Source organism: Methylobacterium sp. E-025 (genome assembly GCF_022829705.1).
Taxonomy (GTDB): Bacteria; Pseudomonadota; Alphaproteobacteria; order Rhizobiales; family Beijerinckiaceae; genus Methylobacterium.
In genome coordinates this window covers 1-55,096 of sequence record NZ_JAKSYR010000140.1, presented here as the reverse complement: position 1 = coordinate 55,096, position 55,096 = coordinate 1, and the positions used below count along the sequence as shown (strand labels likewise).

The window sequence follows — 55,096 nt, the reverse complement described above, 5'->3', positions numbered from 1 at the left end:
GCCTGGAAGCGGACCGCGCAGACATGACCATCGCCCTTCGCCACCGCCCCCACGGTGCCTTCGACCGCGACGACCACGACCTTTGGAGACGTGCCTCGATGACCGTGATGAAACGCGTCGGCCTGGTCGCCGCAGCCCTCGCGAGCCTTGCCGCCGCACCATGCCCCGCACGCGCCGAGACCGTGCGGATCGGCTACTGGAGTTCCGGGGTGAGCCTCGGCTTCGGGGCCGTCCTCGAAGCCGGCAAGTTCATGGAGAAGGAAGGGCTCACCGTCGAGTACCTCAAGTTCCCGGACGTGAACGCGCCGACCAAGGCCATGGCCGCGGGCGCGATCGATTTCGCCATCGCTGCCAGCGCGGGAACGTCCTTCAGCGTCGCCTCCGACGGCCTCCCCCTCAGCATCGTGCTGGCGACCCAGGTGGCCGACCTCGACTTCGTCGTCCCGGAAGCCTCGCCGATCCGGACGATGGCCGACCTGAAGGGCAAGAAGATCGGGACCTCGCCCTCGGGCAGCGCCACCGCGGCGATCACCTCCGCGATCCTGGAGACGAATTACGGCATCAAGCCCTCGGACTACGAAAGCGTGCCGGGCAACGATCCGCGGCTGGCGCAATTCCTGGCGCAGAAGGACATCGACGCGGCCGCCCTGCGCACGGTCACCCTGGCCCTGCTGCCCGATGCCAAGCTGCGCAAGCTCGGCTCCTTCCGCGCCGAGTGGAAGGCGATCACCAAGCAGGACGCGCCGCCCGTCCTCGGCGTCGGGCTGATGCGCAACGACTGGCTCAAGGCCAACCCCGCGGGGGCCGCCAAGGTCGTCGCCGCCATGCGCAAGGCCTACGAGTTCGGCAAGGGTGACAAGGCCGCGGTTGCACAGGCGCTCATGGCGGCGGCCAACCTCGGCGAAGCCGACGCGAAGGCCTACGCCGCCCTCTGGGATCACATCTACACCGTCAGCATGGAGCCGGCCGACGTCGCCTCCCTGAAGAACGAGTTCGCGGTGTTCAAGGCCGTCGGCGTCGTCAAGGGCGACCTGCCCGACGCCGCGCTGGTGACCGGCCCCTACGAGGCGTCGAAGGCGATCCGGTGACCGCCCGCGCCATTCAACGATCAACCGGAGGAGACAGCATGTCCGAGACGATGAAGGCCCTCGTGCTTCGCCAGCATGGCGAGATCAGCGACCTCGCCGTCGTCCACGACCACCCGAAGCCGAAGGCCGGCCCCGGCGAAGTCGTGATCCGGGTCGGCGCCTCGTCGTTCAACTACCACGACGTCTTCACCGTGAAGGGCATGCCCGGCATCAAGGTACCGTTTCCGGTGGTGATCGGCCTCGACATGGCCGGGCAGGTTGTCGAACTCGGCGAGGGCGTCGCGAACTGGAAGGCGGGCGACCGCGTCCTCGTCAACCCGCTCAACAAGGCCAAGGGCCTGATGGGCGAGATGATGGACGGCGGCATGGCTGAATACTGCCGCGTCTCCGCCGACCAACTGATCGCGATGCCCCCGGACGTGAGCTACGCCGACGCGGCGTCCCTGCCGGTGGCCTACGGCACCGCGCACCGGATGCTGATCACCCACAAGACGGTCAAGGCGGGCGACCGGGTCCTGATCCTCGGCGCCAGCGGCGGCGTCGGCACCGGATGCGTGATGCTGGCCAAGCAACTTGGCGCCGAGGTGATCGCCTGCGCCGGCAGCGCCGACAAGATGGCGCGCCTGACCGAACTCGGCGCCGACCACGTCGTCAACTACCGCGAGACCGACTTCTCGAAATGGGCGATCCAGACCTACGGCAAGCCCCAGCGGCGCACCTACGAGGGCGGCGTGGACGTGGTCATCAACTTCACCGGCGGCGACACCTGGGTGCCGTCGCTGAAGTGCCTGAAGCGAGGCGGGACCCTGCTGGTCTGCGGCGCCACCGCCGGCCACGATCCGAAGGAGGATCTCCGCTACGTCTGGAGCTTCGAACTCAAGATCGTCGGGTCCAACAGCTTCTACGACGACGACCTCTCGGCGTTGATGGACATGATCCAGGCCGGCACGCTCAAGCCGGTCGTCGACAAGGTGCTCTCCCTCGAAGAGGCCGCCGAGGGCCTTCGCATGATCCAGGACCGCGAGGTCATGGGCAAGATCGTCGTCGCTCCCTAGGACCGGATCAACAGCATGTCGGACACCTCACTCACCAAGGAACAGGTCGAGGCGCTGCTTCTGCGCGGGCCGTTCCACCAGTGGCTCGGCCTCGGCGTCGTGGCCGTCGGCGAGGGCACGATCGAACTCGCGGCCACGTGGCGTCCGGAATGGGTCGTCAACGCCGAGAAGGGCTACACGCACGGCGGCATCCTCGCGACGCTGGTCGACCTCACGGCCGACTGGGCGCTGGTGTCGAAGACCGGACGCGGCGTGCCGACGGTGGACCTGCGCGTCGACTACCATCGGGCGGCGATGCAGGGGAACCTGCGCTGCCTTGGCAAGGTCGTGAAGTTCGGCGGCCAGATCTCGGTCGCCGAGGCGCAGATCCTCGACGCCGAGGGCCGCCTGCTAGCCAGCGGGCGCGGCGTCTACATGACGGCACCGGCGAAGTGATCGTGCCGACCGGCGCCGGCGAAGGGATCGCGCTTTCTAGGGGGCGGACGGCATGAGCCGCCCCGCGAGCCGATCCGCCTATGACGGACTGGACCATGTCGTCGTCAACGCGATGCGCGACATGGACGCCGCCGCGGAGACCTTCACGGCGCTCGGCTTCCGGCTGACGCCGCGCGGGCATCACTCGCTCGGATCGATCAACCACCTGATGATGACGCGGGGGCCGTATCTCGAGCTGGTCGGTGTGCCGGAACTCGGGCTCCAGCGCCGCGACGTACTCGACTCGCCCTTCGGCCTGAACGGCCTCGTCATCGCCAGCGGCGATGCGGACGCGAGCTTCGCGCGGCTGAGCCGGACCGGGCTGCCTGTCGAGACGCCGGCGACGTTCTCCCGCCCGGTGACCGTCGCCGGGCGGACCGAAGAGGCGCGCTTCCGCACCGTTCGGTTTCCCGCCCACCTCTTCCCGGCGGGCCGGATCTACTATTGCGAGCACCTGACGCCGGACCTCGTCTGGCGACCGGAATGGTTCGCCCACCCCAACGGCTTCAACTGGATCGATCGGGTCGTCGTCACGAGCCGCGATCCCGAGGCGGAGGCCGTCCGCTACGCGGCCGCCTGCAACGCGCTCGCGCAGCCCGATGCCGACGGGTGGTCCATCCGGCTCGGGGACTTCCACCTCCACGTCGTCGCCGGCGGCGCGCCGCGCTTCTTCGAACTGGGGTTGCGCTTCGATACCCTGGAGGAGATCGAGCGCCGGGCCCGTGCCCTGCCGGGGGCCCTGTGGCTTCGCCACGACGCCGCCCGCGCAACCCTGACGCTCGCCGCCCTCGACCTTCTCGTGACCTGCCGGAGTTCATGATGAGCCGCGCCGACGCGATCGACAACCTCGGCGCCCTCGTCGACCGCTCCGGCGATCCGGACCGGCCGGTCTTCATCGGGTTCGACGGCGAGGCGCGCGAGACCGTGATGACCCGCGCCGGCCTCGACGCGATGGCCGACGCGTTCGCCCGCGGTCTCCTGCGCGGGGGACTCGCGCGCGGCGACCGGATCGCGATCCTCGCGGCGAACCGGCCCGAGACTGTCGCCCTCGTCCTTGGAGCCATGCGGGCCGGGATCGTGCCCACACCGGTAAATCACAAGTTTCCCGCGTCGACGGTGGCGTGGGTGATCGCCGATTGCGGCGCCCGCCTCGTCGTCTGCGACGCCGCCCGGCACGCGGCCTTCGCGGGTGCCGTCCCCATCGCCGTCTTCGACCGCGACGGTCCGGATGGGCTGGCATCCTGGCTCGACCCCGGCGCGTTCGAGGCTGTTCGGCCGTGGGCCGACGAGGCGGCGCTCTGCCTCTATACCTCGGGGTCGACGGGGCGGCCCAAGGGGGTGATGTTGGGCCATGCCGCCCACCTCTGGGTGGTGCGCACGCGGATGGCGGAGGCGGACCTCCGCGCTGAGCGCCTGCTCATCGCCGCGCCGCTCTACCACATGAACGCGCTGGCCCTTGCGCTCCTGGTCTGCGCCTCGGGATCGAGCGCGGTGCTGCTCCCGCAATTCGACGCGAAGCGCTACATCGCGGCGGTCGGGCGATACGGCTGCACCTGGCTCACCGCCGTGCCGCCGATGATCGCGATGATGCTGCGCGAGGCGGGCGCCCTGGCCGAAGCCGACCTCTCGGGGGTCCGCACCCTGCGCATGGGCTCTGCGCCGGTGAACGAGACCCTCATGGACCAGACCCGGACGCTGCTTCCGAACGCCCGGATCATCAACGCCTACGGCACGACCGAGGGCGGTCCGATCGTCTTTTCCGGCCATCCCTCGGGCCTTCCCATCCCGGTCGGCTCGGTCGGCCACCCGCATCCCCAGGTGCCCGTCCGCCTGGTCGGGCCGGAGGCGCCGGACCTCGGCGTGCTGCAGTTGAAGAGTCCGGCGATCATGCTCGGCTACCACCACCGCCCGGACACCCCTTCCCCGATCACGTCCGACGGCTACTACGACACCGGCGACGTGTTCCGCCGCGATGCGGACGGATTCTACTTCTTCGTCGGCCGTGCCGACGACATGTTCGTCTCGGGCGGCGAAAACATCTTCCCCGGGGAGGTCGAGACGGTGATCGAGACGCATCCGGACGTGCTCCAGGCCTGCGTCGTGCCGGTGGAGGACGCGATCAAGGGGACGAAGCCCGTCGCCTTCGTGGTGCGCCGCCCGGGCGCGGCCGTCACCGAGGCGGAGGTCAAGAGCCACGTGCTCGCCCACGCCCCAGCCTACCAGCACCCGCGCCGGGTCTGGTTCCTCCAGGGTATGCCCCTCGCCGCGACGGGCAAGATCGACCGCAAGGCGCTCCTCTCGCAGGCCGAGGCGGATCTGCGCAAGGCGGATCTGCGCGGCTCTGATGCGACCGGCTCATGAGCCGTCCGACCGATAGGGACCGACCCTGGGTCTCCCAGGCGATCCGGCGGATCGAGGCCGACATCAACCGCTCGGCGGACACGCACCTGATCCGGCTGCCCCTTCCGCACGCCCCCGGGATCGAGCTCTATCTCAAGGACGAGTCGAGCCATCCCACCGGCAGCCTGAAGCACCGCCTCGCCCGCTCGCTGTTCCTCTACGCCCTGTGCAACGGCTGGATCGGCCCCGAGACGACGATCGTCGAGTCCTCCAGCGGCTCGACGGCCATCTCGGAAGCGTATTTCGCACGTCTGCTCGGGCTGCGCTTCTTCGCGGTAATGCCGCGCTCGACCTCGGCCGAGAAGGTCGCCACGATCGCCTTCCACGGCGGAGAACCACACCTCATCGACGGCGGGAACGTCAGCGACGCTGCCCAATCGCTCGCCGGCGAGATCGGCGGCCATTACATGGACCAGTTCACCTTCGCCGAACGGGCGACGGACTGGCGCGGAAACAACAACATCGCCGAATCGATCTTCGCGCAGATGGCCCTGGAGGACGCCCCGGTCCCGGCCTGGATCGTCTGCGGCGCCGGCACCGGCGGTACGTCCGCGACCCTCGGCCGGTACATCCGCTACCGCACCTACCCGACGCGCCTGTGCGTCGCTGACCCGGACGGCTCGGTGTTTCACCGCCATCACGCCGACCGGACGGTCCAGGGCGTTCCCGCCTGCGGCAGCGTCATCGAGGGCGTCGGCCGGGCGCGGGTCGAGCCGTCCTTCATCCCTGACCTGATCGACCGCATGATCGCGGTGCCCGACGCGGCCAGCATCGCCGCGGCCCGGATGACGAGTGCCCGCCTCGGCCGACCCTGCGGCGGCTCAACGGGCACGAACGTTTGGGCTTGCCTGCATGTCGTCGAGGAGATGCGCGCGCGCGGCGAAACCGGATCGGTCGTCACTTTGCTCTGCGATTCCGGGGAGCGCTATCGCTCGACGCTCTACGACGACGGCTGGCTCGCCGCCCGGGGTATCGATCTGACGGAAGCCGAGACGCGCCTGGCCGCCTTGTTCGGGACCCTGGCATGACGGTGCCGCCTGCCCCGCAGCCTACAGTCGACGCCCCGAAACGCCACGCTGCCGGGTTCCCCCGATCCACCACGCGCCGGCGAACCCGAATGGAGACGACGCAATGGCCCACGCACTGTCTTCTGGCACCAACGGTCCCGTCGCGGGCCACGGGGCGAACCAGCCTGATCTTGACCGCCCCGAGATCCGCGAGGCCAGGGCCGACCTGGCCGCCTGCTTCCGCATGGCGGCCCGTCATGGGCTCGAGGAGGGCATCTGCAACCATTTCTCCGCCCTGGTGCCGGGTTACGACGATCTCTTCCTCGTCAACCCCTACGGCTACGCCTTCTCGGAGATGACCGCGTCCAAGCTCCTGGTCTGCGACCTCCACGGCACCGTCGTCGCGGGCAAGGGGCAGCCCGAGGCGACGGCGTTCTTCATCCACGCCCGGATCCACGCTCGCATCCCGCGGGCGCGCGTCGCCTTCCACACGCATATGCCCTACGCCACCGCCCTCTCGATGACGGAGGGCGAGCCGCTGATCTTCGCCGGCCAGACCGCGCTCAAGTTCTACGGCCGCACCGCGGTCGACCGCCACTACAACGGGCTCGCTCTCGACACCCGAGAGGGCGACCGCATCGCCGACGCCGTGGGCGAGGCCGACATCGTCTTCATGAAGCATCACGGGGTGATGGTCTTGGGACCCACCATCGCCGAGGTCTGGGACGACCTCTACTATCTCGAACGGGCGGCCGAGGTGCAGACCCTGGCCCTCTCCACCGGGCGGCAAGTCCTCCCCGTGGAACCCGCGATCGCCGAAGCTGCGTACCGCCAGATGCGCGCCGGCGATCCCGAATCTGCCCGTCTGCACCTTGCCGCGATCCGAAGGACCCTGGATCGCGAGGAGCCGGCATACCGGGATTGAGGCGACGGACGTAAACGACGGAACGGGCGACCTGATCGCCAATCCGCATGTTCGCGACGCCTACCTCGGTGGCTGACCCGGAACGGCCCGTGCGGATGCACCTCGGTCCTCTCCACCTTAGCGATGAGGCCGCACCGATACCGATCCTCGTGAGAGGGCGACATCTGATCCTCATGCGGGACGGCGAAAGGCTCGTCGCGGCGGAGCGGGCCTGCCCTCACGAAGGCGCCGACTTGTCGCTTGGACGCTGCGCGGCGGGCCGGATCCATTGTCCGAGGCACCTAGCCTCCTTCGACCTCGCATCAGGAGCGGTCTCGCCGGGCTGGTCCTTCCGTGCGCTTCGCCTTTACCGCGTGATCCGAGCGAATGATGGTCTCTGAACCACTATGGACTAGACCCGCGTGAAGCACTTCCTGCGCGGCCTGGAGCAGGTCGCCGTGTCCCGTTCGGACCGCACATGCTTCGCGCGACGCCTAACGCTCTGCGGACGGCGCGCAGCCGAAGCTCGTTCGATAGCTGCGGGAGAAGTGGGCGATACTCGAAAACCCGCAAGCCGTCGCGATTTCGCCGATCCTGAGCGGGCTCTGGCGAAGCAGACGCCGGGCGTGGGCGAGGCGGATCGCCTTGTACTGCGCCGAGAAGCTGAGGCCGCACTTCTCCCGGACCAACCGATCGAGATGGCGCTCGCTGAGTCCGGCGAGACCGGCCATCGCGCGCCGGCTGAGCGGTGCCTCGACGGTCGTCTCCATGGTCTCGAGGACGGTCAGCAGGGCGGGGTGATGGACCGCGTAGCGCTCGGCCGTGGACGCTCGCTGCGGATCGGCCGCGGCGCCGATTGCCGTGTGGAGAAACCAGTCCGAGACGCGCCGCGCGAACGCCTCGCCCATGCGCCCGGCGATCAGGGTATGGATCATGTCCAGGGGGGCGACGCCGCCGCCGCAGGTGAGACGGTCCGGATCGGTGACATAACGTGCGTGCGCGAGGCGCGAAGTCGGGAACGCTTCGACCGTAGCGCCGGCATATTCCCAGTGGACTGTGAAGGGACGATCCGAAAGGAGCCCGGCTGCGGCTATCACGTAAGGGCCGCCGGAAATCCCTCCGATGCGCACGCCGAACCGGGCCAGACGCCGCAGCACGGCGTGGATGACGGGTCGGTCCCACGCGGTCGGTTCTCCGCCGGCGCAGACGAAGACGGTATGGAGACGCCCGTGCTCGCGGGGCAGCCCCTCCGTCGGCACTTCCGCCCCGGAGGAGGATGCGATCCGGCCCTCTCCCGTCTCTCCGAAGTAGCGCAGCCGGTAGAGGTCGCGGCCGGCGAGTTGATTGGCGGCCCGGAACGGTTCGCATGCTGAGGCGAACGACAGAAGCGCGAAGCCGGGAAGCAGAAGGAAGCCGATTTCCTGGGTACGGTCCCCCGACGCCGCGACTCCCACACCCGCCGTTTTCTCCGCACCCTGTCCCATAGGCACAAAAAACCGTCTCTTGACGACAAGCGCAACGGCGAAGGTCGATCATGCTGGCCACCATTCGCCGTTTTCGCCGAGGGACGTACGCTAAATGCCCGGTTCCGTCGTCCCCACGCTGCATCCGTCTCCGACACGGGCTGCGCGCCGTTGCGGGTTCCCGCAGCAGGAAGCCGCCTGATGGCCGGACGGGTCGACGTCGCCGTGCTGGGCCTCGGCGCGATGGGAAGCGCGGCCCTCTATCAATTGGCGCGAAGGGGCGCCTCCGTGATCGGCCTCGATCGCTTCGCACCGCCCCATACCCTCGGGTCGAGCCACGGCGAGACGCGGATCACCCGCCAGGCCGTCGGCGAGGGGAGCGACTACGTCCCCTTCGTCATCGCCTCCCATCGCATCTGGCGCGAGCTCGAGGCGGAGACCGGGGAGCCCCTCCTGAACGCCTGCGGCGCCCTCGTCATGGCTCCCGGCGACGGCGTCTCTTCTCACCACGGCAAGCCGGATTTCGTCGGCCGCTCGGTAAGTGCGGCACGCAGGTTCGGGATCGCGCACGAGGTGCTCGACGGTGCGGCTGTCGCCCGTCGCTTTCCGCTATTCCTGAACCTCGCCGGCGACGAGAAGGCCTATTACGAGCCCGGCGGCGGCTACGTCTTCCCCGAGCGATGCGTTGCCGTGCAGTTGCGGCGCGCGGGCGAACGGGGCGCCGAGATCCGGACGGGGTGCGAAGTCCTGGCCCTGCGCCAGGACGCGGCCGGCGTGCATGTCAAGACGGCCGACGGCAGCATCCTCGCGGACCGCGCCGTCGTCAGCGCCGGCGCGTGGACCGCTCCGCTCCTCGGCCGCCCGTTCGACAGGCTGCTCACGGTCCGGCGCCAGCTCCTGCACTGGTACGCCGTCGACGATGTCTCGGCCTACGGACCCCGGGCTCCGGTCTTCATCTGGATGTACGGTACCGGTGACACCGACTACCTTTACGGCTTCCCGCCGATGCCAGGCGTCCGTTCGATCAAGGTCGCGACCGAGCAGTATGACACGGCCACCACCGCCGATGCGGTCGAGCGCGCCGTCGATCCGGGTGAGGCGGAAGCGATGTATCGGCTGCGCGTAAAGGGGCGCCTCGCCGGCGCGACTGCGGAGGTCGTCCGATCCGCTGCTTGCGTCTACACCGTGACGCCCGACCGCGGTTTCATCATCGACCGCCACCCGGAGATGGACCGGGTGCTCGTGGTCTCCGCTTGCTCCGGCCACGGGTTCAAGCATTCGGCCGGCATCGGTGAGGCCGTGGCCGAGGAAATGACCGGCGGCGGTAGCCCGATTGATCTCGCGCCCTTCGCGCTCGCGCGATTCCAATGATAGGCCTGACGATGGCTCGTCGATTGCTTGACGCGAAACCACACCGCCTGACCAGGACCGATCCGATGCAACAGACGATCCGCGCCCTCATGACTGCCGGCGCGCTGGCCGCCACCTCGGTCTTCGTGCCCCTCGGCGGTGCCGCCGCCGCCGATGGGATCGAAGCGATCAAGCAGCGCGGGACGCTGATTGTCGGCGTCAAGGCCGACTACAAGCCCTTCGGCTTCCGCGATCCGAGCGGCGCGATCATCGGACTCGAGCCGGACCTGGCCGCCGACGTCGCCAAGCGCCTCGGGGTGAAGCTCGAACTGGTGCCGGTGGTCTCGGCCAATCGGATCGAGTTCCTGCAGCAGGGCAAGGTCGACCTGCTGATCGCCACGCTCTCCGACAAGCCGGAACGCCGCCGCGTGATCCAGGCCATCGACCCGCAATACTACTCGGACTTCGTCAACGTGATGCTGCCCAAGACTGCAGGCATTACGGATTGGGCGCAGCTGAAGGGCAAGCCGCTCTGCGCGACCTCCGGTGCCTGGTACAACAAGGACGTGGCGCGCACTTACGGCGCGGAGATCGTCGCCTTCGACGGCTCCGAGAAGCCGCTCTTCGCGCTCAAGCAGGGCAACTGCCTCGGCTACCTCTACGACCAGAGCATGCTGCAGGGTAAGCTCCTCGACGAAGACTGGAAGGCGGCCTACGCCCTCCCCTTGACGGGCATTCTGGATGCGCCGTGGATGATGGCCGTCGCCCCCGGCAACACCTCGCTCCAGACGATGATGGAGGCGACCACCAAGGACTGGATGAAGTCCGGCCTCATCATCGACGAAGAGAAGAAGTGGGGCATCGAGCCGACCAGCTACTCGAAGGCGATGCACGAGAAGTACAAGAACGCGACCAACTGATGCTCCACCCTCAGCAAGCCCGGCCGCGGCGGCCGCGATGATCGACACGATTCAGGCCTGGTTCCAGCATCTCTACGAGACCACGGGCCTCAACTTCACGATCTTCTACGACCCCTACGACTGGCATCGCTACGTCGGGGGCCTGCGGACGACGCTCATGCTCGGGGTCACCACGATCCTGGCGAGCCTCGCGATCGGCGCGGTCGGCGCACTCCTCCAGAGCAGCCCGTCCCGCCTGCTGCGCGGGCTCGTCAACGGCTTCGTCGTCCTCTTCTGCAACACGCCGCCGCTGGTGCAAATCTTCTTCTTCTACTTCGGCATCGGCACGCTTCTGCCTGCGGCGCAGACCGCGGACGGGCTGCGTGCGCCCATCCTCGACAACGTGCAGTGGGCGATCGTCTCGCTGTCGCTGTTTGCCGGAGCGTTCAACGTCGAGATCTTCCGCTCCGGCATCGATGCGGTGCCGAAGACCACCGTCGAGGCCGCCGAGGCCCTCGGCTACACCCGGCTGAAGGCCTACCGTCACGTCGTCCTGCCGCTGGCGCTCCGGGTCTGCCTGCCGGCCCTGAACAACAACCTGATCAACCTCCTCAAGACGACGACCCTGGCATATGCCATCGCGGTCCCGGAGACGCTCTACGCCGTCAAGCAGATCTGGTCCGAGTCACAGAACGTGCTGGAGATGATGCTCGTGCTGCTCGCGACCTACGCCGTCCTCGTCGGCGCGCTCGTATGGATCATGCACCGCTGGGAGCAGGCCCTGCGCATTCCGGGATACGGCCGATCAGCGGCCGACACGCGAACGCCCCGCCCGCCCGCGACGCGGGTCGGCCGGGCGATCTGCCGGTCCTGCTGCCCTTCGCGTTGTCTCGCAACGGCCCGGCGATCCGGCTTCGCCCGGTCCACGGCTGGCTGCTGTGCGGCCTGGCCGCCGTCGTGCTCCCGGCCTGGGCGCAGGATGGCGGCGCCGTGTCCTCTCCGTTGGAGGTGGTCATCCGTTGGGCGCCCCTGCTGCTCACGGGCTTCGCCTTTAACGTCGCGATCTCGCTCATGGCGATGCTGCTCGGGACGGTGGCCGGTACGGGGCTCGGCATCGCCATGCTCGCCGAGGGGCGGATCCTGTCGCGCGCCGCCTGGACGGTGACGCAGGTCTTCCGCAACGTGCCGTGGCTGGTGCTGCTGTTCTTCGTGATGTTCCTGGTGCCCTTCCAGGTCACGGTGCTCGGCATGCGTGTGCCGCTGCCGGACTGGATCAAGGCGACGTTCGGGTTCAGCCTTCCGGTGATGGCCAACGTCGCGGAGATCGTCCGCGGCGCGGTGCGCTCTGTGCCGACGACGCAGTGGGAGGCCGCCGAGTCTCTGGCCTTCACCCGCCGGCAGATCCTGTGGCGCATCATCCTGCCGCAATGCGCCAAGCGCATGCTGCCGCCCTGGATGAACGTCTACGCCCTGATCGCGATGGCCACCGTGCAGGCCTCGATCGTCGGCGTCACCGAGATGCTGACGCTCACCGCACAGGTGCATGCAGCCGAGGGGGGAAGGCCTGAGCTGTTCGCGCCGCTCTACGGCTTCGCCCTGCTCTGCTTCTTCTTCTACTGCTATCCGATCGATCGGCTGACCGCCCGCCTCGAACGCCGCTTCGAAACCCGCTGAACCCGATCTCGAGTGACCATGGCTGGTATCCCGCCTTCGACTTGGACGCCCGATCAGCCGATCGTGCAGGTGATCGACGTGCACAAGGCGTTCGGGACGTTCGAAGTCCTGAAGGGAATCAGCTTCGACGTCCGCAAGGGCGAGGTCGTCTGCATCATCGGCCCGTCGGGTTCAGGCAAGTCGACGCTGATCCGGTGCATCAACGCGCTCGTGCCCGTGACGGCGGGCACGATCCGCGTCGCGGGGATCGAGGTCGCCGATCCGAAGCTCGACAAGCTCGCCCTGCGCCGCAAGGTCGGCATGGTGTTTCAGCAGTACAACTTGTTTCCCCACAAGACCGCGCTGGCCAACGTGATGATGGCCCCCATCCACGTCCTGGGCCAAGACCAGCGCGAGGTCGAGGTCCGGGCCCGCGCGCTGCTGGCCAAGGTCCGGCTCGCCGGCAAGGAGGACGCCTACCCGGGCGAACTTTCGGGCGGTCAGCAGCAGCGGGTGGCGATCGCCCGGTCGCTCGCGATGCGGCCCGACGTGATGCTGTTCGACGAGGTCACCGCCGCGCTCGATCCCGAGACCGTCAAGGAGGTACTGGTCACCATCCGCGAACTGGCCGAGGAGGGCATGACCTGCCTGCTCGTGACCCACGAGATGAACTTCGCGCGCGATGTCGCGGACCACATCTACTTCACCGACCGTGGCGTGATCGTCGAGCACGGGTCGCCGGCGACATTCTTCGCGTCTGCCCAGGACGAGCGCACCCGCCGCTTCCTCTCGCAGGTTCTCTGAACCGTAGGGCAATCCGCGCTTCTGCCCTTGCGCCTTTGGCCCAAGCGGGCGCGGTCCCGGTCGACATCCCTCCGAGAGCCTCGGGACGAGGGCTTCGAGGGCGTCTCTGCCGACCCGCCGGGGTACGATGACGGCGAGGTCTGCATCACGGCCTTGGAGACCGGGCTTACCGGCACCTTCCGACTCACCGTCCGCAAGGACCTCGGCTACACATGGCCGTTCGCCGAGCTGATGACGATCGGCCTGCACGAGAGCCTCGACGAGGCGATGCGGCAGGCGGTGCGCGAGATGGTGCGCCACGTCTGCGCCCGCATCGGGCTGACCCGCAACCAAGCCTACATGCTGTGCTCGCTCGCCGGGAACCTGCGCATCACCCAGACGGTCGACGGCAACAAGGGCGTGCACATGCTGATGCCGAAGAGTGCCTTGCCGGCCAAGGCTTGAGCGGGACCTCCACGGGGCCACTGCGCCGGCGCCCCGCACGGCGCCAGTCCCCGTGCGGGGCGCCGATCACAGACGCTTCAGCCAGCGCAGCCAGTCCGGATGGTGGAACAGGGTGCGGGCGCGCATAAGCTTCCAAGTGCCGTACTTGTAGAAGTCGAAATCGAGCAGCGAGACCGTTTCCTGGATCATCGCCCAGGTCGACCACTTCAGGTCGGCCAGCGCCTTCAGCACCTGGATACGCGTGGCGATCACCGGGTCCCAGCGCCCGAAATAGACTTCAATCATCTCGCGCTCGACGCCGTCCGAGAACGCCATCTCGTCGAACCACAGGGCGAGTTCGTAGGCGCGCTCGTTGTTCGAGGCGTATTCGAAGTCGACCAGCATGACCTGGTCATGCTGGTCGATGAGGAAGTTGCCGGCGAGCGTGTCATTCATGCACGGCACGAGGTCGAGGCCGGACGCCAGAAGCGCCGCCTTCGCCTCGCCGTAGCGCCGCATCAGGAACGGGGCGTCCTCGGGCTGGCGCCCACCGACCTCGGCGACCTGCGCGACGTGTTCGTCGATCATATCGAACACGGTCTTGGTCAGGCTCAAGGGGCCGGAATCGTTGAAGGTCTTCAGCGCCCGCACCGTGTTTCCGCGGACGGCCGGCCGCAGGAAGTCGAGGTTCGAGGTGGCGCGAAAGCCCTCGAGGAAGGCGAAGATCTCGACGCCGGGGTCGGGCAGGAAGTCGACCACCTCGGCGCCGACGCCGCTCGCATGGGCCTTCCGGCTCGCCTCGACGGCCACCGTTCGGGTGATGAACATCTCGGTCCCGCGCCCCGGCACCTTCACGAAGAAGTCCTGCGCGGCGCCGGACGAGACCTGCCAGTTCGCATTGCTGATCCCGCCGGAGACCGGGCGATAGCGAAGTGCGGCGCCTTGCCAGCGCGGTACACGCGCGAGGATCGCCTCGAGATCGCGCTCGGCCGCGCTCAGCCCGTCGCCCAGGGCCTTCCACATCGTCGTCCTCCCCTCGTGGCGTCGTGTTAGAGCCCGCGGAGCCAAGCTTCGAAATCCCAGGCCCCGGTCGTCGTGCGGGCGTGAAACAGCCGCCACTGGCCGTACTTGAAGAACTCGATGCCGCCGCGTGGGGCTGTCACCGCGCGCACGATGCCCCACAGACCCCACATCACGTCGTCGACGGCGCCATAGAGTCGGCAGCGGGCGAACAGGCGCGGGTCGCAGGTGCCGGCATAGGCCTCGATCGCCGCGCGGCGGCCGTCCTCGAAGCGGCAGACCTCGTTGATCAGCGCGCCGACCTCGAACCAGGGATCGGCATCGCCCGCGAGGTCGAAGTCCACGAGGTGGATATCCGCGCCGGCAAGCATGATGTTGGAGGCGACGCCGTCGTTGCGGCAGGGTGCGAGGCCGATGCCGGATGCCTGCATTGCCTCGCCGATGAGACCGCTCGCCGCGATCAGCTCTCCGGTCCCATCTGGAAGCGGCGCGCCGACGGCCTCCGCCTCGCGGGCCAATGCCGCGATCCGGGCGAAGGGGCAGAAGCGATGGCCGAAGGGAGCCTCCCCCTGAAGCCGGCGCAGCGCCGCCAGCACCGAGGCCAACGTGTCCGCATCTTGCAGGTCGCCGACGCGGGCGTAGCGCCAGGGATCGGGGAGCAAGTCCAGGCCGAGGATGCCCTCCCCGACGATCCGCACGGCCGGTCCGAGGCCCAAGGCGCCGGCGCGCTCGACCGCCCGCACCGCGACCGCGGTGACATCGTCGGCCATGTCGGCGTGGCGAATCTTGAGGAAGACGTCCGCCTCGCCCTCAACGGCGACCAGTACGCAATCCGAGGCCGTCGCACGGTGGCTCGGTGAGGCCACGGGCGCGGCGGCCAGCGCGTAGCGGAGCGGCCGGCCCCGCCATTCGGGGATGCGGGCAAGCGACGCCTCGACGCGATGCTCGAACGGCGTCTCGGGATGTCCGACCGCCTTCATCGCGCATCGCCCCGGATCGCACGCTCGGGCGATCCGCCGGCGCGGCAGAGGCGCTCGGTCGCGCGCAGCATCACGGCAAGACCGGCCTGCATGTCGGAATCCAGGGTCATCTCGGCGGCGTCGTGGGCGATGCCATCGACGCTGGGCACGAAGATGAGGCCGATCGGGCAGGCGCCGAGCAGGCTGAGGGCATCGTGACCGGCCACCGTGTCCATCGGGATCGCCCGGTGCCCGGTCTCTTCGGCGGCGAGGGCCATGAGATCGCGCATCGCTCCGGGGAGCGGGCGGATCGGGCGCTCGACGCGGGCGAGGATCGCGAGGTCGGTGCGGGCGCGCTCGGCCGCCGCGCGGAGCGCCTCGTCCGCGAGCGCACCGGCTGGGTTGAGGATGGCATCGTCGGCGGAACGGATCTCCACCGAGAGTTCGACGCGGGACGGGACGACGTTGGCGGAGTTCGGCGCGACCCGGATGCGGCTGACCGACGTGTGCACGCGGCCCGGCCAACGATCGGCGATGGCGCGCACCTCTGCGATGGCGTAGGCCGCCGCCAGCAGGGCGTCGCGACGCAACGGCATCGGGCACGGCCCGGTATGGGCCTGCGCGCCGGTGAAGACCGCGTCGATCTTAATCGCCCCCCAATTGCGGGCGACGATGCCGATGGTCGCGCCGGCCTCGGTGAGCACCCTGCCCTGCTCGACATGGAGTTCGAGGTAGGAGGCCGGGAGCGGAGGTGCCGGATCGATGCCGCGATGGCCGATCGCCCTCAGGGCTTCGCCCAGCGTCACGCCGTCGTCGTCGCGGATCGCCAGCGCGTCCTCGGGACGGTGATGGCCGACATAGCTGCCGCTGCCGAGCAGGCTCGGCCGGAAGCGGGCACCCTCCTCGTTGGTCCAGTTCGCGACGCAGAGATCGGCATCGGACGTGGCGCCTGCCGCCTCGGCCCGCAGGAGGGTGGCGGCCACCCGCAGGGCGATCGCCACGCCGAGCGCGCCATCGAAACGACCACCCTGGGGTTGGCTGTCGAGGTGCGAGCCCAGCATCACCAGCGGGGCGTCGGGTCGGCCAGCGAGGGCAAACAGCCCGAACTGGTTCCCGACCGCATCGGTGCGCATCGCGCCCCCGAGATCGCGGACGATCGCCGCGAACACGTCGCGCGCCTCACCGTCTTCCGCGCTGCCGCAGAGCCGGTGAACGCCGCCGCCCGCGGTGGCGCCGCACGCCGAGAAGCGGTCGAACAGGTCGTGCAGGCCGGGATCAACCGGCGATAAGATCGATGTCATGACGCGTGAAGCGATCCAGGAAGGCGGCGGGCGGCGCGCGGTCGGTGACCACGCTGAGCGGGTCGGACAGGTCGAAGGTGCAGAGGTTGGCCTGCAGCCCGAACTTGTGGGAATCGGCCAGGATCACCGAGCGCCGGGCCTGTCCCCGCAGCGTCCGCCGCAGCACCGACTCGTGCTCCTCGTAGTCCATCCAACCGCGGTCGAGGTCGCAGGCCGAGATGCCCATGAAGACGATGTCGAAGAAGTAGCGCCGGGCGTAGGCGACCGTCTCGTAACCAACGAGCGCGTTGTCCTTGGGGCGGAGCGTGCCCGGCGTCAGGTTGACCCGCGACGGCCCGCCACCGAGCAGCAGGGCGACGTCGATCGAGTTCGTGGTCAGCGTGAGATTGCGCTGGATCAGCCGCCGCGCCAGCGCCAGCGTCGTCGTGCCGGTGTCGATGAAGATCGACATGCCGTCGTGCACCAGCCCCTCGGCGATCGCGGCGACCCGCGCCTTCTCGCGCGGGTTGGTCTTGCCGCGCTCGATAAGCGGCCGGTCCTGGTCGAGGCGCGGCGCCACGGCGCCGCCGTGGATGCGCCGGAGCAGCCCACGCGTCTCCATCAGCTTGAGGTCGCGCCGGATGGTCTCCTCGGACACCTTCAGGAAGGCGGCCGCATCGGCGACCCCGACGCGGCCGGTGCCGTGGAGGCGCGACAGGATCTCCTGATGGCGATGGTCCGTCAGCATCCGAGCGCCTCATCTCCGATTCGCCGTCCGATGCGGGGCGAACCCGTCAGCCAGCCGCTTCCAGTGTCGGAGCCAGGCGATGGTGTGTCGCCGCCTCATAGGCGTAGGCATAGCCGAGGAGGTCGGCCTCGCTCCACATCCGCCCGACGAAGATCAGGTTGAACGGCGCGTCCGACGCGTAGAAGCCCGCGGGGACCGTGACGCCGGGGAGCCCGGCGATGTTGATCTCGCAGACGGTGGTCTCGTTGATCGCGCGGCCGCCGTGGAGCGGTGGGAGTTCATCGCGCATCTGCGGGAAGACGAGGCCGTCGAGGCCGTGCTCATCCATGACGCGCTCGAAGATGGCGAGGTAGGCCTCGCGCACGGTGAGAAAACTCGAGAGGTCCGGCGGGGCGGACGGGTCGGCGAGGATGGGCGCGAAGGCGCGGATCGCGTGCAGGTAGTGAAGCACGCCACCCGGCGCGAAGGCGTCCTCTGCCTTCGTCGCCTCGGCGAAAGCGTCGACGTCGCGGAGCGCCGCGCTGGGTCCGAGCCGCGTCAGGTAGAGTTGCAGGTCGTAGGCGACCGATTCCATGCCACGGGCGTCGAAATGGTTGAGCCCCGGTGTCGGCTCGCCGAGGTCGGCGAAGCCCGAGCCGGCGAAGGGGTCGGCGATGAGCGTCGCGCCGCAGGCCGCGATCTCGCCTTGCGCCCGCGCGTAGAGCGCGGTCGCCTCGTCCGAGAGCGGCAGGTCGCGCCAGCCAGGCCCGAACAGGCCGAGGCGCTTGGACCTGAGCGCGTCGGTGGAGAGTTTGCTCGTGTAACCGCCCTTCGGCCGGCGGCCGATGCCGGCCACCGTCTTCGGGTCGGCGGGGGTGTAACCGGCGAGCACGTCGAGCGTCAGTGCGGCGTCGCGCACGCAGCGGGCGATCGGGCCGACCACATCGCGGGTCGAGCCCGCCAGCGGCACGACACCGGCATTGGGGACCAGCGCGAAAGTCGGCTTGATGCCAACCAGCCCCTGCGCCGAGGCCGGGTTCTGGATCGAGCCGCCGGTCTCCTCGGCGAGCCCCAGCACCGCGAAGCTGGCGCCGACGGCGGTGGCCGTGCCGGCGCTGCTGCCGCCGGGCAGACTGTTCGGAGCAGCCGAGTTCAGGGTCGGACCGGCCCAGCTGTCGTTGGCATGGCTGCCCGTAGCACTCAGCACCGGGACGTTGGTTTTGCCGAGCATGACGCAGCCGGCCGCCCGCATCCGCGCCACGACCGGGGAATCGGTCTCGGGGATCAGATCGACGCCGCCGGCCTTTGCGCTCAGGAAGTGCCAGCCCGCGGTGGTGGGCAAGCCCGCCATGTCCATCGGGTCCTTGATCACCACCGGTATGCCGTCGAGCGGCCCGAGCGTCGTGCCCGCGATGCGGCGGGCATCGCTGGCGCGGGCGTCGGACAGGGCCTCCGGGTTCATAACGATGAGCGCATTGTAATGCGGATTGTGCACCGCGATCCGGTCGAGGAAGGCCTGCGTCAGCGCCTCCGACGTGACGCCCCTCGCAAACGCGTCGGCGGCGTCCGCCACGGTCATCTCGACGATCTCGATCTCCGGAATCATCTGTGCCGAATCCATCGTTGCCCTCTTTCGGTGTCGGTTTCGGGCCTCGATCAGGCCATGCCGACGAATTCGTCGATCATCGCTCGGTCGCGGGCGACCTCGGGCGGCACCTCGCGGGTGATCATCCCCTTCTGAAGGATGAGCACCCGGTCGGAGAGGCCTGAGATGAACGACAGGTTCTGTTCCACCAGCAGCACGGTCAGCCCGCGGGCACGGGTGATGCCCTGGAGCGTCTCGATGATCTCCTCGATGATCGAGGGTTGGATGCCCTCGGTCGGCTCGTCGAGGAGGATGATCTTCGGGCTCGCGCAGAGGCAGCGGGCGAGCGCCAGCAATTGCTGTTCGCCGCCCGAGAGCGCGCCGCCGGGCCGGTCGAGATAGACCTTCAACCGCGGGAACACGTCGAGGATCGCAGCGATGGTGGCGTCCTCGGGCGTGTTCGCCAGCAGGCAGCCCATGCGCAGGTTCTCGCGCACGCTCAAGGCGGGAAAGATTTCCCGCCCCTGCGGGACGTAGCCGATCCCGGCCCGCGCCCGCGCGGTGGGCGAGGCCCTGGTAATCTCGTGCCCGCCGAAGCGAACGCTTCCGGCGGTGGCCGGCAGGTAGCCCATCAGCGTGCGCAGCAGCGTGGTCTTGCCCATGCCGTTGTGGCCGAGGATACCGACCACCTCGCCGTCCGCGACCGACATCGTGATGCCGCCGAGGATCGGGATGCGGCCGTAGCCGGCATGCAGCCCCGCGACGGAGAGGAGCGGAGCCTTCGGGATCGGGTGAGGACCGTTCATGCCGCCTGCTTGCCCAGATAGACGTCGCGAACCCGCTGGTCGGCGAGCACGCGCCCGACCTCGTCCTCCATCAGGATCTTCCCCTGGTTGAACACCGTCACGGTCTTGGCGATCATCCGGATGAACGGCATGTCGTGCTCGACCACGATGACCGCATGCGTCCGGTTGATCTCGCGGATCAGGTCGGCGGTCCGGTGGACCTCCTCGTGGGTCATGCCGGCGGCTGGCTCGTCGAGCAGGATCAGTTCCGGCTCCTGCGCCAGCACGGTGGCGATCTCGACCCATTGCCGCTGGCCGTGGGCAAGCTGGCCCACGAGGCGTCCGGCGATGTCAGTCAGCCGGAGGCGTTCCAGCGTCTCGTCGACGATCCGCCTGGTGCGGGCGAGCGACTTGCGCCGGCAGCCGGCGATGAAGACGTTCTCGTGCACCGACAGGCCGTTGAAGACGTTGGGCACCTGCGTCTTGATGCCGACCCCGAGCCGGGCGATCGCGTGCGGATGCGCGGCGGTGATGTCGGTGTCGCGGAAGCGGATGCGGCCGGCGCTCGGCGTCAGCTGTCCGGTGAGCATCTTGAAGAACGTGCTCTTTCCCGCGCCGTTCGGCCCGATCAGGCAGCGCAGCTCGACCTCGTTGAGGGTGAAGTCGACGGCGTTCACCGCGGTGACGCCGCCGAAACGCATGGTCGCGCCCTCGGCCCGCACCAGCGGGCGAGCGGGCTTCGGGCCTCCCGTCATCGGCCGGTCCCTTCGGCAAGCGCCGGCTTGGGGGTCGGCGGCTCGGCGGCCGGCGGCGCGGCGCTCGCGGTGACAAGCCCGGTCGCGCGCTGCACGAGGCGGCGCGCCACCGGCACGAGGCCCTCGGGCACCAGCAGCACGAAGCCGACGAGCACGATCCCAAGGCCGAGATTGGGATCGAGCATCGACTGTCCGCCCGCGGTGATGATCAGCGCCTGGATCAGCACCGCCCCGAGCATCGGACCGATCAGGGTGCCGAGACCCCCGACGAGGACGAAGATGATCACCTGCGCCGACATCGACAGGCCGAACACCGTCGGACTGATGAAGCCGCCCCAGTTGGCGTAAAGGCAGCCGGCGAGCCCCGCGATCCCGGCTGAGATCGTGAAGGCGAGGAGCTTGTAGAGGCGCGGGTCGTACCCGATCAGCTGCGCGCGGGTCTCGTTTTCGCGGATCGCGACGACCACGCGGCCGAAGCGGCTCGCTAGGATGGCGCGCAGCAGCACGTAGACGCCGATCAGCGCGCCCATCGCCACGCCCCACAGGCCCTCGATGTCGAGCGGATCGCCGGGATCTCCGATCGGATTGATCACCGGGACCGCCGGGATACCGTTGAAGCCTCCGAGCTCCGCCTGGCCGATGCGGTACTGGCTGCCCGAGGTGGCGTTGAACAGCTGGAACAGGATCACCGAGACGGTGAGCGTGATGACGCCGACATAAGCGTCGCTGATCCGCCCGAAGAACATGAAGTAGCCGAGGGCGGCCGCAAACAGCATGGGCACCGCGATGGCGATCAGGATCGGCAGCGTGCTGTCGCCGAGATTGATCACCGAGACGGCATAAGCGTAGCCGCCCAGGCCTAAAAACGCCGCCTGCCCGAACGACATGATGCCGCCGTAGCCCCAGACGAAGCCCTGGCTCAGCGCGAACATCGCGAGCGCGGCGAACCCCGTCATCTGTACGAGGCCGAAGCTGTCGGTGAGGTGCGGCGCGCCGACGAGCAGAGCGAGGCCGCAGACCAGAACCGTGAGGAAGCCGGCGGCGCTCGCGAACCGTCCGGAGCGGGAGACCATGGGGTTCATAGGCTGCGCCTCAGGAAGCGGCCGGTGATGCCCTGCGGCAGCACGCGGATCAGCAGGATCGCGGCCAGCAGCAGCACCACGTCGCCGATGACCGGCGTGGTCCGGAAGGCGACGAGTTCGTTGATCGTGCCGAACAGGCCGGAAGCTAGCCCCGTGCCGGTGATGATCGCCGGACCGCCGCCGAGCACGGTGATGAAGGCGCGAGCGATGTAGGCGGCGCCCATTGCCGGCGAGACGCCGGAGATCGGCGCGAGGACGCCGCCGGCGAGCCCGGCGAGGCCTGCGCCGAGCGCGAAGGTCGCCATGTAGATCTGGTCCGGCGAGACGCCGAGTGCGGCGGCCATCTTCGGGTTCTGCATGGTCGCGCGCAGAATCAGCCCGAAGCGGGTCAGCCGAAGCAGCGCCAACATGCCGCCGAGCGCGGCAAGCGCGACCGCGATGATCACGAGGCTGTAGAGGCTCGCGCCATACCGCCCGATCTCGAAGCTGCCGACCGGCGTCGAGACCCCGCGCACGACGTTGCCGTAGAGCGTGGTCACGAGGCCGATCAGCCCGAGGCTGATGCCCCAGGTGGCGAGCATCGTGTCCATCATCCGCCCGTACAGGAAGCGGATTACGGTGCGCTCGATCACGAGGCCGATCAGGCCGACGACCAGCGGCGGCAGCACGAGCATCGCCACCCAGACGTTGATGCCGGCATCGACCGCCACGACCGCGGTGTAGGCGCCGAGCATCATGAACTCGCCGTGGGCGAGGTTGATGATCCGCATCATCCCGTAGATTACGCCGAGACCGAGCGTGATCAGCGCCAGCGTGGCGATACCGGTCAGAACGTTGAACCCGAGGAGCCCGACGAGATCCATGCCGGGTCAGCCCTTGAGGTCGGGGGTGAACTGCTTGTTGGTCTTGGGGTTCTTCAGGAGGTCGCAGGCGCCGCCTGTGTCCGACGGGAACTGGTCGGGGAAGGTGGCGAGCAGCTCCCAGGCCTTGTCCTTGGGACGCGCGAGGTAGGTGTTGCGGATGGTGTGGTGGGTCGCCCCATCCATCGTCACCTTGCCTGTGGGGCCTTCGTAGGAAATGCCCGATTCCAGCGCAGCGACGACCGCGTCGCGCTCCACCGAGCCGGCCTTCTTCACCCCTTCCGCCCAGAGCATGATGCCGTCGTAGGTGGCGGTGTCGAGCTCGCCGAGATCGGTGAGCTCGGCGCCGAACTTGGCCTGCATCCCCTTCACGAAGTCGATGCTCTTCTGCGCCGGCAGGTTGTTGTACCAGCCGTAGCAGGTGACGATGCCGTTGGTGGTAGAAGTGTCCATGGTGGTCAGCTCGTCGCCGAGACCGAACACGCTGGCGCCCATCGGAATCTTGCCCTTCATGCCGGCGGCGTCCCACTGGCGGTAGAAGCCGGAATGGTTGGCGCCGACCAGCGCCGAGAGCACCAGCTCCGGCTGCGCCTGCTGGATGCGGCTGATGGCGGAGGAGAAGTTCGTCACGTCGAGGGGGAAGAAGTCGGTGCCGGCGACCGAGCCGCCGCCGTCCTTCATGAACTTCGTCATCCAGTTCGCGGTGATGTGGCCGTAATTGTAGTCGGCGGCGACGATGTAGGCTTTCTTACCCCAGTTCTTCAGCGCGTAGTCGACCGTGTGGTTGACCGTCTGGGCCGGGGTCGAGCCGGTGCAGAACACGTTGCGGTCGCAGACGCCGCCCTCGTACTGGGTGTTGTAGAAGTAGAGGGTCTTGGAGCGTCCGAAGATCGGCCGGATCGCCTCCCGCGAGGCCGAGGTGATCCCGCCCTGGATGACGTCGACCTTCTCCTTCAGCGCCAACTGCTGCGCATATTGCGTGTAGAGCTGCATGTTCGACTGGGTGTCGTAGGCGATGATCTTCACGGGGCGCCCAAGCAGACCGCCGGTCTTGTTGATCAGATCGACCGCGTATTCGGTCGTCTCGATCATGCGCCTGCCTTCCAAGCCGAGCGCGCCGGTGCCGTCGAGCAGGCTCCCGAGCTTGATCGGCTCGGCGGCCAAGCCGTTGCGAGCGAAGAACGGCATCGCCACGGTGCCCGCAGCCAACGCACCGATCCGGAGGGCACCGCGCCGGCTGATGCTGTGGTAGTTCATGATAAGCCGCTCCGTTTCCGCGCCGGCCGCGATCCGGTGCCGGGGACGAGCAGGGCTTGGCAAGACCGATGCCAACAATTCCAACAAATCGCACATGCCTGCGTAAGCCGAGATCCGAGCTGACCCGGGTGCGGGTGCTGATCCGCGATCCCGCCAAGGCCGAATTCCCCGCCGGGGTCGAGGTCGCGACGGGCGACCTCCTCGACATCGACGCGCTGCGCCGGGCCTTCGTCGGCGTGCGCACGCTGTTCCTGCTGAATGCGGTGACCGGCGACGAGTTCACCCAGGCGATCGTCACCCTCAACCTCGCGCGCGAGGCCGGCGTCGAGCGGGTCGTCTACCTGTCGGTGTTCGGGGCCGACCGCGCCGTCGAGGTGCCGCACTTCGCGGTGAAGTTCGGGGCCGAGCGCATGCTGCTGCAGATGGGCTTCGGCGCCACGATCCTGCGCCCGACCTACTTCATCGACAACGAGGCGATGATCCGGGACGTGATCGTGGACCACGCGGTCTACCCGATGCCGATCGGCGGCAAGGGCGTCGCCATGGTCGACGCGCGCGACATCGCCGAGATCGCCGCGATCGCGCTGATCCGCCGCGACGCGGCGCCGGGCCCGCTGCCGGTCGAGACCATTAACCTCGTCGGGCCGGACACGCTCACCGGCGCGGGCCTCGCCGCGATCTGGAGCGCGGTGCTCGGTCGCCCGGTCGCCTACGGCGGCGACGATCCGAGCGGGTTCGAGCAGGCCATGGCCGGCACCATGCCGCGGTGGATGGCCTACGAGATGCGCCTGATAGCCGAGCGCTTCGTCGGCGACGGCATGATCCCGGAGGCCGGCGACCGCGAGCGGCTGACCGCGATCCTGGGCCGCCCGCTGCACGCCTACCGCGACGCCGCCGCCGCCCTCGCCGGTCCGGCCGCGCGGGCCGCCGGCTGAGCGGCCGGCTCACGGCGCGCGATAGGCCGATCCGTCGCCGGCGGTCGCCGGGTGGTCGACGTAGCGGCCGTGCCGGGGCACCGCGACGGTCTCGAAGTCCCGCGCCAGGACGTCGAGGCCGCGGCGCATCTCCGCGCCTTCCAGGGCGCGGCCGTGGCCGGTGACGACGCGCTCGGGCTGCAGGGCGGCGAGGCTGCGGACCGAGGCGGCGGCGGCGGGCCAGTCGATCGTCAGGTACATCGGCGGCCCGTGGATCTCGAGCTCCTGGACCGCGACCGCGTAGATCGATTCCTGCGCCGTCGTCACGAAGGCGTCCCCGGCGATCAAGGACCGGTCGCCCGGGCGCCAGAGCGAGACGTGGCCGGGGCTGTGGCCGGGGGTGTGGTTCCAGCGCCAGCCCGGCATCGGCGGCACCGTCCCGTCCTCCGGCAGGGTGACGAGGCGGCTGGCCACGTCGACCGGCTTCGTCGGGTAGAACGGCGACAGCAGCGCCAGCGCGCCGCCGCCGACATTCGGATCGGGCCGCGGGTAGGCGGCGCTGCCGTCGAGGTAGGGCCGCTCCAGCGCGTGGGCGTAGACGGGCGCGTCCCATTCCGCGGCCAGATCCTCCAGCACCCCGACATGGTCGAAATGCCCGTGGGTGAGGACGATGGCCGCCGGGCGGGCGCCGGGGCCGAAGCGTGCCTCGGCCGCGCCCTGGATCAGGCCCTTCGTGCCGGGAATGCCGGCATCGACCAGCACCCAGCCGCGATCCCCGGCGCCGGACGTGCCGACGAAGACGACGTTGACCATCATCAGGCGGCGATAGGCGAGATCGCCGGCGAGCGTCCTTGTGCCGTCCTCGGCGGCCTTGCCCGCCTGCGCCTCCGGGTCGACGGAAACCTGCTGGACCATGGCCGCGCGTCCTTTCGATGGGGGCGATGACCGCCTGCCTGCCGACGCGGATCCGATCGGCCACGCGTCTCGCCGACCGTATCATTTGCCGGCAAATCAGATATTTTCCGCCTGCAAGGTTCCTGGCATGCCGCGCGACCCGGAGGCGTCGCCCGACCAGGGCCGCAGGGCCTCGGGAGTCCGGAAATCGTGCGGGACCGCGAAGTCGGCGGCCGCCCCGCGCATGGCCTGCGGCGGACGGGGGAAGCCGCTGCGGCCGCCGTAGTCGAAGGCACCGGGCCGGGAGAGGCGCTTGGCGGCGATCAGCCCCTGGGCACAGACGACGTCGAGCACCGTCACGCCCGCCACCGCCGCCGTCGCGGCGACACGGTTGGCCCTCTGCCCACGATCGCCCTCGAAGCCCTGGGCCAGGGTCGCGAGGTCGAGGACGTCGCCGACGACGCGGCCCAGGATCCACGGCGCCGGATCGTGGCTCGTCAGGATGGCGACGCCGGTCGCGACCTCGCGCACGCCGTAGCTGCGCACCAGCGTCTCCCGGCCCTCGAGGCCGAGGGTCCTGCACAGGCCCCGCGCCGCCGCCAGCTCCAGCAGCCCGAGGCCGATCGAGAACCAGCCGAGGCCGCGCGCGAGCGCGTGGTGGCCGGTCCGCGCGCCGCGGCCGGGCGCCGGGCGCGTCGGGGGGGAGGGACGCGCGCCGCTCATGGCCGGATCACCACCTTGATGCAGCCGTCCTGCTTGTCGCGGAAGGTGCGGTACATCTCGGGGCCGTCCTCCAAGCCGACCGTGTGGGTGATGACGAAGGACGGGTCGATCTGCCCCTCCTCGATCCGGCGCAGCAGGTCGTCGGTCCAGCGCTTCACGTGCGTCTGCCCGGTGCGGACGGTCAGTCCCTTGTTCATCAGCGCGCCGATCGGGAACTTGTCGATCAGGCCGCCATAGACGCCCGGCACCGAGAGGATCCCGGCCGGCCGGCAGACCATGATCATCTGGCGCAGGACGTGGGCGCGGTCGGTCTCCAGCATCATCGCCTGCTTGGCCCGGTCGTAGACCGCGTCGACCGCGCCGAGCGCATGCGCCTCGAGCCCGACGGCGTCGATGCACTTCTCCGGCCCGCGGCCGTCGGTCATGTCGTTGAGCCGGGCGACGATGTTCGATTCGGCGTGGTAGTCGAGCACCTCGGCGCCGCCGGCCCGCGCCATCGCGAGGCGCTCGGGCACCCGGTCGATGGCGATCACGCGCTTGGCCCCGAGCAGAATCGCGGAGCGGATCGCCATCTGCCCGACCGGCCCGCAGCCCCAGATCGCGACCGTGTCCTCCGGCTGGATGTCGCACTGGACCGCGCCCTGCCATCCCGTCGGGAAGATGTCGGACAGGAACAGCAGCCGCTCGTCGGGGATGCCGTCCGGCACCTTGATATGGGTCGAGTCGGCGAACGGCACGCGCAGGTACTCGGCCTGGCCGCCGGCATAGCCGCCGGTCAGGTGGGTGTAGCCGAACAGGCCCGCCGTGGTGTGGCCGAAGGCGGCGTCGCCGAGCGCCTTGTTGCGGTTGGTGCGCTCGCAGACCGAGAAGTTGCCGCGCCGGCATTGCGGGCACTGGCCGCAGGTGATCGTGAACGGGACGACGATCCGGTCGCCCACCTTCAGCGCGGCGTTGTCCTTCCCCACCGCGACCACCTCGCCCATGGTCTCGTGGCCCATGATGTCGCCCGCCTTCATGCCGGGCATGAAGTGGTCGTAGAGGTGCAGGTCGGAGCCGCAGATCGCGCAGCTCGTGACCTTGATGATCGCGTCGCGCCCGTCCTCGATCGTCGGATCGGGAACCGTGTCGCAGCGGATGTCGGTGGTGCCGTGCCAGACGAGGGCCTTCATGGTGCGAAGCTCCCGGCCGCCGCTCGGACGATGCGGCGCATACGGGAGCAACTGCGGTCCCCGGGGTTGGTTCTGTCGGGTTTCGGACCGAACCGGTCGGGCGGCCGGCGAGATACGGGCGGCGGGCCGACGTTTTCATGCCGGCTCCGGCGACCGAGGCGGATGGGCTTCGGATGTCGCGGCGACCGGGGCGGGTCACGCTTCCTCTCCGGGCTCGGACCTCATCCTGAGGCGCCGCGCGAGCGGCCTCGAAGGAGCCCTCACGGGATCTCGCGCGCTGGAGGGCTCCTTCGAGGCTTCCGCTGCGCGCAAGCACCTCAGGATGCGGATGCGGGTGGGATCGGGGATCGAACGGGGCCGCATGCCCTGCCGGGCAATGGCGAAGCGGTCACCGGAAACCTGCTCTCCCAAAACACCGCCCGCACCGGCGCGGCCGTGCCTACGCCGCCGCTTCGTCCGGGTCCGCCCGCGCGGTGAGCCGGTAGAACACGGCGAGGCCGCACCCGAACACGGCCGCGCCGAGCCAGGTCGCGTAAGGGGCGAAACCTGGCCCGACGAGGGCGAGGGACGCGCTGCGCCCGGCCAGGGTGTCGGCGACGGCCAGGATCACGCCGACGAAGCTCTCGCCGACCAGGAATCCGGAGGCGAGGAGGACGCCGCGGCGGCGCGCGGTCTCGGTCGCCGCGCCGGCATCGTCCCCTTGCGCCGCGGCGCGTGCCCGGATCGTCCGCTCGGCGAGCCAGCCGAGGACGCCGCCGACCGCGATCGTCATCTCGACCGAGAGCGGCAGGTACATGCCGATGCCGACGGTGAGCGCGGGGAAGGTGAGGTCGCGCCGCCGCAGCCACGCCTCGACCGCGACCAGCACGGCCCCGAGCCCGGCGCCGATCAGCACCATCGTCCACGGCAGGGTGCCGTGGACGATGCCGCCGGCGATCTGCGAGGTCAGCGCCGCCTGGGGGGCGGGCATGGCGTTGGCCGCCTCCATGCCCTCGCGCGGCAGGGCGCCGACGAAGCCGTAGGCCTCGTAGAGCAGGGACAGCAGCGGCCCGATGACGGCGGCGCCGACCGCGACGCCGATCAGCAGCACCACCTGCTGGCGCCAGGGCGTGGCGTCGACGAGCTGGCCGGTCTTCAGGTCCTGCAGGTTGTCGTTGGCGATCGAGGCCATCGTGACGATGACCGCGGCCACGAGCAGCGCCATCGCGATGACGAAGCGGTCGCCCTCCGGTCCGGCGGAGCGGCCGACCAGCAGCGGCAGCAGCACCGCCGCGGCCATGGCGGTGAGGATGCCGATGCCGGAGATCGGGCTCGAGGACGAGCCGAGGAGGCCGGCCAGATAGCCGCAGGTGGCGGCCATCAGGAAGCCGAACAGCACCGCGAACACGGTCGCGGCCGCGACGAGCCCGTACAGCCCGCCGCCGAGCTCGGCGCCCGATGCGAAGCCGGCGAACAGCCATGCCAGCGGCAGGGTCAGCGCCAGCACCGCGGCGCCGACCCAGGTGATCGGCAGGTCGCGCTCGGCCCGCGGATGGTCCGGGCCGGGCAGCCGCGAGCCGCTGGTCCGGACCGAGGCCAGGGCGGTGGCGATGCTGCCGAGGATCGAGCGGGCGAGCGACCCGACGGTCCAGAGGCCCCCGACCGCGATGATGCCCGCCCCGATCAGGCGGACCTGCCCGGACCACACCGCCTCGGCCATCTCCGACGGCGAGGCGCCCTCCCCCTGCCCGAGCGCGGTCAGCAGCGGCACGGCGACGCCCCAGGCGATCGCGACGCCGGTGAGCAGCGCAAGGCACGCGCCGATCCCGACGAGGTAGCCGACGCCGACGAGTGCCAGGGAGAAGCCGGTGCCGAGGCGGAACACCGCGCTCCCCGCCGCGAGCGTCCCGTGCATCCCCTCGGCCAGCAGCCGGAACCCGGTGGTCGCGAGCCCGATCGCGCCCGCGCCGGCGGCCGCGCCGAGGAGATCGCGCAGGCCCTTCGCGCCGGCCTCGCCCTCGCCGGTGCGCAGCACCTCGGCGGCGGCGACGCCCTCCGGGTAGGGCAGGCCCGCGCGGGTGACGAGCGCGCGCCGGAGCGGGATCGAGAACGCGACGCCGAGCAGGCCGCCGAGGGCGCACACCGCGCTGGTCTGCCAGAACGGGAAGCCGTGCCAATGCCCGATCAGCACCAGGCCGGGCAGGATCAGGATGACGTTGCACAGCGTGCCGGCGGCGGAGGCCTGCGTCTGCACGATGTTGTTCTCGAGGATGCTCGAGCCGCCGAGCAGCCGCAGGCAGCCCATCGAGATCATCGCCGCCGGGATCGAGGACGAGAACGTCATCCCGGTCTTCAGGCCCATGTAGACGTTGGCGGCGATGAACACGACCGTGATCGCGCCGCCGAGCGCGATTCCGCGCGGGGTGATCTCCCGCGCACGCGGCGCGCCTTTGCGTGCACGCGGTGCATCCTGGCTTCCACGCGGTGCATCCTGGGCCTTCGTCACCTGGTTCGCCGCGTCCATCGTGCCTCCGGTCCCGGCCGTCCCGCGCGACATCGACGCGTCGTCCCGAGCGAAACCCGAGCGGCAGGGCGTTTTCTCCCGCCGCGACGCTTTGCCGTCGCGGCCCGGCATGGACGGGATCTGCATTCGCCGCGCCGGGCGCGTCCCACGACGATCCTCGCAAGGCTCGCCGCGCGACGGCCGTTCGCGTCGACCTCGGCTAGTCTGTCGATCGATGCAACGGGCCGAACCATAACCTGCGTTAAGCTTGATTTTTGTCGGCCGCGTCGCGGAACAAGGAATTCGAGCCGAGGTTTCCCCGGCAGATCGGCGGGCTCGGGCCCGATGGGCGCTCCGCCCCGCCGCGCTTCGACACACACAGCCGGGCCTCGGACGGTCGCCGCGCGGGACGCGACGCGGCACGCCCGAGCGATCGTGACAGGTGCGCATGGATCTCCCCACGGACGATGCCAGCCCCCCGCTGGCCGAGCGCTTCCGCGCCTTCCTTCAGACCCCATCCTTCCCTCGCGTCGGCGCCGAGCCCGCCCCCACGCGCGGGCCGATCCGGTCCGTCGTCGGCCGCGACCGGGCACGCCCGGCGCCGTTTCAGGGCCTCCCGGCGATCTTCGGCCAGCCGGGCACGCCGTCGGAGGAGGGCTTCGCGGCGGCCCATGAGCGCCGGCGCCGCGCCGCGGAGCCGGCGCGATGACCGGCCGGCCCGAACCCCGCCCTGATCGCCCTGGTCGAGCGACTGCGCGCCCTCGGCTACAGCTTCACCACCGTGACGCCCGCCACCCATGCCCGCGTCAACGCCCGCCCGCAGGCGGCGCGGGCCCGCAATCTGCGCGACGTGTTCGGCTGGAGCCGCCCCTTCGCCGAGGACCTGCTGCCGGCCGACCTCTTCGCGGCGATGCACGCGGCCGGCGTGCTGGTGCGGGACGGCGACGCCTGGCGCTCGGCGATCCGGGTGTCGAGCCTCGACGGCGAGCTGTTCGTCCATTCCGCCTATCCGCCGAGCACGACCGACGTGGTGTTCTTCGGCCCCGACACCACCCGCTTCGTCGCGGCCGTGGTCGATCACCTCGCGCACCGTGCCGCGCCGGTCCGCCGCGCGGTCGACATCGGCTGCGGATCGGGCGCGGCCGGCATCGCCATCGCCAAGCGCGCGCCCGACGCCGAGATCGCGCTCGTCGACATCAACGACGCGGCGCTCGCGGCCGCCGCCACCAACAGCCGGCTCGCGGGCGTCCACGGCACGGTGCCGCGCCGCAGCGACCTCCTCGCGGACGTCGCGGGCGTCTTCGACCTCGTCGTCTCGAACCCGCCCTTCATGCTCGACCGCGCCGGGCGGACCTACCGCGACGGCGGCGGGACCTACGGCGAGGGCCTGTCGCTCGCCGTGGTCGAGGCCGCCCGCACCCGCCTCGCCCCCGGCGGCAGCCTGGTGCTGTTCACCGGCTCGGCGATCGTGGACGGCGCCGACCCGTTCCGGAGGGCCGCGACCGCCGCCTGCGAGGCCGCGGGGCTGGGCTGGACCTATCGCGAGCTCGACCCGGACGCCTACGGCGAGGAGCTCGACGCGCCGGCCTATGCCGAGGCGGAGCGCATCGCCCTCGTCGTGCTCACCGCGACCCGCGGGACGCCGCGATGACGCCGGCGGACATCGCGGAGCGGGACGCGTTCCGGCGGGACGTGCTCGCCGGCCTGTCCGAGGTGCCGAAGCGCCTGCCGGGCAAGTACCTGTGGGACGAGGCCGGCTCGATCCTGTTCGACCGGATCTGCGACAGCCCCGACTACTATCCGACCCGGCGCGAGATGGCGCTGCTGCCCGCGATCGTGCCGGAGCTCGCCGCCCTCGTCGGAGCGGGCGCGACGATCGTCGAGTACGGCAGCGGCGCGAGCCGCAAGATCCGCACGCTGCTCGACGGCCTCGACCGGCCGCGCCGCTACGTGGCGATCGACATCTCGCGCGCCTACCTCGAGACCTCGGTCGGCACGCTGGCGCGGGACTATCCCGACATCGCGATGATCCCGGTCGGCGCCGACTACGCCGCGCCGATCCGGCTTCCGGTCGACCTCGGCGGCGGGCCGGTGCTCGGGTTCTTCCCCGGCACCAGCATCGGCAACCTCGCGCCGGCCGAGGCGGAGGCCTTCCTGGCGCGGGCCCGCGACACGCTCGGGCCGAGCCATCTCCTGGTCGGCGCCGACCCGACGCAGGACGCGGACCGGCTGCGGCGGGTCTATGGCGGCTGCGACGGCCTGATGCCGGCCTTGCACCTGAACTACCTGACGCGCCTGAACCGGGAGCTCGGCGCCGGCATCGACCGCGACGCCTTCCGCCACGCGGTTCGCATCCTGCACGATCCGCTGCGGGTCGAGGCCCATCTCGTCGCCGACCGTGCCGACACCTGGCGCTTCGGGACGGACGCGATCCGGTTCGCGGCCGGCGAGAGGGTCCGCACCGACATCTCGCACAAGCATGCGCCGGAGGCGTTCCAGGCGATGGCGGCGCGGGCCGGCTGGACGCCGAAGCGCCTCTGGCTCGACCCGGAGGGCCTGTTCAGCCTGCACCTCCTGAGCCGCTGACGCGTGCCGCCCCGCCCTTCGCCGGATCGGGCATGGCAGGATCGGGCATGGCGGGATCGCGGGCGGGCCACGCGCCGGCTTCGCTGTCCGGCCGCGACCGGGCGATCATCGCCCGGACCTGCTCGACCACGGCGCGGGCCGCCGCCCGCTGCAGCCGCGCTTCCTCCCGCGCCGCGCGCGATCGCGCGATCACGTCCTGAGACTCGGCGATCACGGCATCCGCGGAATCGGGTTCGGGCACATCGCGCATGAAGCGGGTCTATTCGACCCGGAAAAATCCGCAACCACCTAGGTTAAGTGCAGCCGAATTCCATCAAGACTGTGTCGATTTTACAGCGACGGCTCGAATATAATCGAGAACGCCCCGGCGCTCGCGTGCATCTTCGAGAGCCGCCCAGAACGACAGCAAGTCGGCCGTTTCACCGGTCGGCTTCGACTTGGCATCGAAGAAGTCGTCGACCGGACAGTCGAGAGCCTCGGCGATCTTGGCGATCATGGCTTCGTTGCTGTGGCCGGTTCCGCCGATATTTGAATTTTGCATACTTTGATGCCCGGTTGACCTATGTTATTGTCCGGCCCGGACCAGCGATCTATCGGGGACGGGGGCGTGGCATCGATTGCGCGCAACTTTTGCTCAAATCGATGCGAGGGTCAACGTGACGACGGACAAGCTCGACCGCATGGCCGAGGTCTGCCTCGAAGCGCATGCCCTGATCGATGCCGGCGGCACGCCGGCGATGCGGGCGATGATCCGGCTCCTGCTGCTTCAGATCGGCCGGGAGATGGCCCGCCGCCAGGCCGAGCCGCGGGGGAAGCCCCAGGAGCATTGAGGCGGCGCCGCGGGGAAGACGGTCGGATCATCCCGCGCAAGCAGGAAGCCGACATCCCAGCACCCGAGGTCGCGTCGGACGAAGCCGTTCCGGCATCAGGTCGCGTGGGCCGGATGCGCCGTGCCCCCTGCCCCCTTAACTTCCAACACATCCGCGCCGAACCGCTCGCGGGTCCCCTCTCCCGGACGGGAGAGGGGGCCGCGGCGGTGCTTCGCGCGATCGAGCCGGCGACGTGGGATCCGGCCGCCGTCACCCCGCCCCGAACGACCGGTGCGCGGCGGCGCGGCAGCGCGGCGATTCCGAAGATGCAACGCATCATGGTGCGAAGGGCAACGTCACGGGCGCCTCGCGGCGCCCCTCGCCCGCCGACGCGAAACCGCCGAGATCCGTTCCGCCGGCAGCATCCCCGACGCCGGCCACGACGAAAAACGCCCCGGCCGGCGGCCGGGGCGCTCCCACGCTTTGCGACGGCGCGGTTTACGCCGCCTTCTGGACCTCGGCCGGGACCTCGGTGGCCGCCCCCTCGATCGCCGGCGCGCGGCTCTTGCCGCCGATGGCGATCTCGATGCGGCGCGGCTTCTTCGCCTCCGGGATCTCGCGGACGAGATCGACGTGGAGGAGGCCGTTCTCCAGCGCCGCACCCGTCACCTGGACGTAGTCGGCGAGCTGGAACCGGCGCTCGAAGCCGCGGGCGGCGATGCCCTGGTGCAGCACCTCGGCGCGACGCTCGGGATCGGGCTTGCGCTCGCCCTTCACGGTCAGCGCGTTCTCCCGCACCTCGATCGACAGGTCGGCCTCGGTGAAGCCGGCCACGGCCACCGTCACGCGGTAGGCGTTCTCGGCGGTGCGCTCGATGTTGTAGGGCGGGTAGGTCGGGACCGCGTCGGACGCCACGAACTGGTCGAGGGCCGAGAACAGGCGGTCGAAGCCGACGGTGGAACGGTAGAGGGGAGCGAGATCGAACTGACGCATAGGACACATCCTCCGTGGAGCAACATGCAGGTTTGAGTCTATGGTCCGCCGCGTGGGCCGGACCGGGCTCGTACCGCCTGACGGCCGGTACGATCATGATATTGGAGGGGGGCGAGGTGCGTTCAAGACCCGGCCGGACGACGGGAACGATGCGGCAGGACGCCGCACTTCTGAGCCTGCACGACACGCCCGGAAACCCGGTTCCCCCCGGCGCCGTGGTGATGGCGGTCGGCACCGCGGACGACTGCACCCTGCGGGCGGCGCGCTGGGCCGCGACGACGCGGACCTGCAAGGGCACGGTCTGCCTGCTCCAGGGCCGGGCCGAGTTCATCGAGAAGTACTACGAGACCATCCGCGAGCTGCGCGCCCGGGGCTTCGCCGTCGTCGCCTTCGACTGGCGCGGGCAAGGGGCGTCGGACCGGCGGGTCGACGACCCGCACAAGGGCCACGTCGCCGCCTTCGACGATTACCGCCGCGACCTGCTGGCGATCCGCGACGCGGTGCTGGTGCCGTTCATGCCCGATCCGCATGTCTGCCTCGCCCACTCGATGGGCGGCTGCGTCGCGCTGACCGGGGCGCTGGACGGCTGGCTGCCGTTCCGGCGGATCGTCACCGTGGCGCCGATGCTGTCGATCCGGATGGTGCGCTCGCCCGCCTTCGCCTCGGTCGCGACGCGGCTGCTGCAGCGCCTCGGCCTCGGCAGCCGCTACGTGCCCGGCGGCGGCCCGGTCTCGATCGCGACGAAGCCCTACCCGAACAACCGGCTGACCCGGGACCCGGCGCGCTACGCCCGCAACGCGGCCGCCGCGCTCGCGGTCGGCGCGGGCGCCGTCGGCGACCCGACCATCGCCTGGACGGCGGAGGCCTTCCGCGCGGTGGCGCGCCTGCGCGACCCGCGCGTGCCGCCGCGGATCGCGACCCCGACGCTGATCCTCGCCGCCGGCTCCGACCCGGTCTGCGGCACGCCCGCGGCCGAGCGCTTCGCCGCCCGCCTCAAGGCCGGCCACATCCTGGTGCTGCCCGACGCCCGCCACGAGATTCTCTCCGAGCGCGACGCGATCCGCGCCGACTTCTGGGCCGCCTTCGACGCCTTCGTGCCGGGCTCGACCGTGCGGGAGACGAAGACGGAGCGGGAGCGACTGGCGACCGCGTGAGGCTGCGCGCGGGCGGGGCGCCGGTCGCGCCGCGAGGCCGGCCGCCGGCGCTTCCCGATGCGGCCGCTCCATGGCCGTCCGACGGCTTCGGGTCGGGGTGGTCGGCGGTCCCGCAGAGTTCGCCATGATCCGCCGTCGAAGGACCGGATCGGGCACATCCGTTCCGGGACACCGCGCCACGACCGGCCATCGACCGCCCCCTATCGGCGACGGATCTCGAACGTTTCCCAGTCGTGTACGACGGTACAGCTCACGGCGAGCGCGTCGTCCGTCGTCGCCGCACCATCCATGCCGTGCCGCCGAGCGAGGCGCGCGCACTTGTCCAGGGCGCTTCGCGCGACGTTTTCGGGTACGTCGAGGACGAGGCTGGTCGCGCGCTCGAGCGTTCGGCCGAACTCCCCCATGTCGGTGCCGAAGCCCGCATCCCCCGATACCATCGAGGGCTGCCCGTCTGCGCATTCCAGCGTGTAGTGAAAGGTCCGGCGGCCGCGCTTGATGGTAATGACCGGACCCGTCCGGATCGCGTACGCGTTTCCGACCTCGGTCGCGATGCGTTGAGCTGCGTCGTCACAGGCGTCGGCCAGGGCCGGTGCGGCCGCGATGACGAGCAGGAGGGGCAGGCGTTTCATCGTTGGCCGCCATCGTGAAAGGCCGGGTTGCAACGGTTTGGCGGCGCAGGATCGCAAACGCCTGGGATCACCAGACGGCGCGGATTGCGCACGTCCCCAGCCTGTCGGCTTGGCTCTGCTTCGTCGGGGGCAGCATCGGCCCCCCCGAGCGCCAACCCGACGCCTGTCGCGGAACGCCGACACCGGCCCCTCCGTGCGCCGGCCGCTCAGAAGCGCGCGCCACCGGGGAAGCTGAACACCGGCATCGAGTCTTGCCGCACGTCGCGCACGTCGGGCGCCATGCCGGTGCGCCCGTCCTGCTTCGCCGCGTTGCCGGGCGGGGCCTCCACCGGCTTGCGGTCCTGGGCGCCGATCTCCGCGGACCCGGCCGCGTCCCGGGGCTTTCCAGGCGTGTCGTCGGCCCGGGCCAAGGCTCCGAAGGCCAGGAGACCGGCGGCGGCGAGCAGGATGCGGGATCCGACCATCATGCGCGTGAAACCTTCCGACGTTGCAAGCCGGGCTCCCGAATCCCTCGGTGCCCCGCTTAGGCAAATCGTCTTATCGGCTGCCGTCCGCGCGGTCCAGCGCCGGGCGCGGCGTCAGGCCTCGACCCGCGCGCTCGCCAGGATCGCCACGCCGCAGGCGATGACCGCGATGCCGGCGATCATCGGCAGGGTCACCGGCTCGCCGAACAGCAGCGCGCCGCCGAGCGCGGCGCCGACCATGCCGACGCCGGCCCAGATCGCGTAGACGACGCCGATCGGCAGCATGTCCATGCTCGAGGACATCAGCCACAGGGCCGTGCCGTAGCCGAGCGCAACGATCAGGGTGGGGACCGGCCGGGTCAGGCCGTCGGCCGCCTTCAGCGCCAGGGTCGCGGAGATCTCGGCGCCGATCGCGATCGCCAGCGTCAGGTAGGGGCTCATGCGCTGGCCGCCAGCGCGGTGCCGGCCGCGTCTTCCGGCACCGGGGGCGGCACGGCGAACATCTCGATGTCGTCGGCGAACTGCTCGACGATCGTCGCCGCGTTCGCCAGGCACACCGGCAGGTAGGCCGGCAGCCGCGGCGCCGGCGCGAACCCCTCGGCGAGCGGGCGGTCGTTGGCGAAGGTCACGTCGAGGGCGCAGAACGCGTAGTAGGCGCGCACCGCGCGGAGCATCGCCTGCTTCAGCGGCCCGTCGAGGCCGAACACCTCGGCGAAGCGCCGGCGCAGCACGGTGCGGTCGGCGGCGAGGTCGAACGGCCGGAAGGCGCGCACGCCGTCGCTCGGCTCGGCCGCCTCGAAGGCGACGATGACCTCGGCCCAGGTGGTGCGGCCGCTCATGCCGGCCGAGAGGTGGTAGAGGTCGTGCCGGAGCGTCGGCTTGGTCAGGAGCCCGACCAGCATCTCGGCGACCCAGTCGGCCGGGACGACGTCGACGTGGCTCTCGGGCGCGCAGGGCAGCATGCGCAGGGCGTCGGCGGCGCGCAGCACCCAGAGGATGCTCGAGCTCGGGCCCGCGCCGAGGCTGGCATGGCCGACGACGATCGAGGGCCGGGCGACGACGATCGGCAGGTCGGGGAACCGCGCCGCCAGCGAGGTCTTGGTCGCGGCCTTGGACACGGTGTAGGCGACGATGTGCCGGGCCTCGGCCGCCGGGTAGTCGGTCTCGGCGACGATCGCCGCGGCGTCGGCGCCGCAGATCATCGCGGTGCCGACGTGCAGGAACCGCCGGAGCTTCGGCATCGCCTGCGCCCGCCGCGCCAGCGCCAGGGTGCCGTCGTGGTTGGTGCGGTAGACCCGCTCGTCGCCCCACCACGAGGTGTCGGCGGCCAGGTGCAGCACGTGGGTGCAGTCGTCGAGGCGCGGATCGCGGTCGAGGTCGGCCCGGGTGAAGTCGCCGGGGACAACCTCGACCTTGCGGGCGAGCCGCTGGGCGGTGAAGGCGTCGGTGAACCGGGCGAGCCGCGCCGCGATCCGCTGGCGGCCCTGCTCGACGCCGGCGCAGCGCACGAGGCAGACCCAGGTGGCGTCGTCGCCCGCCTCGAGCGCCCGGTGCAGCACCGCGCCGCCGATCAGCCCGGTCGCCCCCGTCAACAGAATCCGTGGCACAGTCCGCCTCCCACTCTTTGCGGCGAGACATAGACAGAAACGTTCCGATATAATCCCCGCATCGCGGCGCAGAGGGTGATTAAAGATCGGCCGTGCTCGGCCGGCAACATTCACGAATTCGTGAACGACATCTTGGCGTTGAAGTCCCGTTGCTTGCGCTGCAGCCTCACGGGTCGATCCGGACCGAGTAGATCGCCCCGAATCCGACCGTGACGTCGTTCGGCGTGCCGAGGCGCCGGACGATCGGGCTTCCCGCGGCGGCGGCGACGAGGCGGTCGTAGCGTACCGAGCCGATCGTCTGCCACGCCTCCGACCAGGCGTAGGCCAGGGCCACGATCGCGCCGACGGAGCGGGGCCCGCCCGCGGCGCGGTAGGGCGTCAGCCGCGGGTCGGCGATCGCGGCGACCGGCACGTCGAAGTCGAGCCGCATCGCGGCGGCGTCCCCCAGCACGAGGCGGGGGCCGCCGCTCAGGGTGACGCGGCCGGCGGTGCCGACGAGGTCGGCGCCGAGCTTGGCCACGAGGCCGTCATGCGCGCGCAGGCCCTGCGTGACCTCGGCGCGCAGCCGCAGCACGTCCTCCACCGGCCAGACCGCGCCGAACAGGCCGAGCCCGGCCGCGACCGGGCGGCGCGGCAGCCCGGCGAGGCTGCGGTCGTCGTGCGCCGCGCGGCCGCTGCGGACATCGAGAACGGCGCCGGCCTGCACCGCGCGCTCGTCCACCAGGGCGGCGTCGAGGGCGTCGTCGGGCGAGAACCAGTCCGGGCGCTCGTCGGCCTTGCGGAACGAAGCGTAGGGCAGCCCCCACAGCCCGGCCGCCCGCGCGCCCTGGAAGCGCCCGCCGGCGCCGGCGAACCCGCCGACGGACACCACGGTGCCGGGGTCGAACAGCGCCGAAAGGTCGCCGGCGCGGGCCGGCGCCGGATCGAGCGCGGCCGAGGCGAGCACGGCCAAGGCGAGCGCGGCCACGGCGGGCGCGCGGACGGCCGCCGCGCGGGTCGCCCGGGCTCGGGCCCCTGTCTCGTCGATCGCGCCCAAGACCCGGCCTCCAGCGGCGCGACCGCCGTGCGCACGCCCCTCGGGCGAGACAGGATGCCTAGCAGATCCGCCGCCCGGGGAACGGTCCCGCCGGCGGATTTCGGGCGATGCCGGCCGCCCCGCCCGTCACGCTTTCGTGTCGAACGCGTCGCCGGAACGGGGGCATGCTTGTCCGATCGGCCGGGCGAGCGACGCCAGGCGGAAGCGGATGCCGGAGCCGTCGCTCGGCGGCATCCGGACGCACGCCGAGGTGCTGCGGAGCCCGATCCCGGCCAAGGGCGGCGAGACCAGGCCGGAGCATTGGCCGGAGCATTGCCCGGAGCATCGCAAGGGCATGGAAGGCCTCGTCGCGGAGGCGCGGAAGCACGGCATCGAGGAGGCGCCGCGCGACGGCGAGCTGCGCGACGTCAAGATCCTGGCCCCCGGGCCCGAGGGGCGCTACCGCAGCTTCGCCCGCGCCGCCGCATGGTCCGGCGCCTGGGCGAACACCGCCCGCATCGCGTGCCAGAGCGGCTTGCGCCCAAACTGCGCATCGAGCGGCAGCGCGCGCTGGGGCAGGCCGTCGGGGCGCTTGCGGTAGGGGTGGTCGTTGAGCCACGTGTCGGGGTCGTAGAGGTCCCACGACATCACGGTCAGCACCGCGGGCTCGGCCGCCACGACCTCGAGATAGGATCTGGCGAGGTCGGCGACCTTGCGGTCGCGGGTGGCGATGTCGGCCGGGAACGCCCGGTCGTCGATGTCGAACTCGGTGATCTCGATGCCGAGCCCCATCCTGCCGATCTCCGCGAGGAAGCGCCGAAGCTGGCCCTGGTCGATCGGCACCGTGCTGGTGATGTGCGATTGCAGGCCGAAGCGGCGGATCGGCACGCCGCGCGCCAGCATCCCCTCCAGGCGCTTGAGCACGCGGGTGCGGCGCGCCTCCATCCACGGCACGCCCTGCTCGACCGCGTCCTCGTTCCAGCAGCCGGCCGCCGTCGGGTCGACCTCGTGCAGGATGCGGAAGGCGAGGTCGACGTAACCGGGGCCGAGCGCGGTGAGCCACGGGCTCTCGCGCAGGCCCTCCGGGCCGCCGCCGTCCTGCGACAGCACCTCGTTGACCACGTCCCAGGAGGCGATCTGCCCGCGGTAGCGGCCGGCCACGGTCTCGATCCAGCGGCGCAGGAAGTCCTCGGCCTGGGGGGCGGCGGCCCGCGCCAGCAGCGGGCGCACCCAGGGCGGCAGCGCCTCGTGCCAGACCAGCGTATGCCCGCGCATGCGCTGGCCGTTGCCGCGGGCGAAGCGCACCAGGGCGTCGGCTGGCGCGAAATCGGTCTTGCCGGGCTCGGGCCGCACCACCTCCATCTTCATCTCGGTGCCGCAGACCAGCATCCCGGCCTCGCGCGCCACCGCCTGCCGGTAGGCGGGATCGCGCGCGAAGCGGAAGCCGGGCACCTCGGTGCCGTAGGTCAGCCCGGTGCGGGCGGCCGCCGCCTGCAGGCTGTCGGCCGACCACGACGGCCGGCCCGGCGGCCCGAACGGCGCGGGCGCGGCGCGGACGGGCGCGGCCAGGGCGCAGGCGGCGCCGGCGAGGAGGGTGCGGCGGGTGGGGATCATGGCCTCCCATCGCGGGGCGGGCGCAGGAAGCGCACCACGGTCGCGGTCGTCCTCCTGCGGCGTCATCGCCGGAACAGCGGGTCGTTCTCCAGCACGATCGGCAGGCCGTGCGGGGTCGCCTCCGCGGCTCGGAGGAAGGCGTCGCGGCGGGCGTCGAGGGCGGGGCCGTCGGCGATGCCGCGGGCGGCAAGGATCGTCTCCAGGGCGGCGAGCCAGCGGCCGTAATCGGCCGGCGCCTCCGGGCCGTCGGCCGGGCGGATCGCGGCGCCGAGCGCGTCGGCCCACTCGGCCCCGGTGAACAGCCCCGAATCCTGCAGCGCGACCACCATCGCGAAGACCTGCGCCTCCCAGGGTGCCGAGAACGGGGCGACGGGCTCGCTCATGCGGCCCCGCCCGCGATGTAGCGCTCGAACACCGCGACGGTGACGCGCCCGTTCGGGTCGGCATCCTCGCCCCAGAGCTCGGCGGCCGGGAAGGCCACGGTGTAGAGCCAGTCCGGGTTCTCGCCCTGCCCGCAGGCGTTGGTGTCGGGCAGGACGAAGGCGCCGTGGACCCGCAGCACCGTGCCGCTCTTGGCCCGGACGTAGCGCGGCAGGCGGGTGTGCGTCGGCGGGTGGATGTTGCGCATCGTCACCGCGTCGCCGACCGCGAAGCGCGCCGGCGCGGGCGCGGGCCGGTCGCTCGGGAAGCCGGCGCGGTAGCGCGGCTCCAGGATGTCGGCGGTGAGCACCCGCGCCACCGGCGCCGGATCGGGATCGGCGACGCCGCGGGCGATCTCCTCGGGCCGCGTGAGGTTATGCGCGGCGAGCTGGCGCTCGAGGGCGTCGAGCCAGATCGCGTAGTAGCTGGCGCGCAGGTAGTCGGCCGGCGGCATCGACTCGCGGGCGGCGCGGCTGCCGTCGAGGGTCCAGGCACCGGTGAAGCCCATCGCCATGGCGAGCGCGAAGACACGCTTCTCCCAATCGGCGTGGAACACCGGCTCGTTCGGCTCGGGGGCGACCGGGCCGAGGCCGTGCATCCCGCCGAGGTCCTGGCCGCCGTTCATGCCGGGACGCCCGGCAGGCCGGTGCCGATCATCGCGTCGCGGGTGACGAGGCCGGCGAGCCGGCGCTCGTCGAAGGCCTCGGTGCCGGCGGGCCGCATCGGCAGCACCATGTAGCGCAGCTCGGCGGTCGAATCCCACACGGTGATCCGCGTCGTCTCGGGCAGGCGCACCCCGAACTCGGCGAGCACGCCGCGCGGGTCGATCACGGCGCGGGCGCGATAGGGCGGCGCCTTGTACCAGACCGGCGGCAGGCCGAGCACCGGCCAGGGGTAGCAGGAGCACAGGGTGCAGACGACGAGGTTGTGCGCGTCCGGCGTGTTCTCGACCACCACCATGTGCTCGCCGCCGCGCCCGCCGATCCCGAGCTCGGCGATCGCCGGCGTGGCGTCGGCCAGCAGCCGTGCGCGATAGGCCGGATCGACCCAGGCGCGGGCCACCACCTGCGCCCCGAGATGGGGCCCGACCCGGGTCTCGTAGCGCTCGACCAGCGCGTCGAGCGCCGCCGGCTCGACGTAGCCCTTCTGCACCAGGATCGATTCCAGCGCCCGCACCCGCGCCTCGACGGGGGACAGCGCGCCGTGGTCGTGCCCGTGCTGGTGCCCGTGGTCGTGATCCGGGTCGTCGTGACGATGGGCCATCCGCGCCGCCGCCCGCCTCAGGCCAGGTCGAGCGAGCGCTCGAAGGCGGCCGCGTTCGAGGCGTGGCCCTTCGGGTCGGTCACGACGATGTCCTTGAAGCCGCGCCGGGCCAGCTCCCAGGTCTTCTCCAGGGCCTGGTCGGCGGTCCCGCACGCGAACGTCGCGGGGCGCCCCGCATGGTCGTTCGCCTTCACAGTGTACACGGCACGTCCTCCCGATCGCTCGAATCGACCATACCCGGATGTGGCGTCGGCCGCGAGGATCGGGAAGGGGTTCGGTGAATCGGGTGCAGCGCGGCGCGGATTTGGCCCGCCGCGGAACGCGGCGGGCGGCAGCCGGACCCTCGGGCGGGGTGGACGGTCCGCGTCCGAACTTTGTGGAACCTCGGACGGTCCGCCGACCGGTAGCCCGGCACGTCAGGCCGGGTTGGGCGGAAAGCAGCCGTCGCGATAACGTTGCTATGCGTTCGGGGTAGAAGCACTGTGATACATCCCCTTTCGAACTCCCGGGCGTGGTCGGCCGCTTTGATCCTTGCGTGGCTGAGCCTTCTGATATCGTCGGCCCTCCCCTCTAAATCGGAGGCATCGCCCTATCGTCTCAAGCATCTGTTCTACGGATGCTGGACCCGTGAGGCGACGCATCCCGAACGCGCGCGCTGGCAGACCTCATTCTCGACGTGGTGCTTCGAACACGGCCGAATGCTCGGCGGCTTGACGTTCGATGCAGGCGACGGCTGGGACTACTGCGAACGCTGGCATCTGCACGGGCAGCGGCTCGCGGTTTCTGGTACCCATGACGACGACAGGGCTTGCCTCTACGCCTTCTCGGAGGACCGACAGACGCTGATCCTGCGCGATTGTGCGGCGGCCGGGGATTGGCGGCGGGATGACCCGGCGACCGAGGCCCGTAGGGGCGATCGGACATGCCGGACGCAGGGGCGTCCTGAGCCCGAAAAACAACCGTAGAGCTTGATCGGTTTCGCGTCCGCTTCGGGCGACACCGGGCCGTCCGCGTCAAAGCGAGAGGTCGGGGCCCGCTTCCCTCCCACACCGGCCATGGGCCGAACGGGCGCACATCGTCGTCTGCCCGCCAGGCGCCATCGCCCGCGCCACCGGAGCGCGACCGGCCCGGCCTCGGCCGCGTTCTGGCACGGGCGTCGCGCCCCGAGGCCCCGCCCGGAGGGCCGCCGCGGGGCCGGGCGGTCAGGCGGCGCGGACCGTCGCCAGGAAGCGGGCGACCTCCGCGGTCAGGTACTCGGACTGGCGCGACAGCTCGGAGGCGGAGGCGAGCACCTGGCTGGCGGCCGCCCCGGTGTCCTCGGACGCGCGCGCCACGCCCGCGATGTTGCTCGTCACCTCGTTCGTCCCGCTGGACGCCTGCCCGACGTTGCGCACGATCTCCTGCGTGGCCGCGCCCTGCTGCTCGACGGCGGCCGCGATCGTCGTCGCCACCATGTCGATCTCGCGGATGCGCGCCGCGATCGAGCCGATCGCGTGCACGGCCTGCCCGGTGGCGCCCTGGATCTGGCCGATCTGGTCCGAGATCTCCTGCGTGGCCCGCGCGGTCTGGGCGGCGAGCTCCTTCACCTCGACGGCGACCACCGCGAAGCCGCGGCCGGCCTCCCCGGCCCGCGCCGCCTCGATCGTCGCGTTGAGCGCCAGCAGGTTGGTCTGGCTCGCGATGTTGGAGATCAGGCCGATCACGTCGCCGATCTTCCCGGCCGCGGCGCTGAGGTCCTGCACCAGGGCGGCGGTGTCGTCGGCCTCGGCGACGGCGCGCTGCGCCAGGTCGGTCGATCCCGAGACCTGCCGGCCGATCTCCTGAACCGAGGCGCCGAGCTCCTCGGCGGCGGCGGCCACGGTGTTGACGTTGACGGCCGCCTCCTCGGCGGCGGCGGCCACCGTCGTCGACTGGCTGGCGGTCCCGGCCGCCGTGGCCGTCATGGTCCGGGCGGTGGCCTGCAGCGCGCCGGCCGAGGACGACACCCGCCCGACGATGCCGCCGACCGCCTGCTCGAACCCGTCGGCCATCTGGCGCATGCCGGCCTTGCGCTGCTCCTCGGCCGAGGCGCGGGCGAGCGCCGTCTCGGCCTCCAGCGCCTGCGTGCGGATCAGGGTGTCCTTGAAGACCTGGACGGCGCCCGCGATCGCCCCGACCTCGTCGCGGCGGTCCCGGAACGGGATTTCGGCGCCGGTGTCGCCGCGCGCGAGGCGGCCCATCAGGTCGGTGATCGCCCGGATCGGGCGCGAGACCGCCCAGTTCACCAGGAGCGCGCCCATGGCGGCGGCGGCGAGCATGGCGAGGAGCCCGACGAGGACGGCCTGACGCGAGCCGGCGCCGGCGGCCTCGGCGATCCGCGCCCGGTCGTCCAGCAGGCTCCGCTCGATCGTCGCGATCTCGGCGGCCTTCAGGCGCAGCCGGTCCATCGCCGCCTTGCCGGCGCCGGAGATCGCGAGCTGCCGCGCCTGGCCGCGCGTCGGCTCGTCGCGCATTAGCGCGATCTCGCGCTCGGCGATTCCGTCGTGCCAGGCCTGGGCGTCCTGGTCGAGCGCGCCCAGGCGCTGCAGCTGCGCCGGGTTGTCGGAGACCATCGCGCGGATCCGGGCGAGGGCATCGGCGTAGGCCTTGGTGCCGGCCCGGTAGGGCTCGAGGAAGCTCGGCTCGGCGCTCAGCAGGTACCCGCGCAGGCCGGTCTCCTGGTTGACCATGGCGGTGGTCAGCGCCTCGACCTGCTCCAGGACCCGGTAGGTGTGATCGCGCCACCGTTGCGCCTCCTCGACGGAGCCGAGGCCGCGCCAGCTCACCAGCGCGGCGAGGCCGGCCGCGCCGATGATGACCGCGAAGACCAGCAGGAGCTTGGTCATCAGGCGTAAATCGACGACGGTACGCATTCGAAAGCCCCGGGATGACGGCGCAAGACCGAGTTTTTCCTCTCGGACGCGGTGTTCATCCTCTACGCGGCAAGCGGTTAAGCCCGCGCTACCGACGAAGTGTTGCGCGCACGCCGAAGCGGCCGCGCGAATACGGATGCCGTCACCTGCTACAACCTACCGGTTGCATCGGTGGAAGCGCATACCGGCGACCCCGACTCGCCGTCCCGCAGCTCGTCGGCGGGTCCGTGCGAGGCCGGGCGTTCGGGCCCCCTCCCCCGGCATCGCACGCCGGACGCCAGGAGAATTTTTCGGAGCCGGCCGGGAACCGGATCGCGGTGTTCGCATTTTTTGCGCGCGAGGCCGTTCGAAGGCTCGCCCACGGGCGCCGGAAGGCATCCGGCGACCCTTGTCATCACGTTGCTCCCAGGAGGATGTGGTCATGAGGACCCTTGATTTCGCACCGCTCTACCGATCCACCGTCGGCTTCGACCGCCTGTTCGCGATGCTGGACCGAGCCGCGCAGGCCGAGGCGTCGTCGACCTGGCCGCCCTACGACATCGAGCGGGTGGCCGACGACGCCTATCGCATCACCATGGCCGTCGCCGGCTTCGCGCCCGGCGAGATCGAGCTGACGCAGCACGGCGCCAGCCTTCTGGTCGCCGGCCGGCGAAAGGCGCCCGAGGACGAGCGCCGGATCCTGCATCGCGGCATCGCCACCCGCACGTTCCGCCAGACCTTCGAGCTGGCCGACCACGTGACGGTCGTCGGCGCGAGCCTCGCGCACGGCCTGCTCACCGTGACCCTCAAGCGCGAGGTGCCCGAGGCCCTCAAGCCGCGGCGCATCCCGATCGGCGGGACGGTGCCCGCCGTGAGCCGGGACGCGGTCAGCCAGGACGACGCGCCGAGCCGGATCGAGACCGGGCGCAAGGCGGCCTGAGCCCTCGGGGCGGCCTCGATTCCGACAGCCGTGAACCTTTGCCGCCCTGGCCTGCGGGCCCGCGCGGGGGGGGCTCCGGCCCGTGTGTCCATCCCATCGCGCAGCAGGAAGGAGGATCATCGATGAGGGAGACGCAGCTTTTCCGTTCCGGCGCCATGAACCCCGGTTCCGGCGCCATGAACCCCGATGGCGCGCATGATTCCGGCGGCGCCCATCCGGCCTCGTTCGAGGCCTGGCAGGCGCTCGTCGCCCCCGGCGACGTGTTCCGCCACCCGCGGGAGGTCCTGGCCCACCCCGCGCTCTCGCGGGCGGACAAGCGCGCGATCCTGGCGTCCTGGGCGTCGGATGCCTGCGTGCTCGCGGATTCGCCCGGCATGCGGTGCCTCGTCGGCAGCCGGGCCGAGCCGGTCTCGGTCGACGCCGTCCTCGCGGCGCTGGGCGAGCTCGACCGGGCGGTCCGCCGGGCAGGCCCGGCTCGGACGAGGCGCGCCGCGCCACGCCGCCTGCGCCGCTTCGCGGACCTGCACACGTATGTCCGCCCGAAGCGGCGCGACGACGACGACGATCCGCCGCCCTGCCCAGCGAGCGTCATGCCGCGCCCGAAGACGCCCCCGAGCACGGCGCTGGCCGCCGCCATCCCGGCCTGAGGGCGGGCCGCGCGGAGGATGCGCCGGGGCGCGCCGGCCCGGGCCCTACCCGTCCATCGCCCGCCGGAACGCCTCGGAATGATCCGGGTGCCAGCGCGAGAGCGCCGGGCGGTTCTCGATGATGTCGCCGGCCGCCCACGCGATCCGGCGCTCGTCCTGGGCGCGGGTGGTCTCGTTGTCGGGGCAGAGGATGTAGAAGTCGCCCTGCGCCATCCGCTCCAGCAGGAAGGCCACCGTCTCGTCGGGCGTCCAGGCGCCGGGCGGCTTCTCGGCGACGCCGCGGGCCCTGGCCAGCCCGGTATAGACGAAGCCCGGGATCAGCAGGTGCGCCGAGATGCGGCAGCCGTCGCGGCCGCGCAGGTCGTGCGCGAGCGCCTCGGTCGCCGCCTTCACGCCCGCCTTCGAGACGTTGTAGGGCGTGTTGCCCGGCGGCGTGGTGATGCCCTGCTTCGAGCCGGTGACGATCACGGCGCCGGGTTTCTGGCCCGCGATCATCGCCGGCGCGAAGGCGTGGATGCCGTTGATCACCCCCCACAGGTTGGTGTCGAGGATCCTGCGCCAGGTCGCCTCCTCGGAGAACAGCGTGCCGCCCGCCTCGATGCCGGCGTTGAGCATCACCAGGGCGGGCGGCCCCCCGGCGGCGACGGCCTGCGCGAACGCCTCCATCGCCGGGCGCTGCCCGACGTCGAGGGCGAAGGCGCGCACCTCCACGGCGGCGAGCGTCGCCACCGCGGCGCGGGCGGATTCGAGCGCCTCGCCCGGCAGGTCGGCGAGCCACACGTTCATGCCGGCCCGCGCGAAGGCCTGCGCCGCCGCGAGCCCGATGCCGCTGGCCGCCCCGGTGACGACGGCCGTCCGGCCGGGTTCGATCGCTGGGTGGGTCATCGGCGCCTCTCGCTGCTTTCGCGTCGCGGTGAGGGTGGGGCGGCGGCCGGGATTGTCGAGGGCGCGGCCGCCCCGCCCTGGCCTTCGGCCGCCGCCTCTGCCACCGTCCGGCACGCTCACGCTTCCGGGAATCGCCCGCATGCCCGCCCGCGTCACAGGCCGACCGCGCGTCCCCCCGCTCCGCGACCGGGCTCCCGCCCCCGCGCGCGGGCCGGCCTCCGCCTGCGATCCGGCCCGCGGCGTGATCCTCGCCCTCGCCCTGACGCTGGCCGCCGCCGCCGCCGCCGCCGCCGCGCAGGCGCCGAAACCGCAGCCGCCGCGCCCGCCCGCCGCCGCGCCGGACCCGGCCTTCGAGGCGATGCGGGCCGGGTTCGAGGCCCTGCCGGAGGCCGAGCGCAAGGCGCTGCAGGACGCGCTGGTCTGGACCGGCGACTACAACAGCGTCGTCAACGGCGCCTTCGGCCGGCGGACCTTCGAGGCGCTGAGCGCCGCCCGCGCCCGCACCGACGCCGGCGACCCCCTCGATCCGCGCAGCCGCGCCGCGATCCTGGCGGCGGGCGAGGCGGCGCGGAAGGCCGTGCGCTTCACCGTGCAGGCCGATCCCGCCAGCGGCGCGGTGCTCGGCGTGCCCGAGCGGATGCTGCCCAAGCGCAGCGCGGTCCCCGGCGGAACCCGCTGGCAGAGCGCCGACGGGCGCCTGACCCTGGAGAGCCGGTCGTTTCCCGCCGGCGGCACCGACCTCGACGCGCTGTTCACCCGCGCGACCGCGCCGCTCGCCGACCGCAAGGTGACGTACAAGCTCAAGCGGCCGGACTTCATCGTCTTCACCGGCGAGACCGCCTCGGGGCGCTCGTACGTGCGCTACGCCGCCGGGCCGGAGGGCATCCGCGGCTTCGCCATCGGCTACGAGGCGGCGCAGGCGGGCGAGATCGACCGCCTCGTCATCGCCATCGCCAACAGCTTCGTGCCGTTTCCCGGGACGCCGGGCGAGGCGCCCCGGATCGCGACCGCGCCGGCCGCCGCGCCACCGGCGTCGGGCGCTCCGCAGAGCTCGGGTGGTCCGCAGGTCGCCTCGGCCCCGAACGTCGTCGGCACCGGCCTCGTCGTGGCGCCGGGGCGGGTGCTGACCGCGTCGGCGGTGCTGGAGGCATGCCCGGCCCCGCGGATCGGGAGCGCCGCGGCCAGGGTGTTGCGCAGCGAGCGCGGCCTGGCGCTGCTGGAGGCCGCCGGGCTGCCGGCGCCGCGCCTGCCGGGCATCGTCGGAGCGTCGGCGTCCGAGGATCGCGTCGTGGTCGCGGCGCAGGAGGCGCGCGAGGGAGCGGGCGGGGATGCGGGCGTGTCGGTCGCGCCGGGCGCGATGGTGGGCGCGGCGCGGGTGACGGCGCCGTTGCAGCCCGGGTCGGCCGGCGCGCCGGTGCTCGACCGGGCGGGCGGCCTCGCGGGGCTCGTGGCGTCCTATCCGGCGGCGCCGCGGCTGATCGCGGGCGTGATGCCGCCGGCGAGCTTCCCGGTGATCCCGGGGACGGTCGTGGCCGCCGTCCTGGGCGAGGCCGGCATCGCGACGCGGCCGTCGACCGCCGGTGCCGGCAGCGTCGGCGCCGCCGCCTCTGCGGTCGGCGGCGCCGTGATCGGGATCGTCTGCGCCCGCTAGAGCGGTTTCGAGCGCGGTGGATCCCGGCTCGCGTGAAGACGATCAGACCTCACGGAAAACAGAGCCCCCTCCGCGATCCGCAGATCGCGAAGGGGGCGTCGGGAGCCGGTCCCCGATCGCGGATCGCGGAACCGGCCCCCCGCGTCCGGCGTCAGAGCCGGCCGGTGACCAGCAGCACGATCAGGACGATGATCAGGATGCCGCCGAGGCCGAAGCCCGGGCCGCGATAGGCGCCGCCGCCGAGGAAGCCGCCACCACCGAAGGCGAGAATGATCAGGATGATGAGCAGAATGGTGACGAGCGACATGGAAGAAAGTCTCCGCGGGAGCGCACGGGTCGTGAGCTTGACCGTTCAAACGCCGCGACAATCCGTTCCGTTCAAATAATTCGCACGCAAACGTGACGGACGGTTTTGCCGGCTCAAGCGTGCCAGTCCGGCAGCGGCGCGCCGGCTTCGTCCAGCCAGTCCGGCGTCGGCAGGCCGCGCTCGCGCAGGAAGGCGGGGTTGAACAGTTTCGAGGCGTAGCGCGCCGCCCCGTCGCAGAGGATCGTCGCGATGGTGTGGCCGGGGCCGAGCACCCGCGCCAGCCGGATCGCGCCGGCGACGTTGATGCCGGACGAGCCGCCGAGCGACAGCCCCTCCTCCCGCATCAGCCCGAACACGATGTCGAGCGCCTCCGCGTCGGGGATGCGGAAGGCGTGGTCGGGCGCGAACCCCTCGAGGTTCCGGGTGATCCGCCCCTGGCCGATGCCCTCGGTGATCGACGAGCCCTCGGCCTTGAGCGTCCCGGCGGTGTAGTGCGCGTGGAGCGCCGAGCCCTCGGGGTCGGCGAGCGCGATCGCGACCTCGGGGTTGCGCGCCCGCAGGGCGAGCGCCGTCCCGGCGAGCGTGCCCCCGGTGCCGGCGGCGCAGACGAAGCCGTCGAGGGTGCCGCCGGTCTGGTCCCAGATCTCGGGGCCGGTGTGCCGCTCGTGCGCGCCGCGGTTTGCGACGTTGTCGAACTGGTCGGCGAAGAACGCGCCGGCGGGCTCGGTGGCCGCGAGCCGCTCGGCGAGGCGGCGCGCCACGTGGACGTAGTTGTTCGGGTTGGCGTACGGCACCGCCGGCACCTCGACGAGGCGGGCGCCGGCGAGCCGCAGGGTCTGCTTCTTCTCCTCCGACTGGGTGACCGGGATGACGATCACCGTGCGGTAGCCGCGCACGGAGGCCACCAGCGCCAGCCCGATCCCGGTGTTGCCCGCCGTGCCCTCGACGATGGTGCCGCCCGGCCGGATCAGCCCGCGCGCCTCGGCGTCCTCGACGATCGCGCGCGCCGCCCGGTCCTTCACCGAGAGGCCGGGATTGAGGAACTCGGCCTTGCCGAGGATGGTGCAGCCGGTCTCCTCCGACGCCCGGCGCAGCCGGATCAGCGGCGTCCCGCCGATCGCCGCCAGCACGTCGGGGCGGGTGCCCCGCTCCGGATCCGTCGCCACGCCCATGCCGGTGCCTCCGCATCGCGCGCCTCCCGGGGCGCCGCCCTCCGCGATAGATCAGAAGGCGGCCCATCGGAAGCCGGGGGCGGCGCCCCGGCGATCAGGCCGGGCGCGGCGCCTCGATCATCGCGCGGACGCGCTCGGCCATGGCGTCGACGGAGAACGGCTTGGTCACCACCGCCATGCCGGGGGCCATGTGGCCTTCGCCGAGCGCGGCGTTCTCGGCGTAGCCGGTGATGAACAGCACCTTCAAGTCGGGCCGGCGGGCGCGGCCGGCATCGGCCATCTGGCGCCCGTTCATCCCGCCCGGCAGGCCGACATCGGTCACCAGCAGGTCGATGCGCACGTCCGATTGCAGCAGCTTGAGGCCGGCGGCGCTGTCGCTCGCCTCGATCGCGGTGTAGCCGAGGTCCTCCAGGATGTCGGCGAGCAGCATCCGCACCGTCGGCTCGTCGTCGACCACCAGCACCGTCTCGCCCTGCCCGGAGCGCGGCCGCGCCGGGCCGGCCGCCACCTTGTCCTCGACCTCGGCGTCGCCGTGGTGGCGGGGCAGGAAGATGCTCACGCGGGTGCCGGCCCCGACCTCCGAGCGGACCCGCACCTCCCCGCCCGACTGCTTGGCAAAGCCGTAGATCATCGAGAGCCCGAGGCCGGTGCCCGCCCCCATCGGCTTCGTCGTGAAGAACGGCTCGAACACCCGGGCGACCACCTCCGGCGGCATGCCGGTGCCGGTGTCGGCCACGCACAGCGCGAGGTATTGCCCCTCCGGCATGTCGTGCTGGCGGGCGGCGCGCGCGTCGAACCGCGCGTTGGTGGTCTCGACCGTGATGCGGCCGCCGTCCGGCATCGCGTCGCGGGCGTTGATGCACAGGTTCAGCAGCGCGTTCTCGAGCTGGAACGCGTCCACCAGGGCGGTCCACAGCCGCGCGCCGGCGGCGACCTCGACCGGGATGCCCGGGCCGACGGTGCGCTGGATCAGCTCGTGCATCCCCGCCACGAGGCGGTTCACGTCCGTGGGCCGGGGATCGAGGGTCTGCCGGCGCGAGAAGGCCAGCAGCCGGTGGGTCAGGGCCGCGGCGCGGCGCGCGGCGCCCTGGGCGGCGGCCATGTAGCGCGCGACGTCCTCGACCCGGCCCTGCCGCATCCGGGTCTGCATCATCTCCAGCGAGCCGGCGATGCCCGCGAGCAGGTTGTTGAAGTCGTGCGCGAGGCCGCCGGTGAGCTGGCCCACCGCCTCCATCTTCTGCGACTGGCGCAGGGCGTCGGCCTGCTCCCGCTCGAGCGTGGTGTCGCGCCCCGAGGCGTAGACGCGGCCGTCCTCGAACGCGGCGGTCCAGGCGAACGACCGGTACGAGCCGTCCTTGTGGCGGAAGCGGTACTCGTACGGAACCGTGAGCGGCCGCTCCAGGATGGCGGCGAAGGCCGCCAGGGTCGCGGCGAGGTCGTCCGGGTGGGTGTAGGCGGCAAACGACCGGCCGATCAACTCGTCGTCGCGCCAGCCCAGCAGCTCGGCCCAGGTCGGGTTGACGCTCTCCAGGGTGCCGTCCGGCAGCGCCACGATCAGCAATTCCTGCGACAGCCGCCAGGCCCGGTCGCGCTGGGCCGTCCGCTCGGCGACCCGCGTCTCCAGGGTGAGGTTGAGGTCCCGCAGCGCGGCGGTGGCCTCGTCGGCGGCGCGCCGCGCCGCGAGCAGGTCGCGCTCGTAGCGCCGGCGGTCGGAGGCGTTGAACACGGTGATCCGGATGAAGCGGATCTCGCCCGCCTCGTCCCGGCGGACCACCGCGTTGACCAGCACCGGCAGCGTCCGGCCGTCCGCGCGCACGAGGTCGAGGGCGACCTCGTTGAAGAAGCCCTGCATCCGCAGCAGCGGCGCGAAATGGGTCTCGTAGTAGATCTTGCCGGCGATGGTCAGCAGGTCGAGGAAGCGGCGCCCGACGAGGTGGCCGGCCGGGTATCCGGTCCAGGTCGCCAGCGTCCGGTTGACCTTCGACAGGCGCCCGCTCGGCAGGGCCGAGGCGTAGCCGCAGGGCGCGTTCTCGAACAGGTCGGCGAGGTCGTCGGCCTCCTGCACCCCGGAGGTGGGCGTCGCCTCGTCCACGTCATCACCCTCGGAGGAACGCCTCGATCGCCGCGACCGTCGCCTCGGGCGCGCTGAGGTTCGGGCAATGCCCGGTCGCGTCGAGCAGGACGAGCGCGCTGCCCGGCAGGTTGCGGTGGACGTACTCGCCGACCTCCCGGGGGGCGATCACGTCCTCCGCGCACTGGATCACCAGGCAGCGGGCGGCGACGTTCTCGAGGTCGGCGCGGTTGTCGGACAGGAACGTGGTCCGGGCGAAGCGCTTGGCGATGTCCGGATCGGTGCGGCAGAAGCTGTTGGTCAATTCCGCGCCGAGCTCGGGGCGGTCGGCGTTGCCCATGATCGTCGGGGCCATCGCCTGGGACCAGCCCATGTGGTTGCTGTCGAGGAAGTTGAGCAGTTCCTCCACCTGCGCCGCGGTGAAGCCGCCGACGTAGCCGTCCTCCGCGTCGTCGACGTAGCGCGGCGAGGGGCAGACCAGGACGAGGGTGTCGAACAGCTCGGGCGCCGCCTTCGCGGCGAGGATGCCGACCATGGCGCTGACCGAGTGGCCGACGAAGACGCCGCGCCGCACGCCGAGGGCGCGGGCGAGCGCGACCACGTCGTCGGCGTAGCCGTCGAGCGTGGCGTACCGCGCCGGGTCGTAGGCCGACAGGTCCGAGCCGCCGGCGCCGACATGGTCGAACAGCACCGTCCGGTAGCGATCCTCGAAGGCGGGCGCCACGAAGCGCCACATGTTCTGATCGCAGCCGAAGCCGTGGGCGAAGACCATCGCGGTCTCGCCGGCCCCGGCGATCTTCGTGTTGTGCCGTTGTACGACCGACAAACCCGCGTTCCCCCGCCGAAAACCGGTCTAGCACGCATCGCCGTGCCGTGCGCGGGGCCCGGATACCGGTCAAACCCGGCCGGCGGGCTCACGAACTCGACAGCCCGGCCGAGGCGCCGCCGGGACGGCACGCTCCTTGCCGTGCGGGGGCGGGCCGAACGTCACCGGGGGCCGAGCGAAACCGGGGGATCAGTCGCGTCGCCGGCTGGCATCCCCGAGAGCCGCCCGACATGGTGCCGGATGCCGCCGCGCGGATCGGAGCGACCATGGCTGACACGGATCAACCCTCCGGCCTGACGGGGCGCAAGACCGTCGAAGACATCCTCGCCGGGGGCGAGAGCGACGGGCATCAGCTCTCGAAATCGCTCGGCCTGTTCTCGATCATCGCGATGGGCATCGGCGCGGTGATCGGCGCGGGCATCTTCGTGCTCACCGGCACGGCGGCCGCGCAATATGCCGGGCCGGGGATCATGCTGTCCTTCGTCGCCGGCGGCATCGCCTGCGCCTTCGTCGGCCTGTGCTACGCCGAGATGGCCGCGCTCATCCCCGTGGCGGGATCGAGCTACACCTACACCTACGCGACGCTGGGCGAGTTCTTCGCCTGGATCATCGGCTGGGACCTGATCCTCGAATACGCCATGGGCGCGGCCACCGTGGCGGTGGGCTGGTCCGGCTACGTCGTCAGCCTGCTCAAGGATGTCGGGCTCGTCATCCCGCCCCGCTTCACCGCCGCGCCCGGCACCGCGGTGAAGCTCGCGGACGGGTCGGACGCCACCGCGCTGATGAACCTGCCGGCGGTGCTGATCGTCGGGCTGCTCACGCTGATGCTGGTGCGCGGCACCAAGGAATCGGCCCGGCTCAACAACGTCATGGTGGCGGTGAAGCTCACCGTGGTGCTGGCCTTCATCGTGCTCGGCTACGGCTACATCAAGCAGGCCAACTGGACCCCGTTCATTCCCGACAACGACGGCAGCTTCGGCCATTTCGGGTGGAGCGGCGTGCTGCGCGGCGCGGGCGTGGTGTTCTTCGCCTTCATCGGCTTCGACGCGGTCTCCACCGCCGCGCAGGAGGCGAAATCGCCCCAGCGCGACATGCCGATCGGCATCCTCGGCTCGCTCGCGATCTGCACAGTGCTCTACGTGCTGGTCGCCGCGGTGCTCA

General features: G+C 71.4%; 57 protein-coding genes and 2 pseudogenes (1 of these 59 cut by a window edge). 25 read left to right on the top strand and 34 right to left on the bottom strand.

Annotated elements, in window-relative coordinates; translation table 11 throughout:
• The 9 genes from MKK64_RS20645 to MKK64_RS28290 all read left to right on the top strand — a co-directional run.
• Positions 1–27, top strand: partial view of an ABC transporter permease gene (locus tag MKK64_RS20645; protein WP_243936806.1) — the 3' portion only. Its footprint begins 783 nt before the window's first position; only the last 27 of its 810 coding nucleotides appear in the window; the start codon falls outside the window, past its left edge; the stop codon is at positions 25–27.
• On the top strand, positions 24–1,088 hold the full coding sequence (locus tag MKK64_RS20640) for an ABC transporter substrate-binding protein (RefSeq protein WP_243936804.1): 1,065 nt from the start codon (positions 24–26) through the stop codon (positions 1,086–1,088). The genes MKK64_RS20645 and MKK64_RS20640 overlap by 4 nt, the downstream gene beginning before the upstream one ends.
• Before the next feature lie 38 nt (positions 1,089–1,126).
• Positions 1,127–2,143 carry a zinc-binding dehydrogenase gene (locus tag MKK64_RS20635; RefSeq protein WP_243936802.1) on the top strand — a complete coding sequence of 339 codons (1,017 nt, stop codon included), beginning with the start codon at positions 1,127–1,129 and terminating at the stop codon, positions 2,141–2,143.
• Between the two features lie 15 nt (positions 2,144–2,158).
• Entirely contained in the window at positions 2,159–2,578 is a 420-nt protein-coding gene (locus tag MKK64_RS20630) for a PaaI family thioesterase (RefSeq protein ID WP_147726782.1), read from the top strand.
• Positions 2,579–2,630: 52 nt separating this feature from the next.
• A complete protein-coding gene (locus MKK64_RS20625; RefSeq protein WP_243936800.1) occupies positions 2,631–3,437 on the top strand; it encodes a VOC family protein in 807 nt (268 codons plus the stop codon).
• Positions 3,437–4,978, top strand: coding sequence for a class I adenylate-forming enzyme family protein (locus MKK64_RS20620; RefSeq protein ID WP_147843120.1), 1,542 nt, complete (start codon positions 3,437–3,439; stop codon positions 4,976–4,978). Before MKK64_RS20625 ends, MKK64_RS20620 begins: the two co-directional genes overlap by 1 nt.
• Entirely contained in the window at positions 4,975–6,045 is a 1,071-nt protein-coding gene (locus tag MKK64_RS20615; RefSeq protein WP_243936798.1) for a PLP-dependent cysteine synthase family protein, read from the top strand. The genes MKK64_RS20620 and MKK64_RS20615 overlap by 4 nt, the downstream gene beginning before the upstream one ends.
• Before the next feature lie 103 nt (positions 6,046–6,148).
• Positions 6,149–6,949, top strand: coding sequence for an aldolase (locus MKK64_RS20610; RefSeq protein WP_243936797.1), 801 nt, complete (start codon positions 6,149–6,151; stop codon positions 6,947–6,949).
• Positions 6,950–6,996: 47 nt separating this feature from the next.
• Complete coding sequence (locus MKK64_RS28290; protein ID WP_313898927.1) at positions 6,997–7,329, top strand: Rieske (2Fe-2S) protein; 333 nt, start codon at positions 6,997–6,999, stop codon at positions 7,327–7,329.
• Positions 7,330–7,422: 93 nt separating this feature from the next.
• Here MKK64_RS28290 and MKK64_RS20600 read toward each other — a convergent pair whose 3' ends face one another.
• Complete coding sequence (locus MKK64_RS20600; RefSeq protein ID WP_243936795.1) at positions 7,423–8,382, bottom strand: GlxA family transcriptional regulator; 960 nt, start codon at positions 8,380–8,382, stop codon at positions 7,423–7,425.
• Positions 8,383–8,592: 210 nt separating this feature from the next.
• Here MKK64_RS20600 and solA point away from each other — a divergent pair, with 210 nt between their 5' ends.
• The 6 genes and pseudogenes from solA to MKK64_RS20570 all read left to right on the top strand — a co-directional run.
• Positions 8,593–9,762, top strand: a complete 1,170-nt coding sequence (gene solA, locus MKK64_RS20595) for an N-methyl-L-tryptophan oxidase (RefSeq protein WP_243936793.1) — start codon at positions 8,593–8,595, stop codon at positions 9,760–9,762.
• Between the two features lie 65 nt (positions 9,763–9,827).
• Positions 9,828–10,661 carry a transporter substrate-binding domain-containing protein gene (locus tag MKK64_RS20590; protein WP_243936792.1) on the top strand — a complete coding sequence of 278 codons (834 nt, stop codon included), beginning with the start codon at positions 9,828–9,830 and terminating at the stop codon, positions 10,659–10,661.
• Positions 10,662–10,698: 37 nt separating this feature from the next.
• A pseudogene (locus MKK64_RS20585) lies at positions 10,699–11,445 on the top strand (amino acid ABC transporter permease); the annotation flags it as partial.
• Entirely contained in the window at positions 11,445–12,314 is an 870-nt protein-coding gene (locus tag MKK64_RS20580) for an amino acid ABC transporter permease (RefSeq protein ID WP_409567988.1), read from the top strand. The pseudogene MKK64_RS20585 and the gene MKK64_RS20580, both read left to right, overlap by 1 nt.
• Before the next feature lie 18 nt (positions 12,315–12,332).
• Positions 12,333–13,097, top strand: a complete 765-nt coding sequence (locus tag MKK64_RS20575) for an amino acid ABC transporter ATP-binding protein (protein ID WP_279593287.1) — start codon at positions 12,333–12,335, stop codon at positions 13,095–13,097.
• Between the two features lie 129 nt (positions 13,098–13,226).
• Positions 13,227–13,541 (top strand): annotated as a pseudogene (locus MKK64_RS20570) (amidase); the annotation flags it as partial.
• A 66-nt stretch (positions 13,542–13,607) separates the two neighbouring features.
• Here the strand turns inward: MKK64_RS20570 and MKK64_RS20565 are convergent.
• The 10 genes from MKK64_RS20565 to MKK64_RS20520 are packed head-to-tail and all read right to left on the bottom strand — an operon-like array spanning position 13,608 to position 23,830.
• Positions 13,608–14,543 (bottom strand): choline kinase family protein, encoded by a 936-nt coding sequence (locus MKK64_RS20565; RefSeq protein WP_147726775.1) that lies wholly within the window; start codon positions 14,541–14,543, stop codon positions 13,608–13,610.
• Between the two features lie 26 nt (positions 14,544–14,569).
• Positions 14,570–15,520: a phosphotransferase family protein gene (locus MKK64_RS20560; protein ID WP_243936790.1), complete on the bottom strand. Its 951-nt coding sequence runs from the start codon at positions 15,518–15,520 to the stop codon at positions 14,570–14,572.
• Positions 15,517–16,800, bottom strand: a complete 1,284-nt coding sequence (locus MKK64_RS20555; RefSeq protein ID WP_243936789.1) for a Zn-dependent hydrolase — start codon at positions 16,798–16,800, stop codon at positions 15,517–15,519. The genes MKK64_RS20560 and MKK64_RS20555 overlap by 4 nt, the downstream gene beginning before the upstream one ends.
• On the bottom strand, positions 16,775–17,527 hold the full coding sequence (locus tag MKK64_RS20550) for a DeoR/GlpR family DNA-binding transcription regulator (RefSeq protein WP_243936787.1): 753 nt from the start codon (positions 17,525–17,527) through the stop codon (positions 16,775–16,777). Before MKK64_RS20550 ends, MKK64_RS20555 begins: the two co-directional genes overlap by 26 nt.
• A 46-nt stretch (positions 17,528–17,573) precedes the next feature.
• Positions 17,574–19,127: an amidase gene (locus MKK64_RS20545; protein ID WP_147726768.1), complete on the bottom strand. Its 1,554-nt coding sequence runs from the start codon at positions 19,125–19,127 to the stop codon at positions 17,574–17,576.
• Between the two features lie 35 nt (positions 19,128–19,162).
• Complete coding sequence (locus MKK64_RS20540) at positions 19,163–19,897, bottom strand: ABC transporter ATP-binding protein (RefSeq protein ID WP_147726766.1); 735 nt, start codon at positions 19,895–19,897, stop codon at positions 19,163–19,165.
• Positions 19,894–20,631, bottom strand: coding sequence for an ATP-binding cassette domain-containing protein (locus tag MKK64_RS20535; protein WP_147726764.1), 738 nt, complete (start codon positions 20,629–20,631; stop codon positions 19,894–19,896). Before MKK64_RS20535 ends, MKK64_RS20540 begins: the two co-directional genes overlap by 4 nt.
• Positions 20,628–21,704, bottom strand: coding sequence for a branched-chain amino acid ABC transporter permease (locus tag MKK64_RS20530; RefSeq protein WP_243936785.1), 1,077 nt, complete (start codon positions 21,702–21,704; stop codon positions 20,628–20,630). The genes MKK64_RS20535 and MKK64_RS20530 overlap by 4 nt, the downstream gene beginning before the upstream one ends.
• A gap of 5 nt (positions 21,705–21,709) precedes the next feature.
• Positions 21,710–22,576 carry a branched-chain amino acid ABC transporter permease gene (locus MKK64_RS20525; RefSeq protein WP_147728981.1) on the bottom strand — a complete coding sequence of 289 codons (867 nt, stop codon included), beginning with the start codon at positions 22,574–22,576 and terminating at the stop codon, positions 21,710–21,712.
• A gap of 6 nt (positions 22,577–22,582) precedes the next feature.
• Complete coding sequence (locus tag MKK64_RS20520; protein WP_147728980.1) at positions 22,583–23,830, bottom strand: ABC transporter substrate-binding protein; 1,248 nt, start codon at positions 23,828–23,830, stop codon at positions 22,583–22,585.
• A gap of 128 nt (positions 23,831–23,958) precedes the next feature.
• Between MKK64_RS20520 and MKK64_RS20515 the strand changes: the two genes are divergently transcribed.
• Positions 23,959–24,765 (top strand): SDR family oxidoreductase, encoded by an 807-nt coding sequence (locus MKK64_RS20515; protein WP_243936784.1) that lies wholly within the window; start codon positions 23,959–23,961, stop codon positions 24,763–24,765.
• 9 nt (positions 24,766–24,774) lie between these two features.
• On the opposite strand, the gene MKK64_RS20510 is transcribed toward MKK64_RS20515, so the two are convergent.
• The 4 genes from MKK64_RS20510 to MKK64_RS20495 form a co-directional block, all read right to left on the bottom strand.
• Positions 24,775–25,659, bottom strand: a complete 885-nt coding sequence (locus MKK64_RS20510) for an MBL fold metallo-hydrolase (protein ID WP_243936782.1) — start codon at positions 25,657–25,659, stop codon at positions 24,775–24,777.
• 96 nt (positions 25,660–25,755) lie between these two features.
• A complete protein-coding gene (locus tag MKK64_RS20505) occupies positions 25,756–26,361 on the bottom strand; it encodes a cyclase dehydrase (protein ID WP_243936781.1) in 606 nt (201 codons plus the stop codon).
• The gene (locus MKK64_RS20500) at positions 26,358–27,530 is read right to left on the bottom strand and encodes a zinc-dependent alcohol dehydrogenase (protein WP_147843608.1); all 1,173 of its coding nucleotides are present in this window, start codon (positions 27,528–27,530) and stop codon (positions 26,358–26,360) included. Before MKK64_RS20500 ends, MKK64_RS20505 begins: the two co-directional genes overlap by 4 nt.
• Positions 27,531–27,969: 439 nt before the next feature.
• On the bottom strand, positions 27,970–30,033 hold the full coding sequence (locus MKK64_RS20495; RefSeq protein WP_243936780.1) for an OPT family oligopeptide transporter: 2,064 nt from the start codon (positions 30,031–30,033) through the stop codon (positions 27,970–27,972).
• A gap of 427 nt (positions 30,034–30,460) precedes the next feature.
• Here MKK64_RS20495 and MKK64_RS20490 point away from each other — a divergent pair, with 427 nt between their 5' ends.
• Genes MKK64_RS20490 through MKK64_RS20480 form a run of 3 tightly spaced genes read left to right on the top strand, consistent with a single transcriptional unit; the run spans position 30,461 to position 32,598 of the window.
• Positions 30,461–30,721 carry a hypothetical protein gene (locus MKK64_RS20490; protein WP_243936779.1) on the top strand — a complete coding sequence of 87 codons (261 nt, stop codon included), beginning with the start codon at positions 30,461–30,463 and terminating at the stop codon, positions 30,719–30,721.
• Between the two features lie 21 nt (positions 30,722–30,742).
• Positions 30,743–31,663 carry a methyltransferase gene (locus MKK64_RS20485; protein WP_243936831.1) on the top strand — a complete coding sequence of 307 codons (921 nt, stop codon included), beginning with the start codon at positions 30,743–30,745 and terminating at the stop codon, positions 31,661–31,663.
• Positions 31,660–32,598 (top strand): L-histidine N(alpha)-methyltransferase, encoded by a 939-nt coding sequence (locus MKK64_RS20480; protein WP_243936778.1) that lies wholly within the window; start codon positions 31,660–31,662, stop codon positions 32,596–32,598. The genes MKK64_RS20485 and MKK64_RS20480 overlap by 4 nt, the downstream gene beginning before the upstream one ends.
• Here MKK64_RS20480 and MKK64_RS20475 read toward each other — a convergent pair.
• The gene (locus MKK64_RS20475) at positions 32,573–32,848 is read right to left on the bottom strand and encodes a hypothetical protein (protein ID WP_243936777.1); all 276 of its coding nucleotides are present in this window, start codon (positions 32,846–32,848) and stop codon (positions 32,573–32,575) included. The two genes, MKK64_RS20480 and MKK64_RS20475, sit on opposite strands and share 26 nt — an antisense overlap.
• 63 nt (positions 32,849–32,911) lie before the next feature.
• Positions 32,912–33,094, bottom strand: coding sequence for a hypothetical protein (locus MKK64_RS20470; protein WP_243936776.1), 183 nt, complete (start codon positions 33,092–33,094; stop codon positions 32,912–32,914).
• Between the two features lie 160 nt (positions 33,095–33,254).
• On the opposite strand from MKK64_RS20470, the gene MKK64_RS20465 reads away from it, so the two are divergent.
• Entirely contained in the window at positions 33,255–33,428 is a 174-nt protein-coding gene (locus tag MKK64_RS20465) for a hypothetical protein (protein WP_187274918.1), read from the top strand.
• Positions 33,429–33,905: 477 nt separating this feature from the next.
• On the opposite strand, the gene MKK64_RS20460 is transcribed toward MKK64_RS20465, so the two are convergent.
• A complete protein-coding gene (locus MKK64_RS20460; RefSeq protein ID WP_147728833.1) occupies positions 33,906–34,400 on the bottom strand; it encodes an Hsp20 family protein in 495 nt (164 codons plus the stop codon).
• A 149-nt stretch (positions 34,401–34,549) separates the two neighbouring features.
• On the opposite strand from MKK64_RS20460, the gene MKK64_RS20455 reads away from it, so the two are divergent.
• A complete protein-coding gene (locus MKK64_RS20455; RefSeq protein ID WP_147860009.1) occupies positions 34,550–35,554 on the top strand; it encodes an alpha/beta fold hydrolase in 1,005 nt (334 codons plus the stop codon).
• Positions 35,555–35,754: 200 nt separating this feature from the next.
• Here the strand turns inward: MKK64_RS20455 and MKK64_RS20450 are convergent, their stop codons facing one another.
• The 11 genes from MKK64_RS20450 to MKK64_RS20400 all read right to left on the bottom strand — a co-directional run bounded on the left by MKK64_RS20450 (position 35,755) and on the right by MKK64_RS20400 (position 45,457).
• Positions 35,755–36,183, bottom strand: coding sequence for a hypothetical protein (locus tag MKK64_RS20450; RefSeq protein ID WP_243936775.1), 429 nt, complete (start codon positions 36,181–36,183; stop codon positions 35,755–35,757).
• 206 nt (positions 36,184–36,389) lie between these two features.
• Positions 36,390–36,650 (bottom strand): hypothetical protein, encoded by a 261-nt coding sequence (locus tag MKK64_RS20445; RefSeq protein ID WP_243936774.1) that lies wholly within the window; start codon positions 36,648–36,650, stop codon positions 36,390–36,392.
• 111 nt (positions 36,651–36,761) lie between these two features.
• A complete protein-coding gene (locus MKK64_RS20440; RefSeq protein WP_147729248.1) occupies positions 36,762–37,088 on the bottom strand; it encodes a DMT family transporter in 327 nt (108 codons plus the stop codon).
• Positions 37,085–38,239 (bottom strand): SDR family oxidoreductase, encoded by a 1,155-nt coding sequence (locus MKK64_RS20435; RefSeq protein ID WP_243936773.1) that lies wholly within the window; start codon positions 38,237–38,239, stop codon positions 37,085–37,087. Before MKK64_RS20435 ends, MKK64_RS20440 begins: the two co-directional genes overlap by 4 nt.
• Before the next feature lie 181 nt (positions 38,240–38,420).
• Positions 38,421–39,290 carry a MipA/OmpV family protein gene (locus tag MKK64_RS20430; RefSeq protein ID WP_243936772.1) on the bottom strand — a complete coding sequence of 290 codons (870 nt, stop codon included), beginning with the start codon at positions 39,288–39,290 and terminating at the stop codon, positions 38,421–38,423.
• Positions 39,291–39,728: 438 nt separating this feature from the next.
• Positions 39,729–40,883, bottom strand: coding sequence for an endo-1,4-beta-xylanase (locus tag MKK64_RS20425; protein ID WP_243936771.1), 1,155 nt, complete (start codon positions 40,881–40,883; stop codon positions 39,729–39,731).
• Positions 40,884–40,945: 62 nt separating this feature from the next.
• Positions 40,946–41,266, bottom strand: a complete 321-nt coding sequence (locus MKK64_RS20420; protein ID WP_147860278.1) for a nitrile hydratase accessory protein — start codon at positions 41,264–41,266, stop codon at positions 40,946–40,948.
• Positions 41,263–41,928 (bottom strand): nitrile hydratase subunit beta, encoded by a 666-nt coding sequence (gene nthB / locus MKK64_RS20415; RefSeq protein WP_243936769.1) that lies wholly within the window; start codon positions 41,926–41,928, stop codon positions 41,263–41,265. The genes MKK64_RS20420 and nthB overlap by 4 nt, the downstream gene beginning before the upstream one ends.
• Complete coding sequence (gene nthA, locus MKK64_RS20410) at positions 41,925–42,566, bottom strand: nitrile hydratase subunit alpha (RefSeq protein ID WP_147844570.1); 642 nt, start codon at positions 42,564–42,566, stop codon at positions 41,925–41,927. The genes nthB and nthA overlap by 4 nt, the downstream gene beginning before the upstream one ends.
• A 17-nt stretch (positions 42,567–42,583) precedes the next feature.
• Entirely contained in the window at positions 42,584–42,769 is a 186-nt protein-coding gene (locus MKK64_RS20405; RefSeq protein WP_147729728.1) for a hypothetical protein, read from the bottom strand.
• Positions 42,770–43,768: 999 nt separating this feature from the next.
• Positions 43,769–45,457, bottom strand: coding sequence for a methyl-accepting chemotaxis protein (locus MKK64_RS20400; RefSeq protein ID WP_243936767.1), 1,689 nt, complete (start codon positions 45,455–45,457; stop codon positions 43,769–43,771).
• Between the two features lie 421 nt (positions 45,458–45,878).
• Here MKK64_RS20400 and MKK64_RS20395 point away from each other — a divergent pair, with 421 nt between their 5' ends.
• Together MKK64_RS20395 and MKK64_RS20390 are read left to right on the top strand one after the other, a co-directional pair.
• Positions 45,879–46,376 carry an Hsp20 family protein gene (locus MKK64_RS20395; protein WP_243936765.1) on the top strand — a complete coding sequence of 166 codons (498 nt, stop codon included), beginning with the start codon at positions 45,879–45,881 and terminating at the stop codon, positions 46,374–46,376.
• 122 nt (positions 46,377–46,498) lie between these two features.
• The gene (locus MKK64_RS20390; protein ID WP_409567987.1) at positions 46,499–47,023 is read left to right on the top strand and encodes a hypothetical protein; all 525 of its coding nucleotides are present in this window, start codon (positions 46,499–46,501) and stop codon (positions 47,021–47,023) included.
• 45 nt (positions 47,024–47,068) lie between these two features.
• Here the strand turns inward: MKK64_RS20390 and MKK64_RS20385 are convergent, their stop codons facing one another.
• Positions 47,069–47,908 (bottom strand): SDR family NAD(P)-dependent oxidoreductase, encoded by an 840-nt coding sequence (locus MKK64_RS20385; protein ID WP_243936764.1) that lies wholly within the window; start codon positions 47,906–47,908, stop codon positions 47,069–47,071.
• 139 nt (positions 47,909–48,047) lie between these two features.
• On the opposite strand from MKK64_RS20385, the gene MKK64_RS20380 reads away from it, so the two are divergent.
• Positions 48,048–49,559, top strand: coding sequence for a serine protease (locus tag MKK64_RS20380; protein ID WP_243936762.1), 1,512 nt, complete (start codon positions 48,048–48,050; stop codon positions 49,557–49,559).
• Positions 49,560–49,710: 151 nt separating this feature from the next.
• Here MKK64_RS20380 and MKK64_RS20375 read toward each other — a convergent pair whose 3' ends face one another.
• The 4 genes from MKK64_RS20375 to MKK64_RS20360 form a co-directional block, all read right to left on the bottom strand.
• The gene (locus MKK64_RS20375) at positions 49,711–49,866 is read right to left on the bottom strand and encodes a DUF3309 domain-containing protein (RefSeq protein ID WP_147729453.1); all 156 of its coding nucleotides are present in this window, start codon (positions 49,864–49,866) and stop codon (positions 49,711–49,713) included.
• A 113-nt stretch (positions 49,867–49,979) separates the two neighbouring features.
• On the bottom strand, positions 49,980–51,038 hold the full coding sequence (locus MKK64_RS20370; protein WP_147844572.1) for a cysteine synthase A: 1,059 nt from the start codon (positions 51,036–51,038) through the stop codon (positions 49,980–49,982).
• Positions 51,039–51,132: 94 nt separating this feature from the next.
• Positions 51,133–53,130, bottom strand: coding sequence for a PAS domain-containing sensor histidine kinase (locus MKK64_RS20365; RefSeq protein ID WP_243936761.1), 1,998 nt, complete (start codon positions 53,128–53,130; stop codon positions 51,133–51,135).
• Positions 53,131–53,134: 4 nt separating this feature from the next.
• Positions 53,135–53,935 (bottom strand): alpha/beta fold hydrolase, encoded by an 801-nt coding sequence (locus tag MKK64_RS20360; RefSeq protein WP_187274955.1) that lies wholly within the window; start codon positions 53,933–53,935, stop codon positions 53,135–53,137.
• Positions 53,936–54,201: 266 nt separating this feature from the next.
• On the opposite strand from MKK64_RS20360, the gene MKK64_RS20355 reads away from it, so the two are divergent.
• Positions 54,202–55,096 (top strand): amino acid permease (locus tag MKK64_RS20355; RefSeq protein WP_243936759.1); only part of this gene is annotated, 895 nt, incomplete at its 3' end.

Coding starts and splice junctions, on each gene's coding strand:
- MKK64_RS20640 (WP_243936804.1), top strand. CDS start 24: ATGACCATCGCCCTTCGCCACCGCCCCCACGGTGCCTTCGACCGCGAC.
- MKK64_RS20635 (WP_243936802.1), top strand. CDS start 1,127: ATGTCCGAGACGATGAAGGCCCTCGTGCTTCGCCAGCATGGCGAGATC.
- MKK64_RS20630 (WP_147726782.1), top strand. CDS start 2,159: ATGTCGGACACCTCACTCACCAAGGAACAGGTCGAGGCGCTGCTTCTG.
- MKK64_RS20625 (WP_243936800.1), top strand. CDS start 2,631: ATGAGCCGCCCCGCGAGCCGATCCGCCTATGACGGACTGGACCATGTC.
- MKK64_RS20620 (WP_147843120.1), top strand. CDS start 3,437: ATGAGCCGCGCCGACGCGATCGACAACCTCGGCGCCCTCGTCGACCGC.
- MKK64_RS20615 (WP_243936798.1), top strand. CDS start 4,975: ATGAGCCGTCCGACCGATAGGGACCGACCCTGGGTCTCCCAGGCGATC.
- MKK64_RS20610 (WP_243936797.1), top strand. CDS start 6,149: ATGGCCCACGCACTGTCTTCTGGCACCAACGGTCCCGTCGCGGGCCAC.
- MKK64_RS28290 (WP_313898927.1), top strand. CDS start 6,997: ATGTTCGCGACGCCTACCTCGGTGGCTGACCCGGAACGGCCCGTGCGG.
- solA (WP_243936793.1), top strand. CDS start 8,593: ATGGCCGGACGGGTCGACGTCGCCGTGCTGGGCCTCGGCGCGATGGGA.
- MKK64_RS20590 (WP_243936792.1), top strand. CDS start 9,828: ATGCAACAGACGATCCGCGCCCTCATGACTGCCGGCGCGCTGGCCGCC.
- MKK64_RS20575 (WP_279593287.1), top strand. CDS start 12,333: ATGGCTGGTATCCCGCCTTCGACTTGGACGCCCGATCAGCCGATCGTG.
- MKK64_RS20565 (WP_147726775.1), bottom strand. CDS start 14,543: ATGTGGAAGGCCCTGGGCGACGGGCTGAGCGCGGCCGAGCGCGATCTC.
- MKK64_RS20560 (WP_243936790.1), bottom strand. CDS start 15,520: ATGAAGGCGGTCGGACATCCCGAGACGCCGTTCGAGCATCGCGTCGAG.
- MKK64_RS20555 (WP_243936789.1), bottom strand. CDS start 16,800: ATGACATCGATCTTATCGCCGGTTGATCCCGGCCTGCACGACCTGTTC.
- MKK64_RS20550 (WP_243936787.1), bottom strand. CDS start 17,527: ATGCTGACGGACCATCGCCATCAGGAGATCCTGTCGCGCCTCCACGGC.
- MKK64_RS20545 (WP_147726768.1), bottom strand. CDS start 19,127: ATGGATTCGGCACAGATGATTCCGGAGATCGAGATCGTCGAGATGACC.
- MKK64_RS20540 (WP_147726766.1), bottom strand. CDS start 19,897: ATGAACGGTCCTCACCCGATCCCGAAGGCTCCGCTCCTCTCCGTCGCG.
- MKK64_RS20535 (WP_147726764.1), bottom strand. CDS start 20,631: ATGACGGGAGGCCCGAAGCCCGCTCGCCCGCTGGTGCGGGCCGAGGGC.
- MKK64_RS20530 (WP_243936785.1), bottom strand. CDS start 21,704: ATGGTCTCCCGCTCCGGACGGTTCGCGAGCGCCGCCGGCTTCCTCACG.
- MKK64_RS20525 (WP_147728981.1), bottom strand. CDS start 22,576: ATGGATCTCGTCGGGCTCCTCGGGTTCAACGTTCTGACCGGTATCGCC.
- MKK64_RS20520 (WP_147728980.1), bottom strand. CDS start 23,830: ATGAACTACCACAGCATCAGCCGGCGCGGTGCCCTCCGGATCGGTGCG.
- MKK64_RS20510 (WP_243936782.1), bottom strand. CDS start 25,659: ATGGTCCAGCAGGTTTCCGTCGACCCGGAGGCGCAGGCGGGCAAGGCC.
- MKK64_RS20505 (WP_243936781.1), bottom strand. CDS start 26,361: ATGAGCGGCGCGCGTCCCTCCCCCCCGACGCGCCCGGCGCCCGGCCGC.
- MKK64_RS20500 (WP_147843608.1), bottom strand. CDS start 27,530: ATGAAGGCCCTCGTCTGGCACGGCACCACCGACATCCGCTGCGACACG.
- MKK64_RS20495 (WP_243936780.1), bottom strand. CDS start 30,033: ATGGACGCGGCGAACCAGGTGACGAAGGCCCAGGATGCACCGCGTGGA.
- MKK64_RS20490 (WP_243936779.1), top strand. CDS start 30,461: ATGGATCTCCCCACGGACGATGCCAGCCCCCCGCTGGCCGAGCGCTTC.
- MKK64_RS20480 (WP_243936778.1), top strand. CDS start 31,660: ATGACGCCGGCGGACATCGCGGAGCGGGACGCGTTCCGGCGGGACGTG.
- MKK64_RS20475 (WP_243936777.1), bottom strand. CDS start 32,848: ATGCGCGATGTGCCCGAACCCGATTCCGCGGATGCCGTGATCGCCGAG.
- MKK64_RS20470 (WP_243936776.1), bottom strand. CDS start 33,094: ATGATCGCCAAGATCGCCGAGGCTCTCGACTGTCCGGTCGACGACTTC.
- MKK64_RS20460 (WP_147728833.1), bottom strand. CDS start 34,400: ATGCGTCAGTTCGATCTCGCTCCCCTCTACCGTTCCACCGTCGGCTTC.
- MKK64_RS20455 (WP_147860009.1), top strand. CDS start 34,550: ATGCGGCAGGACGCCGCACTTCTGAGCCTGCACGACACGCCCGGAAAC.
- MKK64_RS20450 (WP_243936775.1), bottom strand. CDS start 36,183: ATGAAACGCCTGCCCCTCCTGCTCGTCATCGCGGCCGCACCGGCCCTG.
- MKK64_RS20445 (WP_243936774.1), bottom strand. CDS start 36,650: ATGATGGTCGGATCCCGCATCCTGCTCGCCGCCGCCGGTCTCCTGGCC.
- MKK64_RS20440 (WP_147729248.1), bottom strand. CDS start 37,088: ATGAGCCCCTACCTGACGCTGGCGATCGCGATCGGCGCCGAGATCTCC.
- MKK64_RS20425 (WP_243936771.1), bottom strand. CDS start 40,883: ATGATCCCCACCCGCCGCACCCTCCTCGCCGGCGCCGCCTGCGCCCTG.
- MKK64_RS20420 (WP_147860278.1), bottom strand. CDS start 41,266: ATGAGCGAGCCCGTCGCCCCGTTCTCGGCACCCTGGGAGGCGCAGGTC.
- nthB (WP_243936769.1), bottom strand. CDS start 41,928: ATGAACGGCGGCCAGGACCTCGGCGGGATGCACGGCCTCGGCCCGGTC.
- nthA (WP_147844570.1), bottom strand. CDS start 42,566: ATGGCCCATCGTCACGACGACCCGGATCACGACCACGGGCACCAGCAC.
- MKK64_RS20400 (WP_243936767.1), bottom strand. CDS start 45,457: ATGCGTACCGTCGTCGATTTACGCCTGATGACCAAGCTCCTGCTGGTC.
- MKK64_RS20395 (WP_243936765.1), top strand. CDS start 45,879: ATGAGGACCCTTGATTTCGCACCGCTCTACCGATCCACCGTCGGCTTC.
- MKK64_RS20390 (WP_409567987.1), top strand. CDS start 46,499: ATGAGGGAGACGCAGCTTTTCCGTTCCGGCGCCATGAACCCCGGTTCC.
- MKK64_RS20385 (WP_243936764.1), bottom strand. CDS start 47,908: ATGACCCACCCAGCGATCGAACCCGGCCGGACGGCCGTCGTCACCGGG.
- MKK64_RS20380 (WP_243936762.1), top strand. CDS start 48,048: ATGCCCGCCCGCGTCACAGGCCGACCGCGCGTCCCCCCGCTCCGCGAC.
- MKK64_RS20375 (WP_147729453.1), bottom strand. CDS start 49,866: ATGTCGCTCGTCACCATTCTGCTCATCATCCTGATCATTCTCGCCTTC.
- MKK64_RS20370 (WP_147844572.1), bottom strand. CDS start 51,038: ATGGGCGTGGCGACGGATCCGGAGCGGGGCACCCGCCCCGACGTGCTG.